Here is a 55,339-nt window from a genome sequence, read left to right as displayed (position 1 = left end):
CGCCTTGAGCCCCCGCTCGGCACCGGGAGGGCGGTCTGAACCGGGGCGAAAACGCCCCACCACGTCCGCCACGGAGGTCTGGTACTGCGCCACTGTCAGGCGAGTCAGGTCCTTGCGCGCGGGATTGTTCTTCGCCTGAGCTTCTGACGAATAGAACGCGTCATAGATGTAGGCCGCCACTTGGGCTGAGCCAGCCGCATCCAGCAGCTCCGGCTCATCCTCCGGCATGGTGCGGTCGATCCGCTTGGCCAGCGCTTCGAGAGTGCGATCGCCGTGCAGAGGCTCATCGTACTTGCCCGCCACGCCTTCACCCTTCGCGCCATGGCAATCCAGGCACATCTTCTTATAGATGACCGCGCCGGGATGCTCAGGCAGAGGGAGTTCCGCACCCACCCCGGAAATCGACCCCAGCGCCACCAAGAGCATTGGTAAGACCTGCGGGAGAAAACGGCGACGGGAAGAGCTGAAGTGATCCATTCGTAAACAATTCATTATCAGCGGGTTTAGGGAAACCAGTTCCGTCCCGCGTGCGATGAGGGTACGGATGGAAATTACGCGTCCCAGCGCACTTTTCTATCATCTTGAGGGACATTTAGCGGAGGACGTCACCACTTAAGTACGCTTGAGCGTCTGGTTGAGGGACGGAGGGGGCGAGATGCCTCTTTGAGTTCCACCAGGTCCAGTCAGCCAAGGAACCACGATGGCGAAACGCAGTCTGGGATTTCTCAAAACGACCTGTGCCGGAGAAGCCAGGGAGCGCACGCATCTTGCGTGCTGTTCGCGGCATCTTGCCGGGAACTTCAGTCAGCGAGTGCCCTCGCGAGGTGCAGCCAAACATACGTGCCACATCGCATCGGTCGACATGGAGGCGTTGAAGGTGTTGGGAGGAAAAGCGGATGTTGTCGGCCTTCCCACCTGAGTCTCATCATTAGACGGCACCCAACGTAGACTCGCTGGAAGCTCGCCAACGTTGGGCTCGTAGCCCCATCCTCTTCGAGGAAGAACTTCGACTGAGCCGGTGGAAGGCGCCGGTTCTTTGAGAAGGCCCGCCTCAGACTAAGTTGATCCCAGTATGGGATCTGTAGCACAGCCCAAGGTTGGACGAGCCCTAAGCGAGTCAACCTTGGGTAACGTCGCAGGAGATGATCAGGTGGGAAGGCCAACTGCATCTGCTTCGCCCCCATCACCATCAACACCTCCATGTCAGCCCCCTAGGTTCCTTGGCAGGCGCTAATTTCCCCGTATGCGATGTCGGTCCCATGAAGAACGATCGCAAACCCAAGGGGTGCTCCACGTTCGCGAGGGGTGCCAGTATCGACACCCAAACGTGCCCATCTAACCGCCTTTAGTTCCCAATGCAGTGGGAGGCATTGACAGCAATACCGACGACCCCTCTCAAACTCGAGCCCCCTGCAACGCCTCTTCAAAGCGAATCCCATCGTCCTCAGACAGAGAACCATAAGTCTCCTTGAGAACCCTTTCGCGCTCCTCCCGGTTGGTTGCGCTCATACGATGGACGTACCTTGCCACTTCGACGAGCTTGCGGAGCGGCATGCCCTGCAAGTCTCTCACGATGGTTTCCATCACGGTCATGACACACGTTACTCCCCCCAGCCGCCAAAATCAATCCCTCCTCTTGTTGCGTCCCGCCCATTGACTCCCTCCTCATCGTCGCCACCCTTCGGCGATGCCCAGTTTCGCCTTCTTTGACCTCGATCACACGCTGCTGCCTTTTGACACGCAGGCGCTGTTTGCGAATCACATGCTGCAACAGGATCGCGGGCGCACGGCTTATCTGATCCGCTTTGCGCCCATCGCGCTCCTCCGGGCGGCCAAGGTGCTGCCCACAGTGACGGCCAAGCGGGCCTTCATGGGCTACATGAAAGGGCTGTCCAGCGCGGTGCTCACGGAGCAGGCACGTGCCTTCGCCCAGCAAGTGGTGCGCCCTTGGGCCTATCCTGAACTGATGGCCGAGGTAGCGCGGCACCGGGCAGCGGGGCGTACCCTCATCCTGAACACCGCCAGCCCGGACGTGTATGCTCATGAGATCGCCAAAGCCCTCGGGTTCGACCACTGCATTGCCACCCAGGTCCAGCCCTCCGAGCGCATGCCAGCCCTCCCAGTCGTACTGGGCAGCAACAACAAGCGGGAGGCCAAGATCGTGGCCATGAAGAAGGCGGTGCCTGCCGTGGCGGCAGCAACACCCGAAGAGCTCCAGGACTCCTGGGCCTACTCCGACAGTGCGGCCGACCTCCCCCTGCTGGAACTGGCCGGACACGGGGTGCTCGTTCACCCCAATGAAGCACTGGAAGCCATCGGCAAAAGCCGTGGCTGGCAGGTGCTACACCCCAAGCGCCCCTATCAAAACAAGGCAGGCGATGTCCTGTGTTCCGCGCTCCAGGCCTTCGGGCTCTACAACACGCCCCCGCCGCGGGTTCAAGCGTAGAACACCTTCATCAGGCACAAACCGTCCGCCGGCGCGCACTGGTTGCTCTTGGTCCCCGTCGGGTCTTCCACCAGGGACTGCAACCAGCTCAGCGACTCCCTGCCCCGCGCCACATGCACCAGGCTGCCGACCATGAGGCGGACCATTTTGTAGAGGAAACCATCCCCCTCGAACTCGATCCGGAGCACCTCCCCCTCCGGGATCACTTCAATGCGGCGCACCGTGCGTGTGAGCCCATCTTCATCCTCGCGACGTTCGTCTTCGCTGATGTCCCCGCGGTTCGCGGAAAGCCGGGCAAAGTTGTGCGTGCCGGTGAGCAATGCCGCACCGGCCCTCAGGACCTCCAGGTCCACCACGCCGTAGATGTGCCAGGCCCGTCCCGCTTCAAAGGGTGACATCACCCCGCCCCTCCAGAGGCGGTAGGAATAAACCTTTCCCACAGCATCGAACCGGGCGTGAAAGTCTCCGTGGACTTCATCGCACTCCATCACGCGGATGGAGTGCGGCAGCCGGACATTGATGGCGCGAACCCAAGACTCCCGGCCCATCTTCAGCGCATCCGGCACATCGGCATGTGCCACCTGGGCCAGAGCATGCACACCGGCATCAGTGCGGCCGGAGCCCTGCACATTCACCTGGGTGCCGGTAAGGTCACGCAACGCGGCTTCCAGCCGGTCTTGAATCGTGTCGCCGCCCACTTGGGACTGCCACCCCTTCCACGGACGGCCGTCATAAGCGACGGTGAGTTTGAGCCTGCGAAATGACATGAATCGCGGAACGATTTAGGAAACAATCATCTCTTCTCAACGATAGTCCGGCTCATCAGGCAGGAGCCACGCTTCGCCACCAGCCTGCGTGTTCAGGTAGTCCTGCAGAATGGCCACGGCCGCCACCTGATCCACCAGCTTCTTCTGCTCCTTGGTCTTCTGCTTCCCTTCCAGACCCAGGCTGCGCTCTGCTGCCACGCTGCTGAGGCGCTCATCGACGAACTTCACCGGCACCTCGTGACGCAGAGCCTTGTTCAAACGATCGGCAAAAGCCTCCACCCGGGTGGCAGCTTCTCCACGATGCCCGTCCATTCGCAGCGGCAGTCCCAGGACAATGGTTGTCACCCGCTTCTGCCTCACGATCTCCGCGATCTCCTGCTCGACGGTGGGGCTGGTGTCGAGCGTCTTCAATGGGTGGGCGGCCAGGCCCAGTTCATCACTGAGAGCCAGACCGATCCTGACCGTGCCGTGATCAATGCCGAGAATGCGCATGACTTGAAAAGATGCCCTCAATCGCTGCGTGACGCAACCGCCTGCCCCTAGCGAAGTTCCGTGGGCAGACCGTCCACCAGCTTCTTGATGCGCTCCGCCTGGCTGCGATGCGCCACCAGCAGGGCGTCTGGAGTGGAGATCACCATCAGATCATGAACCCCGAGCAACGCGATGTGCTGGGGCGTCTGGGAGAAGACAAGATTGTTGGTGGATTCGATCTGGTTGAGCAGGCAGTTGTGCTGATTGCCCTCGTGATCCTTGGCCAGGTAAACACCCACTGAGGTCCAGTTGCCCACATCGTCCCAGTCGAAGGTGGCCTCCACATTCAGCACGCAGGGTGCTTTCTCCATCAGCGCGTAGTCGATGGAAAGCTTGGTCAGCTTGGGAAACCGTTCCTTCATCGTCGCATCAAAGTCCTCCGCAGTGGACAGCGCATGAATGAAGTCCGCCAACTCCGGGCAGTGTTGGGTCAGATTCTCCCGCACCGTCGGTACGGTCCAGAAGAACATGCCCGCATTCCAGGTGAAGTGCCCCTGCTCAAGAAACTGCTCTGCCAGGCTGGCGCTCGGTTTTTCACGGAAACGCACCACCTCATACACCGGCACGCCCCCGGCAGCGGGGTCGTCGAGGCGGGCTCCGCGCTCCACATAGCCATAGCTGGGGCAGGGCCAGGTGGGCTTGATGCCGATAGTCACCAGGTTGCCCCCTCTCTGCGCGGCCTCGCAAGCCGTCCGCAGCGCCCGCTGGAACTCGTCCGTGGCCTGAATGAGGTGGTCGGAGGGCAGCACCATCATGGTGGCCTGCGGGTCCCGGGCGGCGACCCAGGCGATCGCCAAAGCGATGGCCGGGGCGGTGTCCCGCTTCTCAGGCTCAGCGATGATGTTCTCCGCCGGGAAATCGGGCAAGGCCTCCCGCACGCCCTCCACCTGCTGGCAATTGGTCAGGATGAGGATGTTCTCCCGGGGCACCACCCCGGCGAGACGGTTGATGGTGTGCTCCAGCAGCGTCTTCTCATCAAACAAACGCAGAAGCTGCTTGGGCAGGCGATCCCGGCTCACCGGCCAGAAACGTTGGCCACTGCCTCCGGCGAGAACAAGGGCGTAAGTTTTCGAAGGGCTGGAAGCAGTGCTCATGGCAGGTGGGACGGGATGACATCGGGCCAGGCCCGAAAATAGGGAGGGAGGGCACCCTAGGACCATCGCCCTCAACCTCAAACGTGAATTTCTGTTTTCGTTTTGGCAGTTGCCAGCGTATAGTTTTCGAAATGACCCCTGCACCTCCGCGCTGGAACGACTCCGAACTGAACACCTATGCTGTTGCCACCGCATCCGCTGCGGCCGGATGTGCTCTGGGTATGCTTTTTGGTCGTGGGATGTCGCGCAAATCGTCGAACATCGCCTCGGTGGCCCTCCTGGCTGCTGGTGCTCTGATCGTGGCCCCTACGGTGACGGAAATTGTCTCCCGTCTGGCCAACCGCCCGTCCTCGGCCCGGGGCAGCCGCAAGCGTCTGGAAAGCATCCGCAACGGTGCCGTGCCTGAAGGTGCTGACATCTACCCCCTGGGCGACGAAAACTGATCGCTGAGCGAAGTACTGCTCTCCTTTTTCAAGCGGCTGCATCTTCTCCAAGGTGCGCCGCTTTTTTCATGGATCCAGAGTGCGCCTCATCAGGCATCAGGCATCGCCCGGCTCCTTGCGCTGCACCAGGACAAACTGGAAGCGCAGGTCAAACGCGCCCCGGTTGTGCTTGCGACAGCAGGCGAGACACGCCGTGTGACGGCGAAAGCGCTTCACCCGTTCCACCTTCATCTGACAGACGGGACAGGCGTAAACGAACTTCCGCTGCTGCTTCGTCCGCGGCAGAGGCAGCGTATGACGGGCGCTTTCATCGGGGATGCCGAGGTCCGCGCAGGCCTGGCGCCACTCCAGCCCGTGGGGCTCGATCCGCCGCCGGCCCGCCCGGGCGTAGGCGATGAGGTGAGCCAGTTCATGTTTCAAGGTCCGGTCCACCTGCCCTTCGAAATCCACGAGCCGGGGATTCAGTTCCACCAGCCACTGGGGCCAGCGGGCATAGCCAGCCGTGCTGCGCAGCTTGGCGTTCCACACCACCTGCACTTTCCCAGCACCTTCGGCCATTCCCAGCCCCAGCAACCACTGCCGGGACTCGGCCTCCAGCTTGGCATCCCGTCCCCGCAGGGAGCGGGCGGCCGACGATGAGGCCGTCGCCGGCTCCATGTCATCGGGCCCAAGTTCGCCCTCACCTTGGCTTTCATGATCGTGGGCGTGGGCGTGGCCGTGATCGCAGCACTGTTCCAGCGCCTCCTCAGCCCGTCCGGCTGCCGTCGAGGCCGGTGTGACCAGCTTCTCCAAAAACTCAAACCACATCTGACGCTGGGCCGTCTTGGGAATCATCTGAAGCAGAGGGTAGCATAATCTGGCCCATTGCAAGCGACGGCGGCGTGACAAGATACACCCTTGTTACAAGCCAATGTCGGGTCGGTCGTCTGGCGAGAGGGGCTTCTGGCGGGCCGTCTTGTCATAGGTACGCTGCACCTGATCTGCCATCACCAGCAAAGTGTCTGGAGGGATGCTTTTCATCAGGAAGACGTTGGCTCCGACGGTGCTGCGCGCGCCCAAGGTGGTATCGCCACCGAGGATGATGGCATTCGGGTACACCGTGACGTGATCCTCGACGTTGGGGTGCCGCTTGGTGCCCTTCACAATGTGCCCTTCCTCATCTTTCTGGAAGCTGCGCGCCCCCAGGGTGACGCCGTGGTAGAGCTTCACGTGGGAGCCGATCACGCAGGTCTCGCCGATGACGACGCCTGTGCCGTGGTCGATGAAGAAATGGGAGCCGATCTGCGCACCCGGATGGATGTCGATGCCGGTGCGGCTGTGCACCCACTCCGTCATCATGCGAGGAATCAAAGGCACCCCCGCCCGGTAGAGGATATGGGAAAGCCGCTGGATGGCGATCGCCTCCAGACCAGGGTAAGCGAGGATGATCTCATCGTAGCTCTTCGCCGCGGGATCGCCGTCATAGGCCGCCTCCACATCCGTCTGCAGGAGCCGACGGACGACGGGAAATCTCTTGAAGAACTGGCAGGCCAACTCATGAGCCCGCGTGCGGTTGTCCGTACGGGCAGGGTCGGCGAGCCGGAAGCTGTGCTCCATCTCTTCCGCCAGCCGGTCGCGAATGCCCTGCACCAGCTCATTGGTGATGAGCGGCAGTTCAGCCGTAGACACCGCCTCCGCTGCGAAGAAGCCAGGAAAGAGCAGTTGCAGGAGATCTTCACACAGAGACGCAATCACCCGTTTGGAGGGGAGATTGGCACAATCGAGGTGATTGATGCCGCCGACTTCCTGGTAGGACTTGAGCAGTCCACTAACGAGATCTTCCTGTGGGCAATCCATTTGGCAATAGCGAGGGACGATGAAAGCAGAGGGGAATGGGACAGGCGACTAAAGTCACACGCCCCGTTCCTCCCCATCATGGAACGAACTTGCCGGGATTCAAGATGCCAAGCGGATCAAGTGCAGCCTTGAGGCGACGATGCACCTCCATTGCCCCGGCTCCGATGGCCTCGGGGAACCAGCGCTTCTTTGCGATCCCAATGCCGTGTTCTCCGGTAATGGCCCCACCCAATGCCAGCACGTGATGGAAGAGGCGGTCCAGGGCGACCTCCGCTTTCTCCCGCTGCACCGGGTCTTCCATGTCCGCCACCATCACATTGACGTGGATGTTGCCGTCCCCAGCATGGCCAAAGCAGGCGACGGGGAAGCCGCTCTCCTCCTGCAGCTTGGAGGCAAAACTCACCAACTCCACCAGGCGACCACGCGGCACCACGATGTCTTCATTGAGCTTGATCAGCCCCGTGGCCCGCAGGCTGTAGGAGAACTCGCGGCGCAGGGTCCAGAATTTCTCGCATTCCGCGTCGCCTACCGCGGCACTGATGGAGACCGCGCCCAAGCCTCGCAGCAGACTCTCGATGGCCTTGAGTTCCAGCGGCACCGTGTTCTCCTGGCCATCCACTTCCACCAGCAGGTGGGCCTCACCCTCTGGCACAGAATCGCCCACATAGTCACGAGCCGCCCGAAGCGTGAAGCTATCAGTAATCTCCAGGGCGGACGGCAGATGCCCGCTGCCCAGGATCCGCTGCACGGCGGCGGCGGCTTCGGCAAAGGTGGCAAATCCCACGGAAAGCATCGCACGCAGCGGCGGATGCGGGATGAGACGCAGGGTAGCCTCCGTCACCACGCCGAGGAGGCCCTCGCTGCCAGTGAAGAGACCCACGAGATCGAAGCCGGTCTTGTTCTTGTGGCAACGACCGCCCGCTCGCAGGATCGTGCCATCAGGGATCACCGCTTCGAGGCCCAGCACGTAGGGCCGCGTCACCCCGTACTTCAGGCAGCGCGGTCCACCGGCATTGGTGGAGATGTTGCCTCCCAGAGAGCACTCCTTGAGGCTCGCCGGGTCGGGTGGGTAGAACCAACCGCGCTCTTTCACCGCCTTCTGCAGATCACCGGTGATCACCCCTGGCTGCACCACCGCCACGCCATCCGCTTCATTGATTTCCAAGATGCGGTTCATCTTTGCCAGCGAGAGGGCGATGCCGGCCTGGAGCGGCACGCAGCCCCCCACATACCCCACCCCTGCGCCGCGCGGCGTCACCGGGATGCGCCTTTCCGAGGCGAACTTGAAAAGCGCGCTCACCTGCTCTGTGCGCTCGGCAAACACCACCACGTCTGGGCGGGCCGAGGCAAACCACTTGTCCGTGCTGTGCACCGCCAGCACCGGCTCTTCGACCGAGACACAGGAGGGTCCGAGGAGGGAGGTAAGTTCAGAAATGTAGGAGCCAGGGGAGGACATGGGACGGGAATATTCTCACACGAAGGCACAAAGGCACGCAGGTTTTGAGGTTTCATCCCTCCAGACCTGGGCACGATTGGGACTTGCTCCCCGGATGGGAAGTGGCGACATTGACACATCCCAATGCGCTTCTTCACCCCGAGTTGGCAAAAATTTGATCGGCTACCAGAAGGTCTCCCCCAACTGAGCTATATCTTCGCCAAGGACGTTGAGCCTGAATGGCGGAAAGCAACCTATCCGAACTTGAACGAAGGCCGCAGGATGGCGGTGCGATTTTACTGGTTCACCTCCGAGCTCAACAACGACGGACTGCAGCATTACTTCTGGAATCCCAGCGGAAAATTCGCGGCGGATCAAATCCAGGATTTCTTCGAGATTGGCTGCCCAAACGCAGGCAACATCCTGACCAGCGCCACCCGCAAGCTCTTTGGCACCGCCATGCCAGCCGTGGACATCACCGAGCGCCGCCGCCAGATTGACGCCTCATATATACCTCATTCCGACGACGATGATGATCACCATCACGATGATGGCGACCACGACCATGATCATGATCAGTTCTCTCTATTGAGGGACAAGGACGATCTCAAGGAAGAAACAGAAGAGCTTCGGCAGCTGGAAAAAACTTTGGCGATGGGGCTATGCTCGTGGTTCCGCGCCAACCCTCAGTACTTCACAAGGCTGCGGTAAGGCAGGGCACATCTCGCTGACGGGAGATGAAAATTCTCACACGAAGGCACAAAGGCACGAAGGTTCTGATGACTGGAAGTCCAGAATAGTTTGTGCGAAGAGTGATGAAATGACTGAAGAGCTTGAGAGAATCGCCAAGGATGTAGTAGATTCAGCAATCAAGATCCATATGGCGATCGGACCAGGACTCTTGGAGAGCGTTTACCTGGTAATTCTTGAGAAGAAGCTCAAGGATTTGGGCTATCAAGTGGAGCGCGAAAAAGCGATTCCTGTTGTGTTTGAGGGGATCAAGTTCGAGATGGGTTTCCGGGCTGATCTGATCGTCAACAGTTGCTTCATTGTGGAGCTGAAGTCGCTGGAGAAAATGAGTCCAGTGCATGCCAAACAACTCCTCACCTATCTCAAGCTCGCAAACTGTCGCCTCGGCCTTCTCATCAATTTTGGGGAGGAAGTGCTCAAGAACGGGATTCGACGCATCGCAAACTGAAGATTGGCTCTGCAAAAACCTTCGTGCCTTTGTGCCTTCGTGTGAGAATAAATCACTCACACCCAAGGCCCCACATCTCCCACAACCTCGGCACGAACACCACTGCGCCCACTGCGGCAGCGGTGAATGCGGCCACCAGTACGGCTCCGGCAGCGACATCTTTGGCCAGGCCGATCAATGGGTGCGGATCCTTTGAAATCACATCACAGGCGATCTCCAGCGCAGTATTGAAGATCTCTGCCACCCAGACCAATCCGATGGCCAGCATCAAGGCCAGCCACTCGATGCGGGACACCTGCAACCCGATGCCGAGGCCAACGACAGCCAGAGAGGCGAGCGCATGCCAGCGGGCGTGCCGCTGGGTCTTCACCACGTGAACCAGACCTTGCCAGGCGTGACGGAGAACCGGGAACTCCAGCTTCATGGCTCTGAAACCGTCTCTGATCGGCGACCCGCCCTATCGAGGAAATAAATCACCACGCCCACCACCAGGGTGGCCGCACCCCAGGCGGTCTCCACCGGGCGACGGATGACCAGGGAAAACAGCATCCAGCCCACCACGGCAGCGAAGATGAGCGGGGGCAGCGGATAGAGCGGCACGCGGAAGGGACGCTCCAGTCCGGGCTGACGCCAGCGCATCCACGGCACGGCCAGCACACACAGGAGGGAGCAGCCGAGCAGGAGGGTTTCAATGTACAACAGGAGCTGGTCGAATGTGCCCGTCAGCATGAGAGTGAGCACCACCACGGTGATCACCAGCACCGCCAGCCAGGGAGCGCCCACCGCATTGGTGTAGGTCATGGAGCGCAGGATGCGCCGGTCCTGCCCCATCACCCGAAGCACACGGGTGCCGGAGAAGAGCATGGCACTGACGTGCGCCACCAGGCCGAAGGCGATGAGCGTCCCCATGGCATCTCCGCCGCGCTGGCCAAAGATGGCGCGCCCGGCGATGAGCGCGCTCTGCATGTTGCCAGTCATCTCCTGCCAGGGTGCGCCCACCAGGAAGACCGCATTGAGAGCCACATAGAGGAGGGTCACCGCCGATGTCCCAATGATAAGCGCACGCGGCAGGTTCCTAGCCGGGTTCTCGATTTCGCCAGCGATGTAGGAGGCGGCATTCCAGCCAGCATAGGCGTACATGACGAACACCAGCGCCACGGCGTAAGGCTTGCTGAGGAAATAAGCCCCGTCACCCGGGCGGGGCTGCAACAGCTCCCAACGCCCTTGCCCCAGCCAGCAGGCACCGACGATAAACGAGAACACCAACGTGACCTTCAGGATGGTGAAGCCCAGCTGAAAACGCTCGATAAACTTCAAGTGGCAGAGCTGCACCCCCATGATGACAAGCACCAGCCCCACGGACAGCGCGGTCTCGTTCAAGCCTGGCACAATGCCATGCGTGTAGCTGCCGAAGAGCTTGGCGGCGGCGGCGATAGGAGCGGCAAACCCTGCCGTGAGGGAGATCCAGCCCGCCAGAAATCCCACGAGCGGGTGGTACGCGCGGGAGAGCAGGTGGTACTCCCCGCCAGACCGCGGCATCATGGCCCCCAGCTCCGCATAACAAAACGCCCCGCACAAGGAAACCACGCCCCCGATCAACCACAGGATGAGGATGGGAAAACCGGAGGGGATGTCCGCCAGCTGAAATCCCACGCTGGTGAACACGCCGGTGCCGACCATGCTGGCAACCACGATGGCCGTTGCGGCGGTGAAGGAGAGACGGGCGGGCGGCATCGGGGGCTCTGTAGCATGCCCGGGCCGGGCTGGCCAGCAGAAGCACGGTTTTGCGCTTCCTCTTGTCATGTTCTCTGCTAGTCTCGCGCCCGATGCGTCCCTGCGTACTCCCCCTTCTCCGGACCCTGCTGGTCTCCCTCCCCCTCCTGACCCTCACCCACTGCGGCAGCAGCTCCAAGCCCGCGCAACCAACCGGAACGGGCACCCAGGTGCTCCGTGCAGAACCGGCAGGGGATGGGGAATTATTTCCCGCAGCCACGGGAGTCGCCGTACCGGTGGCGTCCGCAGCGCTCAATGACACCGCCCGGTTCCTGGCTGGCATGCCGCCGGTGAACGGGCAGGACGCCTTTGGCCACCTCCGCAGTTCCGCTGCCTGGAAAAACCATTCCCTGCGCATGAACTCCCTCTGGCGCGACTTCGAGTGGCGTCACGGCCGCCCCGTCAATCAGTGGGCGCAGTCGGAAATCAGTGACCTCCGTGGCAGTCCCGCCGTTTTCTATCCCTTCAGCGGCCCTGACTTTCTCTTTGCCAGCGTGTTCTTCCCGTACTCAGAAACCTACCTGATGTGCGGTCTGGAGGCCTGCGATCCCCTCCCTGCCTGGGAGACGGTGACCGAGTCGGACATTGATGTGGGTCTGGACAGCCTCTGGAACTCGCTCGATACCGTCCTGCAATTCTCGTACTTCATCACCAAGGAGATGCGCCAGGACCTGCAGGCTTCCCGTTTCCGAGGAGTGCTGCCGGTATTCCTGGTCTTCATTGCTCGCACCGGCCACGTCGTGGAGTCCATCGAAGCGGCCCGACTGGATGACAACGGCACCCCTGTTGTCTCTGCGGCCACCCAGAGCACGTCACCAGGCCTGCTCATTCGCATCAGTGGTCCGCACGGACCCAAGCGGATCTACTATTTCACGCAGAACCTGTCGAACGACGCCTTGAAGCCCAACGGCCCCTTCCTGCGCTACGCCACCAGCCTGGGCCGCCCGGCGACGCTGGCGAAGAGCGCCTCCTACCTCATGCACGAGTCCTACTTCTCCAACGTGCGGAACTTCATCCTGGTGCAGAGTCGGGGCGTCGTGCAGGACCCCAGCGGTGTGCCCTATCGCAACTTCATCGACCAGAACTGGAAGGTGAACCTCTATGGCAACTACCAGGGCGTGCAGGATATCTTCAAGGAGTACGAGCAGCCAGACCTCCTCAACGCCCAGCAACAACAGGGCCCGCGTCCGCTGAGCTTCGGCATCGGCTACCTGAACATGCCGGCCAATACGAGCCTCATGGTGGCGCGCCCCCAGTAGCTCATTCCCGACGGAAAGTTCACTTCAAGGTCAGGAGCACCGGCCCGCGCTCATGCCGGTGCTCTATGACGAGCTTGCCGCCCTGCGGCCCGACCACAAGCATCTGCTCCGTGTGTTTGGAGGTCTGATCAAAGAGGAGCTGGCTCTTGACCCCTCCGTCCTTCGCAGCTGTCGCCAAAGGAGTGCCTGAGTGGAAGTAGATGCTCAGGGGACGGGCCGCCCCGGGATCCAGCTCTAGATCCAGGAGCCTCACCGCCACCTTGGGACTTTCTTTGATCTGAATGGTGGACACCATGCCGCCAGGAATGCGCACGGTGTTGACGGAGCCTTCGGAAAAATCGCAATTGAAGAGTTTGACCTCTGCCATGGTCACCCGGGGTCGAGGTTCCGCCCGGCACCCTTTCAGGATCGCTCCCGCCGTCCCGATCACCAGCAACAATCCCAAGGCTGTGATTACAAGCCGCACTCGACTCATGGCTGCCAATTCAAATTCACCCCATGTTAACACAGCATGGCGGTCATACCGCCACGCTTTTTTTGGCAGCGCACGAAGCTTTCACCCTCCCGGCGCTGCGAAGAGCGCCAGGGTCTGTCCTGATTGGCTGGCGTCTCAATGATGGTCGTGATGGTCGTGGTCATGGTGATGCTTCTTCCAATTCCGCTCCCGCTGGAAGCCGCCATGGCCGTGCCCGTGGTGGGGGTAGTGGTGGTAACAACTGCTGAACAACAGGGTGGCCGCAAGGGCCATGCCTAACGTGAGGAGAGATTTCATAGGGATGGGTCTGAAACAGGGGATGCTGGACCGCCGCCCTGAGTAGGGACGGAAACTTGCTCAACATCCGCTGCGGTTGGCTGGGATGGACGCTTGCTAACGTCTTTCTATTCAATCGGGCGCCGGCCTCTCCGCGGCGGTCTTCCAGGGGAACAAATCCGTTTCCTCGAACGGTGGCCGGGTGATTCAGGAGGGCCGCCTGCCCACCAGTTCCCGCTGAATTTCCTCCAGAGAACGGTTCTTCGTCTCTGGCACCATCAGCTTCACCCAGATCAGCTGAAGGACCATCATGAAGCAGAAGAAAAGGAACACCGCACCCGGATGGAACGCCGTGACCGCCAGGGGAAAGACCGTGGTGAGGAGCGCTGCGAAGATCCAGTGGGTGAAGCTCCCCAGCGACTGCCCCATCGCCCGAAAGCGGTCTGGAAAGATCTCTGAGATGAGCACCCAGATCACTGTCCCCTGCCCCACGGCATGGGCGGCAATGAAGGCAAAGATGCATGCTGGCACAATCGAATAGTGGCCGGAGTAGAAGGCCCACGCCGTCAGCCCCAGAGAGAGGATGTATCCAAACGAGCCTACGTAGAGCAGCGTGCGCCGCCCCACGCGGTCAATGAGCCAAAGACCGACAAAGGTGAAGATGAGATTGGTCACGCCGATCCCAGCCGACTGCAGCAGGGCCGCCTGCTGACCAAGCCCCGTGAGTTCAAAGATGCGAGGCGCAAAATACAGAATGGCGTTGATGCCCGAGAGCTGGTTGAAGAAGGCGACCAGAAAAGCAATGAGGATGGGAGTGCGCATCTCCCGGCACCAGAATCCCCGGCTGGAATCGGCGGTCAGGCCCGCAGGAGCGGTCATGCCGTCCGCCATGGCGTTCAGCTCTTCCTTCCCCGCCCGCGGGTGGATCTTGCGTAGCACCGCCAGGCCGCCGGGGCGGTTTGCGCCACGGGTCAGGAGCCAACGCGGGCTCTCAGGGATGAGGAAACACGCTGCCGTGTAGATCACAGATGGCACCGCCATGATCCCCAGCATCCAGCGCCAGGCGTGATCACCCAACCCTGAGAACAGGTAGTTCGAGCAGAAGGCGACCAAGATGCCAAACACGATGTTGAACTGGAACATGCCCGCCAGACGTCCCCGGCTCTCCGGCGGTGAGATCTCTGCGATGTAGAGCGGAGCCGCCACGGTGGAGACCCCGATGGCGATTCCGCCAAGAAACCTTGCCGCCATGAAGGAATACACCTCGTTTGCGAAAGCGGACCACAGGGACCCAATGAGAAAAAGCACCCCGATGGACAGGAGCGTATGCTTCCGCCCGAAGCGGTCGGTGGGCCAGCTTCCCGCCAGGGAGCCCACCACCGTGCCCCAGAGTGCTGCCCCCATCGCCAGCCCGTGCATCTCCGCACTCAGTCCCCAGAGCTGCTGGATGGTCTTCTCCGCCCCGGAGATCACCACCGTGTCGAACCCGAAAAGAAAACCCGCCAGTGCGGAGACAAGGGACCAGAGGAACAAGCGGGAGTGCATGGAAAAATCGGGTCAAGTTGACGTCCCTGCCGTGAGCGGAAATCCACACGGCCCCTGGATGAATCGAATCTCAAACCCTGCGTCATCCTACAGAATGCACGCCCCATCTGTCTGGGCTTGATCGGACAAAAATTGGCACCCGCCTGACAGCCGCCTCTCCACCCGGGCGGGCGGCTACGCCAGAGAACCAGCGACTTCAAAGTAGTCGTCCTCGGCAATGTCCGGGATGCCCACCACCAGCACCCGCATCTTGCCGCGGGCCCCGTGCACCACCCCTGGCGGAATGTGCACGAGGGAACCTTTGCTCACCGCTTCCTCCACGCCATCCAGCACGACATGCCCGCTGCCTTCCAGCACATAGTAGAGCTCCGTGGACCGCTTGTGATAATGAAGCCGTGCCCCGTCGATATCCACCGCGTGCGCCCAGGCGGCCGGTGAAAGCGGGATGTCCTCATGACTGATGAGCCGGTCCCGCCAACCACAAGTGCTGCGCTCACGCGCGGTATGCCCTTCATGTCGGATCAGCAAGGGGCCGGTGGGGGTGGACGATTCAGCGTTCATCAAGTAGGGAAGACGCTCGTGTGGAAGCGGTTCTTGCCCCGCGAAGGCGACGGCCGTCACTCCGTTGACATCCCCTCAGGCAGGGTCATACCCGCAGCCCAAACAGCCCCTTCACCTCTGGCTTCAACCAATAGATCATCAGGGGGATGCAGATCGGCCAGAAGCACGGACTCAGCATCCCAATACAGATCAGCGCCATGGCATAGCCCCAGGCCCAAGGGCGGAAGGGTGCAAAGAAAGGCACCAGGAACATCGCAAACAAGGGCACCCCCATCCCGAGAAATACCCCTCCGATGATCCACGCCTCCGTTTGCCCCATCTCCAGTTTCTCAGCGGGAAATAGAAAAAAGAACAACGACCCGAGAGCCACCGCCAGATAGATGAAGCACATCAATACGCAGTAGGCCTTGAACCAGAAAAGAACGCCAGGAACAGGGCCTAGATGGGGCGTGCCGGGAAAGGGATGCTGCGGATTCATAAAAGTGTTCTTTGAAAGGACGAACTACGCTGCCATGGCCAGAGTCGCGAAGGCGAGTGCATACCCAGCACACAGCGGCGTGTACACCTTGGCATCCATCGCGGCAAAGTCCGTGGTTCTCACTTTGCGAAACAATCCCACATACTGAAAGTCCCCCAAGACCCGCAAGGCAAACACCGCCGTCATCACCCAGAATGTCCAGGTGGCGACTGAGAGGCCCACGGGCGGAAGGCGCAGGGTGAACCTGACCGCACAAACACCCGCGGTCGCAGCGAGGCCCAGAGCGACGACGAAGCAACCTGCAACGCCCGGCTTGAAGAGCAAAGTCCCATCCGCCTTCCTGGGCAACGCAGCCTCTCCTCCCCACCTGCCGCCCAATGCCCAGTAGACATGCAACCCGGTAATGACCAACAATGACCCTGCCACGATGAACGCCAGTACCGTCATCACATGGGTGTGGTGATCGGTGCCTGGCGCTGGCTCTGACGACGGCGCTCAAAGACCACAACGCTGTCGTAGCATGCGATGCAATCCGTGGAGCGTGTGAACTCCGACACAGGCAATGCCCCTTTGCTATGCACGGCGTTGATTTCATCCAGCTTGTGTTTCACGAACTCCATGAAACTGCCCTCACGCCCCAGTCCGCCCTCATATTCTTTCCAGTAACAGGTGTGCGTGTCCTCCACCATGTACACCCCGTTGGGGTTGACCCGGTCATACATCAGCTCAAAGGAACGGATCATGTGCTGCATCATATGGCTGCCATCATCCAGCACGATGTCCACGTGAGGATACTTGGCGAAGATGGATTCGATGACTGCGGGATCATCCTGGCTGCCGATGAACACTTCGATCCCCTCGCCTTCATGCTCTTTGCATTCTGGATTGATGTCGATCCCGACAATCTTGCACCCAGGACCAAAGTACTCCTTCCACATGGCCAGTGACCCGCCGCCAAAGACGCCGATCTCGATGATCACCGGCGACTTGCCGCGAAAACGGGCAAAGTGCCGCTCATAGATGTCAAAGTAGTGCACCCACTTGTGCAACCGCTTGGTGGCATTGTTGAGAAAGTACTTGTGGAGAAATCCGTCACTCATAGGCAGATAATCCTGTTCAATCGTTCTCGTTCAAGAAACAGGATAATGACAGGGACAGCATCCCGGTCAATCGACGTATCACCATCGTCGAAAGAAGATCGCAGACCAGCCCCTGCCTACGCCGAGGATTCCAAAATCGCATCCACATCGGGTCCAGGCTTCAACACGGCGGTGCGGCGGAACTTTTTCCCATCGATCAGGAACTCGACGCGCAGCTTGAGGGAGTCGCCTTGCTTGTGGAAGGTGAGTCGAGTGATCTGTTTGAAGAATCCCTCCCAGGCTTCCTTCTCTTCAGGAGCGAGGTCGGTGTTGTTTTCCTCTTCCTTCAGCAGCCTGGCACTTTGCGCCTCAAGTTGGGCCTGCGACTGAGGCCACTCTTTGTGCGCAACGTAGTGCTCTGCCGCGAGCAGACACACCCCTGCGGGCACCGTGGTTTCAGCGTCTGAGAAGGCACATCTGGGTCCATGCTGTGGCAGCTTGCAGGCTGTCAGAAAACAAACCGCCACCAAAGCAACGGCCTGCCATAACCATCTCAGGCGACGCATAAGCATACCCATTCTCCAGGCAGATCTTGTATTCATGCAACGGCAGAAACGTCACGCCCCTTGTTCGGGCAACGGCGGAGGGAGGACCTCCGGCTTGCGGGAAATGAACGAGGTGATCAAAAACAGCAAGCCCGTCGCCAGCACGGCTCCTCCGAATGCCCACAAGTACGCCTCAAAAGTGCCAGTCGGCTCTTCCGCGCCCAAGGAGAGCCGGATGACCTCGCGGACGATGGCGCTGAAAAAGGCTCCTCCGAGCCAGCTGGCCGGCACCAGCACCTGGAACCAAATCGGCTTGGCAAATCCCCTCGCCTTCATCCTTTCTCCCATTTTTCCCCACAGCACGAGGATGACGAGAAGCTCTATCATGGTGACGATTCCGTTGGAGTTTTGACCTGACGCCCCCGGCGATGACGGGGAGCAATCCAGAGCATGCTTTGCCAACTCATGGAAAAATGTCAACCTTCAGCACCATTGTTTAAAGCTTATTCCGGGGGAGGCCGTTTCTCTGTTCCATTCGTTCAACGATCCTGACCCACTCACGGAGATCATCCCATGGAGGCTTCGAAACAGGCTCACCTTTCATCCGGACAACGCCCGTTTTGGCATGCACCGTGATTTCTGCCTGCGGATGCCCCGCTGGACCCGCGAGAGTTCCGGCATGCCATCGATTTCCCTTTTTGATGGCGGGGAAGTTCGCCCCGCAGGACCCGACGTGTCTTTGAAAATAGAGGCTTGCCAACAGATCAGCTTCACTGGCATCAATTCCGTCGGCTAAATCGATACGCTCAAACTGAGGACCAATGGGCACCTCCATATCGTAGGCAAATTGATCTGGTGGCTGGCCAACGGTCCCGGCACATCCAACGCTGAGTGCGACGCACATCAGCACAAAAATCCCGGTCAAATGTTCTGAAGACAAAGCAATAGCAACTGGATGATTTTCCTGACGTGACTGCGCATTGCGCATCGTTCAATGCAGGAACGATGCGCAGTAGAAGATTCCTCACGCCACGCCATCCTTGATGTGCGCCCAGCAATGCACATGGGGATCGCCACGGAAGTACCAGATCATGGACGGTCCTTCGAGCTGCCACACATCCCAGACGCCGTCGTTGCCCACATCTTGATTCTTGTAGAAGGCCATGTGCAGGTGGTCAAAACCCGCCTTCTCGATGTAGCCGAGTGCCTCAGTGGCATCCTCCTTGCGGAAGGGCAGGAGCAGATCCGCCAGAACCTTGCGCACTAGGTCCTTCTGATCAGAGCTGAGCTCCGTCATGGGAATGCCTTCGATGCCGGTCTTGCGCCCGGTCAGTTTCACGGTGGCGTTGCCCGCCTCCCCGCGACCTTCCGGACGCAGCGCCATTTCCCGCTGCTTGCCATCCAAGGCGGCGAACACCTCATTGGCCCGCTTGGCCTGGTACCAGTACACGTTGCCGGGATGGTCCGGCTTTTCATTGAAGCCCTTGGCAGCATGACCGTAGAAGATGGGCCCGCCGAAGGCCGTGCCCGCCAGGCTGTTACCATCGCAACGGCGCGTGCAGTGACGCCCCGTCAGCACGAACTCGAACTTGCCTTTCCCCGGCTCGCCGAAGAGGGCGATGCTGGCACTGCCAAAGCCACCGTCCCCCTTGTTGTCCTGGTCAAACTGCTCCCAGACCTTGGCCTTGTATTCGTCGCTGTGCAGCTTGTCGAAGATCTCCCGCACCATCGCCTGCTGGTCCTTGTTGAGCACGTCCCGGATCGGCTTGGGAGTGATGTGCCAGTTGTTGTCCACCTTGGACCGCAGCGCGTGGTCAAAATCAAAACACAACGCCTTCCGTTGTGCCTCATCGAGCGTGCCGTAAAGCGTGGTCACCAGCGACTCCGAAACGGGTTGCGAAGCCGTAGCCGAAGGCGCAGCCACCGCCGGACCTCCCACCAAAGCCGCCCCAGTAGCCGCCAGGCCCTGGAGGATGAACTGACGACGGGAAGGATGCTCCAACAAGGAAGAAGGCGTGTTCATGGCAGGCAGCGGGCAAAGACTTTCACCGGGAGATACGGTGACAGGAGAACCAGCCTCTCAAAAACGTGAGATTGCGGCAAGGCAGAAGTAAGATTCAACAAACCACAGAGGCACAGAGAACACAGAGGAATGATTTTTTAGACAGAATTAACGGGATTAACAGAATGAGGTTCAAGCCGACGACTAAACCCTAATTCCGTAAATTTTGTTAATTCTGTCTAAACCTCAGTTTCATTCCTCTGTGTTCTCTGTGCCTCTGTGGTTAAACCAGAACTGCCCCCCACCCCTTACCCCCTACCGAAATTGCCCTGCCAGATCTCCCGTGTAACCCGCCAACTCCAAAAACGCGGCCCCCAGTTCCTCGCCTGACGCCGCATCGACTACGCGGCAGGCGCCTTCCCAGTAGGCGGTGCCGCCCATAGCTCCGGTCTGTTCCTGGGCCTCCGCCAGGGGTTCTAGTTTCAGGTGCAGGGGCTTGCCGGTGGAGGGATCCACAGTCTGGATCTCGGCCCGAATGGGATAGTTGGCCTTCGTCACCGGACTGCGCCAGTGGCTGAGCTCCTTCCAGACAAACTGGTCCACGCCGTGATGTTGCACCTTCCCGGCCGCATCGATCCACGCCAGGGTGGAGTGTCGGTCCAGTGCCCCATCCTTGCGGCGCATGCGATACACCATGATCTCCCGGCCGTCCTTGAGCTGGATGGCGGCCCAGTCCCAGCCGGATTGTTCGGGATCCAGCTGACTGCTGCTGATCTCGTGATCCATCCACGCCTCGCCCGTGACTTCCAGCTTCTCATCCCCCCACTGGAGCTGACCGCGGGTCTTTAAGCGCGTGAAGGTCAGGTAGTGGCTCGCGGCCGTGGGTCCGTCTGCCTTGCGGGAGACGCCATCTTTGCCAAAAAACACCAGCGGCTTGGCGGGAATGAGTTCGAGGTCAAACTTCGCCTCGCCCGCCACCGTGCCCCGCAGTTGCATGGCTTGCTCCGCCGGGCGGATCATCTTCAATGACCAGTTGCCATTGCGCACCGCCAGCGTGGTCTCATCTGCCTCCGCATCCCATCCGGCGCGATTGAGACGCTCCTGATGCAGAAACATCCCGCTGCCAGCATCCAGCAGCGCCATGTGCGCCAGATGCATCTGCCCGTGTTGATACAGCGTGGATTCCTCTCCTGCCTTGGACTGAGCCTGAGCCTGCCGGAAGAACGTGGCCTGGAAACCAAATCGCCGACCACCCGCAGCATACAGATGCCCGGTGACATACCACCACTCGATCTTGAACTCCGGATGGCTGCCATGATCCCGCGGAAACTCAAACTTCCTCCCCGGCTGGGGCAGAGCGAAGCCCTCCGCTGTTTTCAACAGCGGCTCCTGAGCTCCTAGCGCACCCGCCAGAAGCCAGACTGCCCCAAACACCAGCATCGTTCTCATCCCCATTTGAAGTTTGAATTTTGGTTTTTAGAACTCACTCCTCCCTGTCCGCCGGCAAGTCCGCCCCCCACCTGCCCGTCGCCCAGGATACCAGTGCCGCACTGCCCACCACCAGCAGCAACAGCACCGTCATCGCCATCCACGGCAGGGTGAACTGCAGGGTCCAGCCAAAGGTTTGCTTGTTGATGACAAACACCAGCACCCAACCCAGGGCCACACTCACCACCAGGCCGCACACGGTGCCTGCCAGGGCAAGGAAGACACCCTCCAGCATGGTGGCGCGCGCCATGGCCTCCCGTGACATGCCCAGAGCACGCAGCGTGGTCAGCTCCGCCCGACGCTCCAGCAGCACGCTAGCCAGGGACATGCCCAACCCCACCACGGCTACGACCACGCCAATGAGTTCGAGGGCATAAGTGATGGCAAAGGTCTGCTTGAAGATGCGCATCACTTCATTGCGCAGGTGGCCGTTCGTAAAAATGGAAAGGCCGGGATGACGCTGCAACCAAGCCGCCCGGACACTCTCCGGCGCCGCCCCCTGCTTCAGCTGCACCGCAAGCCGGGAGGCGGATTCATCGCTGAACCAGACCGCATAGTGCACCCGGTCCACGATCACCGTGCCGCGCTCGTTGCCATAGTCCGAGTACACGCCCGCGATGCGCAGTTTCCTCACCCCATCTGGAACGGGCAGCAGCACCTCGTCCCCTCGCCGTTTGCGGAAGCGTTCGCTGAAGGCCTCACTCACCAGACACAGGCCCGCATTGCGATCCTTGTCGTAGATCTCCTCTGATTCCGGCTTCTGCATCCAGGCCATGTCCGAGTGACGACGCATGAACCCCAGGTCACCCGCCGCCAGCAGGGTCTCCCCCTCGGGCAGTTGCAAGGGCTGGAAGCAGATGACGTTGAGATCCTCGACCTCCGGCTGATCGCGCAGAGATCGCCACGTGGCCGGCAGAATGCGGTTCTGAGAAGAGGCACTCTGCGCCCCGTCACTGGCGACATAGAGGTCCGCCTGGAACGTGCGATTGATCCAGCCCCGCATGGTGCGGTCGAAGCTGCCCACCAGGATCGCCATGCCAGAAGTCATGGCCACGGCACAGAGCAACGCCGCCACGGCGAGACGGTGCCGGGAGGATGCCCGGCGCAAATGACTGGCCGCCAGGCGCACCGCGGCCGACCACCGGGCCAGCGGTTGCAGGAAACGACCCATGAGCTGCAACACGCCGCCTGCCAGCAAGCCGCCCCCCACCACCAGGCAGATCGCCGCACCGTACCCCGCCAGGGCAAACCGTCCCCCACCCTCCAGCCGCAGTGGCGGCAGTGTCGCCAGGACGGCTGCCAGCGCCACCCAGATGAGCCCGGGCCAGATCTTGCGCCAGCGCCCTCCACCCACCGGCTGCGGCAGATGGCGGGTCAGCAACTGCGCAGGCGGCGTCCGGGCGGCCTGCCGGGCCGGCCACCAGCCGGCGACGAGACTGGCCCCCATGCCCAGCGTGAGCGCCATCCACAGGTCCTCCAGCGTGAAAGACACCCCCTGCGTGTGAGTGGTGTGGTACAGCACATTCACCGTCTGCCCCACCAGCTTCACCGCCGCGAGCGCCCCCACCCAACCCATCAAGCCACCCAGGATCCCGCCAGCCACTCCGAGAAGGAGCGACTCCAGCAGCCAGGCGTGTTGCAGGGTTCGAGGTTCTACACCCAGAGACCGCAACACCCCGATCTCCTCCCTGCGGCGCACCACCGCCCCATCCAGCGCCTGAAACACGAGGTACAGCCCCACCACCAGCGCCAGCATGGAGAGGATGCCCAGATTCCACCGGAAGGCCTGAGTCATCACCGAGGCCGATTCCCGCCGTTGCGCCGGGGTGGACACCCGCCACCTCGCCTCGCCCTGAGTTTCCAAAACCCGCTGCACCTCCGCCCGTGCCTGCTGCCCCAGCTTCCCCTTCTCCAGAATCACCTCCACCCGGTCCAGTTGACCACTTCTACCCAGGAGCCGCTGCAACGCCGGCAGATCCATGAGGAGGAACGTCTCCGGCACTCGCACGGACTTGTCCCGGTCCGGCATGATCCCGCCTACCTCCAGCACCACCCGCTGGTCCTGCATCACCAGTTCCAGCGAGGCCCCGACCTTCAATCCCCGATGCTCCGCGAGCCGGGAGCTGATGAAGACAGCATGGCTCTTGCCCAAGACCGACAAGTTCCCCAGCCCACCTTCTGCCACGGTCTCCGACTGCCCCTTGGCCGTGCTCACATTTTGCAGGGACACCAGGTCCAGCCCGTAGAGCGTGAAGGTTTCCCTCTGACTCAGGCCACTAGGCTCCCCTTCTTTGCGAGGAGGTGAGGCCGTCGTCTCGATGATCGGCACGCAGACCGCCGCATAGGGCTCGATCGCCTCGCGGATGTCCAGCAGCGCTTTCTCCGGCAGCGACCCGGCCGTGGCCTGGACGATGAAATCACTCTCTGCCGTGATCAGTTCGGTGAAGTTGGAGAAGCCAGACAGCGCCGCCCGGTTGGCCATGCGGATGCTGAGAAACACCGCCACCCCCAGCGCCAGCGTCAGCCCCAGCAGCAGGGTGGTGCGCGGTGCCTGCCGCCAGTGACGGAAGGTGAAGCGCTGGAGAAGAAGGATCAGGCCATCCATGCGAGCGTCAGCGCGGCGGAGCGGCCGGTTCAGGTGATGTCGTACCCGGTGTGACAGCGGGCGTGTCCTGCGTCCCCACGATCCGCCCATCCTTCAAATGAATGCGTCGTGTGCAGATGGCGGCGGCTTCTTCACTGTGCGTCACCAGCACCAAGGCCACGCCCTGCTCGGCTGAGACCTCCTGGAGGAGTTCGAGGATATTGCCCCCGCTGCGGGAGTCCAGATTTCCCGTGGGCTCATCTGCCAGCAGCAGCCGGGGCTGGTGGGCCACTGCCCGGGCGATGGCCACGCGCTGCATCTCGCCGCCCGAAAGCTGGGAGGGCAGCGCCTGTGCCCGGTGGGTGATGCCCACGCGCTCCAGCAACTCGCGCACCCGCTGCTGCCTCGCCTCATGCTTCACTCCCAGCAGTTGCAGGGGAAACTCCACATTCTCCGCCGCCGTCAGCGTGGGCAGCAGGTGGAAGAACTGAAAGATCGTCCCGATCGACCTCCGGCGCAGCTCGGCCAGCGCCTTGCCGTTGAGGTCCGTCACCATCTGCCCGTCAAAGAGCAGCGTGCCGGAGTCGGGCCGGTCCACTCCGCCCAGACAGTTCAGCAGCGTGGTCTTGCCGCTGCCTGAGGGGCCGGTCAGCGCCACCCGTTCCCCAGCCCGGACCGTCAGTGAGACCTCCCGCAGCACCTGCCGGGCCTCGTAGTTCTTGGAGAGTGAGCGGGCTTCAAGCAGCGGGGGCGAAGGCATGGTGGAGAAGGTGCCGGGGCGGATGTAATCCCTCAGTCCGATACGGCTCCCACCCCTCCGCCAAATGCACAAATCCTCAAGCCACAGTTGCGTCCCCCGGTGGCCCCGCGACAGATTGCCGCCTCTCTCGAAAAACCATGCCCACCCCCGCTGACCGCTACCGTGAGTTTTTTCATACCGTCCTCGGTGATTCCGTGGCGGAACGCCCTGCGCTGAAGCACTGGAGCCAGGCCATGCCGGAGCTGGACCTCCAGAGCCTCTGGTATGCCGGGGAGTTTGGCACCGAGTTCACCACCGTGGACGGCCAGAGGCTGGTGATCCGCGACTTCGGCGTCTGGAACCATGCCGCGGGTCCGGACTTCACCGGGTGTGCCCTCCAACTGGACGGCAAGACGCTGAAAGGCGAGATCGAACTGGACCCGGACGCCCGCGACTGGGAGCGCCATGGCCACGGGGCCAACCCGAACTACGAGCAGGTGGTGCTGCACCTCTTCCTCCACCAACCGGAGGCACGCGTCTTCACCCGCACCGCCGGTCACCGCGAGGTGCTCCAGGTGTGTTTGACACCCGATATGTTGAAGAGCAGCGCCCGGCCCCAGCTCCTGGCCGAGGCCCGCCTGGGGCGCTGCTCCACTCCGCTGCGACACATGCCGGAGGCAGCGGTGGGCAGCCTGCTGGAAGCCGCCGCCCAGTACCGGCTGCAGCGGAAGTCGGAACGACTGCATGCCCTGGTCCGGCTGCATGGTCGGGAGCAGGCCGTGTACCAGAGCCTGGCCGCCGCGCTGGGCTACCGAAACAACCAGCGCCCCTTCACCATCCTGGCGCAAAGACTGCCCCTGCGCACCCTGCTCAAGCGGGATGCGACCGAGCGCGAGTCCCTGCTTTTCGGCGTCTCGAGTTTCCTCGAATCCGTCCGCTATGAGGACACAGAGCCGGAGACCCGCACCTATCTGCGCCAGCTCTGGTCCACCTGGTGGAAACAACGCGAGGCGTATGCAGAATGGCTGCTCCCGCCCAACCAGCCCGTCTGGCAGATCGCGGGCGCCCGCCCGGGCAACCATCCCCAGCGTCGTCTCGGCGCGCTCAGTGCCGTGCTGGAAAACTGGAAGCAAGTCTTTGCCCCGCTGCGGGAGGTGTCAGCTTGGGACCGCAAGCGCTTCGTGAAGATCCTGCTGGATCTCAAGCACGACTACTGGAGCCAGCACTACACCCTGCTCGCTGCCCCGGCAGCCAAGGCCCTCGCCCTCATCGGTGCCTCCCGGGCCCAGGAAATCCTCGCCAATATCGCCTACCCCCTGCTGGTACCGGAGGATGAACGACTCTGGACGGACTACAAGGAACTGCCCGCCGTGCTGGACAACCAGAAGGTCCGTCGCGCGGCCCTGCGCCTCTTCGGTTCAGAGACCACGGCCGACCTCTTCCAAAAGCGCCTCTTCCAGCAGCAGGGCCTGTTGCAGATCTATGAGGACTACTGCCTGGAGGACGACTCCAGCTGTGAAGACTGCCCGTTCCCCGAGCGGCTCAAGCAGTGGCAGTAGTTTCCATAGTCCCACTCCTCCTTTCCTCGAACGCGATGTCGAGCCCTGCCCTTCTGCCCCGACTGTGGACGGCCTTTCTGGACCTGCTCTACACCCGTCGTTGCGAGGTGTGCGAGGTCCAGATCGATGCCGGACGCACCGAGGCCGCCCGCTGGCTCTGCGACGGCTGTTTGAAGAACCTGCCCGAACTGAACGCCCCCTTCTGCTCCAAATGCGGCGAGTCGTATGCAGGTGCCATTCAGGACGCGTTCCAGTGCGGCAACTGCCGGGATCTCAATCTGCATTTTGAGTTCGCCATCGCAGGCTATCGTGCGGATGAGGCCGTGCGGGAGCTGATCCACCGGTTCAAGTATCAACGCCAACTGCACCTCCGCGGACTCCTGACCTGTCTGCTGTCACGGGTGTTACAGGATGCCCGGCTGGCCACCACTGACCGGGAGTCCTGGCTGCTTGTGCCCATTCCCCTGCATCATGCGCGACGCCGTGAGCGCGAGTACAACCAGTCCTGGGAGCTCTGCACCCGGCTGACTCAACTGCACGCCATCCCGTCCCTGGACGCCATGCAGCGCGTGCGGGCCACCACGGCCCAAGCCTCCCTCTCCCGGAGGGAGCGTCTGGCCAACTTGAAACGCGCCTTCCGGGTGAAGCCCTCCCTGGTGAGACGGGACCGCCTCAAGGGCAAGACCATCCTGCTGATCGATGACGTACTGACCACCGGCTCCACCGCCAGCGAGTGCGCCAAGGTGCTCCTGCAAGAAGCGGGCGCGGCCCGGGTCTGGGTGCTGACGGTGGCTCGCGGTTGAGCAACGGGCGGCAAGAGTTCACGGCAAGTTTGCGGAAGAAGCGGCGAGTCACGTCGTTCCCAAGGGCTCACGCGCCCTTCCCTCCTGACCATGCGCCCGCATCGTTTGCTCGCCCTTCTCATCGCCACCCTTCAGGTGGTCACCTTCGCCATCCAGGCCCCGGCAGCCCCGCGGCCGAACGTCGTGGTCATCCTCACCGATGACCAGGGCTGGGGCGATCTCAGCTCCAGTGGCAACACCAACCTCCAGACGCCCCATCTCGACTCGCTGGCCCGCGAAGGCGTGAGTCTGGACCGCTTCTACGTCTGCGCCGTCTGCGCCCCCACCCGGGCGGAGTTCCTCACGGGGCGCTATCACCCCCGCACCGGCGTACGCGGAGTCTCCACGGGGCAGGAGCGCATGGACCTGGGCGAGAAGACACTGGCAGACACACTGAAGGCTGCTGGCTATGCCACAGGGGCCTTTGGCAAGTGGCACAATGGCAGTCAATGGCCCTATCACCCCAATGCCCGCGGGTTCGATGAATACTACGGCTTCACCTCCGGTCACTGGGGAGAGTACTTCAACCCGCCCCTGGACCACAACGGCCAGCCCGTGCGCGGCAAGGGGTTCATCGCTGACGATCTCACCGACCACGCCCTCCAGTTCATTGAGCAGCACAAGGACGCCCCCTTCTTCTGCTACATCCCCTACAACACGCCCCACTCCCCCTGGGCGGTCCCACAGGAGTACTGGCAGCGGTTCAAGGACAAGCCGCTGGCCCTCACGGCCACCAACACCGCGAAGGAGGATCTGGATGAAACCCGCTGTGTCCTGGCCATGATGGAGAACCTGGACTGGAACGTGGGCCGCGTGCTGGCCCAGATCAAGAAACTGGGGATCGAGGAAAACACCCTGGTGGTCTATTTCAGTGACAACGGGCCCAACACCGTCCGCTGGAATGGCGGCATGAAGGGCAAAAAGGGCGGCACGGATGAAGGTGGCGTGCGCAGCGCCTGCTACCTGCGCTGGCCGGGCACGCTGCCCAAGGGGCGCGTGGTGAAGGAGATCGCCGGCGCCATCGACCTGCTGCCCACTCTTTCTGCTCTGACGAATTCACCACGCCAGGGCGATCGCGCTCTGGATGGCCAGGACCTGAGCCCGCTGCTCAAAGGCGAATCCCCCAAATGGTCACCCCGCCTGATCTTCAACCACCAGAACGGCAATGTAAGCGTGCGCAGCCAGCAGTACCGGCTGGATGCGCAGGGAGGCCTGTACGACATGCTGGCCGACCCTGGACAGCAGACCGACGTGGCCACCACCCAGCCCACCGTGGCGGAGGAACTGCGCCAGGCCGTGCAACAATGGCGCTCCGACGTGCTGGGCTCTGCCGCTGCACCAGCGGTTGGCGGCCCCAAGAAAAAGGGCCAGGCCAAGGGAGCCGTCATGGACCCGCGTCCCTACCCGGTGGGTTATGCAGAGTTTCCACGAACTCCCCTCCCTGCCCGTGACGGCACGCCCCTCGGCGGGGTCAAACGCAGCGCCAATGCGCCCAACTGCTCCTACTTCGTCAACTGGACCACGCTGGAAGACAAGATGACCTGGGACGTGGAGGTGCACACCACCGGCGAGTATGAGGTGGAGATCCTCTACACCTGCCCTGAAGGAGATACCGGGGCCACCGTCGAGCTCACGCACCAGCAGAGCCGGCTGACTGGCAAGATCGCCACTGCCTGGGATCCGCCGCTCTACACGAACCAGGATACCATTCCCCGCCCTGCTGCCGAGTCCCGCATGAAGGAATTCCGCCCGCTGGCCCTGGGCACGCTGCATCTGGAGAAAGGGCGCGCCCCGCTCACCCTCCGTGCCCTGGAGATCCCGGGCAAGTCCGTCATGGACGTGCGGCAGATCAATCTGACTCTCAAAAAGAACCCCTGAATCAAGCTTCCTGATCATGAAAGTCCTCGCGCCCTTTGTGGCCCTGTTTGTCTTTATTTCCTCCACCCACGCCGCCGACAAGGCACGGCCCAACGTTCTGTTCATTGCGGTGGATGACCTGCGGCCCGAGTTCGGGGCGTACGGGAGCAAGATCGTGAAGTCGCCCAACCTCGACCGCCTGGCGGCCAGTGGGGTGACCTTCCAGCACGCCTATTGCCAACAGGCCGTCTGCTCCCCCTCGCGATCCAGCCTCCTCACCGGAGCCCGGCCGGACACGACACAAGTCTACGACCTGCAGCGCCACTTCCGCAAATCGCTGCCCGATGTGGTGACTCTGCCCCAGCACTTCAAAAATGAAGGCTACTTCGTCCAAGGCATGGGTAAGCTCTACCATGGAGAGCTGGACGATCCAGGCTCATGGAGCGTGCCGTGGACCAAGCCCAAACTGCCGCATGGCGTGTACGGACTGCCGGAAAACCAGGAACTGGGCAAGAAGCTGACCGCCCAAGCCAAAGCCGCGGGCAAAAAGCCCAATGCCGCCCGACGCGGCCCCGCCTTTGAAAGCTCCGATAGCCCGGACAATGCCTTCCACGATGGGGCCCTGGCCGACATGGCCGTGACCGCTCTGCGCGAAGCCTCGGCCAAGAATCAGCCCTTCTGGCTGGGCGTGGGTTTCATCCGTCCGCACCTTCCCTTTGTCGCGCCCAAGAAGTACTGGGATCTCTATGATCCGGCCCAGATCGAGCTGGCGCCCAATCCCCAACCCGCCAAGGATGCCCCGCCCTTTGCCGTGACCAACTTTGGCGAACTGCGCAACTACGCCGGGATCCCGCAGCAGGGCCCCATCCCTGACGCCCTGGCCCGCCAGCTCAAGCACGGCTACTATGCCGCCATCAGCTACATGGATGCCCAGGTCGGCAGGCTGCTGGACGAGCTAGACCGCCTGGGATTGAGAAACAACACCATCATTGTCCTCTGGGGTGACCACGGCTGGAAGCTGGGCGAGCACGGTTCCTGGTGCAAACACAGCACGGTGGAGAACGACACCAATGCGCCGCTGCTCGTCTCCGTCCCCGGCCTGAAGTCCGCAGGCCAGAAGAGCGCCGCCCTGGTGGAGTTCGTGGACATCTACCCCAGCCTGGCTGAACTCTGCGGCCTGCCGCTGCCCGCCCACCTGGAAGGCACCAGCTTCGTGCCAGTGCTCAATGAGCCCACCCGCGCCGGGAAGTCCGCCGCCTTCAGCCAGTATCCCCGTGGTGCCAAAGAAGCAGGCGTGGCCGTCATGGGCTACAGCATGCGCACCGAGAAGTATCGCCTCACCCGCTGGGTGGACCGCGCCGACGCCGCCAAGGTCGTGGCCGTGGAACTGTACGACCACCAGAACGATCCCCAGGAAAACCTCAACCTCGCCACCGACCCGTCCAAAGCGGAGCTGGTGAAACAACTCTCCGCCCAGGCAGAACAAGGCTGGCTGGCTGCAAAGCCGAAGAGATAGCGAATAAATTCATCTAACCACAGAGACACAGAGCTAAAACTTCAAACTTCAACGATCAAAATTCAAGCCTTGATCCCTCATAACTCTGTGAAACTCCGTGCCCTCTGTGGTTAATCTTCAACGCCACTCCCTCATTCCTCATTCCTCATTCATAATTCATAATTCATAATTTTTAACTAGAACTTCCCCGCCAGCATCTGACGCTTCTCCGCCGGCGTCATGCTGCTACGGAACTCCGTAGGAGACTGGTCCATCACCCGGCGGAAGCTGCGGTTGAATTGTGACAGAGACTGGAAGCCCACGTCATAGGCCACCTCGGTCACGCGGGACTGGGGCTTGATCAGCAGTTGCTTGGCCTTCTCCACGCGGGCGCGGTTTACATACTCCGTAAAGGTGAGTCCGGTGAAGCGCTTGAAGATCTTGCAGAAGTGGAACGGGCTCACCCCGGAATGGCGGGCCACTTCTTCCAGGCACAGCGGCTGCGCCAGGTGCTGGGTGATGTGCTGCCGCGCGCGACGAACGGCCGGGGGCTCATTGTCCGCGCACTGAAGAAAAAGGCGGTAGGCCAGGTCACCCAGTTGCGTGCTGAAGCACTGCACCATCGTCCGCAGTGCCTCCAGCCGGTTGGTGGGCAGAGCGGGCATGTCCTGAAACACCGCCTGGGCGCGGCGCACCGTCGCGGCATCGCAGCCATCGTCCAGCAGGGTGACGGCCACCTTGTCAAAGCTCGCGAACTCGCCGTCAGAAAGGCGCACGGGATCGAGCACGAGCTCGGCGAAGGACTGACCATTCACCTGCACTGGCACCTTCAGCACCACGGGGAAGGGCAGCTCATCAGGGGTCGCTTTCTGGTCCTGCTGCACAAGCTGCAGATCGAGATGACGTCCGGTGGCCACTGCAAAGGCCTCGCGGAATTTCAGGAACAGATCACTTTGGGCAAGTTGGGGAAGCAGGCTGGGGTGATTCAGAGGATGGTTCATGGTACGTCGGGCTGTTTGACGCTCCACGATCACCCATCCTGGGCCGGGGTAAATTCGTAGCCCCTACGGCTGGATGGGGCATGAAAATGGCAATCCGGGCGTAGAGGAATCCTCTATGCCTTGGCCTGCGTGTCCATCCAGCGCACCGCATAGCGCACCAGGGTGGCCCCGTCTGCCAGTTGCAGCTTCTCTTTGATGTTGGCCCGGTGGGCATCCACCGTGCGCACACTCACGTGCAACTGCTCGGCGATGTGCCGGGTGGCCCGCCCCTGGCCGATGAGTTGCAGCACCTCCAGCTCCCGATCCGTGAGACGATCCAGCGCAGAACTGGACACAGGCTTCCGGTGGCCCGCCATCATCTCCAGCATGAGGCTGGACATCTTCTCACTGAGATAAATGCCGCCTTCCAGCACCCGGCGTGCGGCCAGCACGAGCATGTCGGCCGCCGTTTCCTTCATCACATAACCCCGCGCCCCGGCACGCAGCACCCGCTCGGCATAGAGGGACTCATCATGCATGGAGAGCACCAGCATGAGCGTGCCCGGGTACATGGACTGCACGTCCTTGATGAACTCCAGGCCATGCTTGTCCGGCAGGGTCAGATCCGCCACCACGAGGTCGGGCTTCAAGGAGCCAACCAGGGCCAGACCTTCCGACGCGCTGCCGCCTTCACCACACACCTCCAGATCCGTCTCTGCGCGGATGAGCTGGGCCAGCCCATGGCGCATGATCGGATGGTCATCCACCAGCAGGACGCGTTTTTTGTTTTTCTTCATGACTGAGAATGAGACTCCGGCATGGGCACCTCGCACTGCACGACCGTGCCGCCATAGACATCCGGGCCGACGTGGAGCTGACCTCCCAGCATCTTCGCCCGATGCCCCATGGTGTACAGCCCCATGCCTGTGCCCTTGCGCGGGGAGTGATCCGGGATGCCGATGCCGTTGTCCCGGATGGTGAGTTGCAGCATGCCGTGATGCAGGGCCAGGCCGATCTCCACCCGGGTGGCGTGACTGTGCTTGATGGCATTGCCCACCGCCTCCTGAGCAATGCGGTAGAGCTGCGTGGCGGTCTTGTTTTCGTAAAGGTGCACGGGCGGATCACAGCGGAAGCGGCAGGACACGCGGAAGATCCGCTCCGTGCCGGCCACGAGCTCATTAAGCGCGGCCATGAGCCCTTCCGAATCCAATACCACAGGCACCAGCCCGCGGGACATCTCCCGCGCCCGCGTGTTGGCGTTGGTGATGAGTTTCACGATCTCCGCCACATTGGCAGACTCCCCATTTCGAGTCGATTCCAGGCGCTGCAGCACCACCTTGGCCAGGCAACCGATGGCGGCTAGCTGCTGGCACAGGTCATCATGCAGATCCTGCCCGATGCGGTGCTGCGCCTCCTCGCTGATGCCCAGGATCTGCTGCTCCAGCTCCTTGCGGTCGGTGATGTCGCGGATGATTCCGGCGAAGATCCGCCCTCGCGGCAGCTTCACCTCCCCCACGGAGAGGTCCATGGGGAAGACGGTGCCGTCTTTGCGCTGGGCCAGCGTCTCGCGGCCAATGCCGATGATCTTGCGCTCACCTGTGCGAAGGTAGTTTCCCAAATACCCGTCATGCTGCTCGCGATACGGGCTGGGCATGAGCATGCTCACGTTCTGCCCGATCATCTCCTCTTTCGCATAACCAAACATCCGCACAGTGGCGGAGTTCACGGACTCGATGATGCCGCGCTCGTTGATGGTGATGATGGCATTGACCGCCGTCTCCACGATGGCGCGGTTGCGCTCCTCACTGAGGTGGAGCGCCTCGCGCACCTCCTCCAGTTCACGCAGATGCTGCTCATCGTTCTGAGGCGGGTGACCGTTCATGTTTTCTCCGGCCACCACCCTCGCCGAGGATCGGATGCCCTTCAAGTGTTGCGAAGCGCGGGCCGGGGACTTCATGCCATGGGGACCGTGGCCGGCGGGAGCACTGTCGTCGCGGCGATCGGGGAAACAAAGCCGTCGGGTTTCACCGCCAGAATGGAGCACGGGGCATGCGTCACCACCTTCACAGCGGTGGTACCCATGAAGAAGGTGCGCAGGTCCGTCTTGCCCCGTGTACCCACCACCACGAGATCCGTGTGCGTTTCCTTGATATGCTCCACAATGGCCTCGCGGATGTTCACCCGCTCCAGCACGATGTTGCGAGCCGTGAGGTTTTCACTGGTGCGCAGCAGGGGCTGCACGAAGTCATCCAGATCCTTCTTCCAGGTATCCCCCACCGCAGTGTCCGCCACCGGCAGCGGCGGCACGAAGCCACCGTAGTCCAGCGAGAGGGCCAGCGCGCTCTGATAGACGAAGAGGCAGTCCAGCTTGCTGTGATCCCGCTCCGCGATCCAGCGGGCGCTGCGCACTGCTTTGGCGGAAGTTTCAGAAAGGTCCACACAGGCCAGCACTTGTTTGAAGGGTCCGTCCAGATGGGTGCGCACGAGCAGCACATCTGCCGGGGCCTTCCGCAGGCACTTGGATGCCACCGTGCCTACTTGGTTGGGGCCATGCTCCGTGCCTCGCGAGCCGAGTATGAGCAGATCAGCGCCCAGCTCCAGGCACGCTGCCCCGAGCACCGCAATGGGTTGCCCCACTTCCAGACGGGTCTGCACCATCTCGGTGCCGATCTCTGCATGCGTCATGAAGGCCTGCACCCGCTCGTTCATGTCGGCGAAGAGCTGCTCATCGTTGAAGTTATGGGCCTCCTTGATGGCTCCCGCCAGGGTGGGATCCATCACATGCACCGCCGTCAGCGGCGTGTCATGAGAGGAGGCAATGCGAACTGCCGTCCTCAGCGCTGCCCGACAGGCGGGCGAAAAATCGATGCCGACGAGGATGTGACGATACGTTTTCATGGCCGTGGTGGGGTACTTTCCCCCTATTATCATATCGGAAGTGGACCCACCCCGCGACGCATCGTTTGCTCCATTTCCCTCCGTTCTTGCGTCCGATTTCTCACAAATACCCCGGAACGCCCTCGGAACGTGGCCCCAACCACCCCCAGCGTGACCAGGGAGCTCAGCGGCATGAGCACCGCCGCCAGCAGCGGACTCATCCATCCTGCCAGCGAAAGGGCGACCGCCACGGCGTTGTAAGCCAGGGCAAAGGCCAGCACCCTCCGCACGGCCCGGGAACGCACCCCCGCCATCTGAAGGAGTTCCGGCATGAACCGGAGGCAGTTCCCCAAGAAGTAGAAGTCCGCGCGATGCTCCAGGAAATTCCGTCCCGTCACCGGGCTGCCCGCACACAGCGCCGCCTCCAGAGCCAGCACGTCGTTGGCACCATCTCCCAGATACAGCGTGTCCTCCTGGTTCATCTGCTCCACGCGCGCCGCCTTGCCCTCCGGCGTCATCTCCGCCTGCCAGTGCGTCACCGGGATGTGCAACTGCCCGGCCACTGCCGCGACCTTGGCCTCCCGATCCCCGCTCAGCAGGTACAGCTTGCAACCGCGATCTCGCAACGCCTCACATGCCTCCACGGATTCAGGCCGCAGGGAGTCCGTGAAACGGAAACCTGCCAGCAGGACGCCATCGCAAGTGAACCACGCATCCGCAGGCTGCGTCGCCACCTCCACCTCCACTTCCACCCACCCTGGACGCCCCAGCGCCCACACCCGCCCGTCCAGGCCGGTCCAGCGCAGCCCCTGGCCCGCTATTTCCTCGATGCCCGTGGCATCGGCCGTCTCACCGGGGGCGGCATCCGGCCCCAGCGCATCAAAGAGACTGCGGCTCACCGGGTGCAGGTTGCTGGAAACAATCTTCCGCAGGGCCTTCCGGGCCTCGGGCGTCATCCCCGTCACCTCCGCGGGATTGGCCAGCACGGGGTTCTCCATGGTGAGGGTGCCCGTCTTGTCGAAGACCACCTTGTGCACCTTCAACAGCCGGGCCCACAGGCTGCCTGCCCGCACAAAGACGCCCAGTCGCGCCATGCGTGACGCCGCCAGGTCATCAGCAAACGGCACCGCCACCCCCAGCGCACAAGGGCAGGAAACGACGAAGACAGAGATCATAACCTGCAGGGCCGTCACCACCCCGTGCCCGGAGAGCCACCACGCCCCAGCCCCGATCACTCCCAGCGCCAGCACCACGGTAAGGTACCCGGCCAGGAACCGGCTGGAAACGGCGCGAGATCCCTCCTGCCCCGTGGCTGCGTTCAACCGGCAGAGCAGAGATTCCTTCCAAGTCTCGGTGGCCCGCATTTCCACCGACCCCAGTCCGATATTGACCGCCCCGGACGGCACTGCCTGCCCGGCGCAGCGATCCACGGCGGCGCTTTCCCCATTGATCCACTCCAGGCTCAGAGAACCCTTCGTCGAGGTCAAGACACCGCCCACCGGGCAGATGCTGCCGGAAGGGATGAGCAGGGTGTCCCCCACCGCCAGATCTTGCAGTGCCGTGCGTCTCTCCAGCCCCTCCGGCCCCACCACCCGCACCCAGCCGGGCACGGCGCTCGCCGCCAGGAGGCGACGGCGGTTGCGCTCCACCATGCCCTGCTGGAGCCAGCGCCCTGACAGCATGAGGAAGACAAACACGCCCACGAAGTCGAAGTACTTGAGCCCGGCCTCTCCCGCGAGCCAGCCCGCCATGGAGCCCAGCCAGGCCAGCGCGATGCCGAGGGCAATGGGGGTGTCCATGTGCAGGATGCCCTGCCGCAGGGAGTTCACACTGCGCTCCATGAAATAACTTCCGCCCACCAGGACGGAGAGCGTGGCGGAGCAGGCGGCAATGATGTCAAACCAGGAGGCAAAGAGGAAGTCCTGTCGCATGCCCAGGTAGCCCGGGAGGGAGAAGGCCATCGCGTTCATGGCAAAGGCACCGCACAGCCCCACCCGGCGGCCAAATCCAGCCGACTGCACTGAGCTGTTTCCTTGATCCCCGGCCGGGCCCACCAGATACCCAAACTGCTGGAGCCGCCTCGCGTAGGCGGGCAGATCCCACTCCCCGGCCTGCCACTCCACATGCGCTTCACCCCGGGCCACGTGCACATCCAGATGCATCGCCCCCGGCTCGCTGTGAAAGACCTTTTCCATGAGCCAAACACAGCCCACGCACGTGAGTCCCTGCACAGCCAGATCCAGGCGCGCCGTGCCACCGGGTCCAGCGGCGGCCTCAGCTGCTGCCACCTGCTCCTGCAGCCATTCGTCATCGCGGGCCCGCAGTGCCTCCGGCGCGACCGGTGACAACGCGGTGCTGCCGCGCAATTCATAGAACTTGCCCAGCCCCTCCGTCACCAGCAGCTCATGCACATAAGCACACCCAGCGCAGCAGAAGCGGGCATCCAGCGCCTGGGGTGGCACGGGTGTACCACAGTGCTGGCAGGTGGGGGCAGTGTCATGTTTCATGGTCACAGGGGGAGGACGAGGATGGAGATTCCATTCAATGACAGCAGCTCACCTCCGCCGCCCCGGTGAGCGTGTCGCGGAGCCGCCACACCATCACCAGCGTGGCACACAGGGCCAGACCGCGCTGGAGGCGGTGCATCTGCACCGGGGTGAGCCGGAGGTTCAACAACCGCAACTGTGACTGCGCCAGCAAAAGGAGCGGCAGAGTGCCCAGGCCAAAGGCAGCGGCAAACTCCGCCCCGCGCAGGGCGGAACCATTCGCCAGTGCCAGGCCAAACATGAGATACAGCGGCCCGCACGGCAGCAGTGGGGTGGCCATGCCCAGCAGGGATGCGCGGGCCAATCCGCCCCGGTTGGCGGCCCAGGCGCGCACACGGGCCATGGGACGCGTCAGGAACAGAGGCTTGGGCAGCCAGCGCTCCAGCCCCAGGGCCACGAAGGCAAACATGGCCACCATGAGCCACGGCACCAGCAGCCCCGGTCCATGCTGGAACAAGCGCACCGGCAGTGTGCCCACCGCTCCGGCGATCGCTCCCACCAGGGCATAGGAAACAAGCTTGCAGGCGTGATACGCCGCTGTGTTGCGCAGGAAACTCGACGACGCTCCGCCCCGCCCGGTGGCCCAGGCACAGGCAAGCGGACCGCACATGCCCACACAGTGCAGACTGGTCACCAGACCTGCCACGAAGGCACCTGCCGTGGTGTCAATGCTGGTCATGGACGACGGGGGACAACGGCACACTCTGCGGCGCGTGGCGCACCGCCACAACGATCAGGCCCGTCCACATGGTCACCAGCAGCACAAAGGCCGCCACCACCAGCAGCCAGGGCCTAGCGGAGATAGTTTTGCGGATTGAGATATTCATCGTTTTGCAGTCGGGGATCTGGCCCGAGAAATTCCAACTCCCGCGCCACCTGCGTCCGGCCGTCTGGCTCGGTAGAGACGGAGAGCTGCGTCTTGATGGGCCCGTGGAACTGGTCCTTCGGCAGGGTCAGCACCACGGTCTTCACCACCTCGCCGAGTGCGGGCACCTGCACCGCGTCAGCGGCATCGGTCAGACGCAGTCCCTCCGGCGCATCTGGTGCCAGGGCCACCCGGTAAACCGCGGGCTGGGGCCGCTTGTTCACGAGCCGCAGTTGAAACTGGTTCCGGATCTCCCCGTTGTTCACGAAGTATGGGGCTCCAGTCAGCCGGTTCAATGAAACACCCACCGGCTTCACCGCCAGCAGGGAGAGGCTGCACACGACCATCCCACAGGCCAGGAGCAGCCCGTAGAGCACGGTGCGCGGCCGCACCCACTTCGTGCGGTCGCCTTTGAAGGCCGCCAGAGAGTCGTGCCGGATGAGGCCAGGCTTGCGCCCCACCTTGCTCATGATGTCATCACACGCGTCCACACAGGCGGCGCAGCCAATGCACTCCAGCTGCAGGCCGTTGCGAATGTCGATGCCCGTGGGGCACACCTGCACACAGCGGCGGCAGTTGATGCAATCGCCCGCGCCTGGCGTGTTCACCTTGCCCCGCGGCTCACCCCTCGTCTTGTCATAACCCACGTTGACCGTGTGGTCATCGGTGAGGGCCGACTGGAGACGCCCATAGGGACAGAGGATGATGCAGAACTGTTCCCGGAACCAGCTGAAGGCGAAGTACAACGAGGCCGTGAGAAACGCCACCACGCCAAAGGCCAGCCAGTGCTGCGAAGGCGGCCCCTGCATCATGGCATAGAGCTGGCGCAGCGAGACGAAGTAGGACAGGAACACATGGGCGATGAAGGCGGAGAGCAACAGGTAGATGCCGTGCTTGAACACCCGGCGCAGCGCCTTGCCCACGGTCAGGGGGGCCGCTTCCAGCCTCCTCCGGGCCGGGCCGTCCCCATCGATCCAGCGCTCCACGCGACGATAAACGTGCTCCAGAAACACGGTGTAGGGGCAGGTCCATCCGCACCAGACCCGGCCCATGACCGCCGAGACATAAAAGAGGGAGAAAGCCACTCCGGTGACGAGGAAAAACCCCAGCCACAGATCCTCCGCCGCCAGCACAAAACCCAGGATGTGAAAGCGCCGGTGGGCCACATCCAGGAACACCGCCGGGCTGCCATTGATGGGGATCCAGGGCAGCAGAACGTACACCGCCAGCAGCACCACCGCCGTGACCCGACGCCAGAAGGTGTACCGCCCCCGCACATCCGCCGGCTGCACCGTGCGCCGGGATCCATCCGGGGCAATGGTGGTGACGCTGATGAGGTTGGGCAGGGATCGGCTCATGTTGTTTCAGTTATCCCCACCAATCATTGGGCACCTGTGGCCGGTGCTGGAGTTGCGGTCATCCAGGAAGGCTTGTCATTGGGGTCCACCTTGAAGGTTTCGCCCTCTTGGTGATGGCTCAGCACATAGGCCAACACCTCCAGCACCCGGGGCAGGCCCAGTTGCGGCTCCCAGGCGGGCATGCCCTTGGACACGTCGGGCGATCCCTTGCGGATGACCTTCAGAATCTCCGTGGGCTGGCCGCCGTGTTTCCACACCTTGTCCGCCAGCGAGAGCCCCGGCAGCCCGGGACCACCTGCCAGAGTGGGGCCATGGCAGGCCATGCAACTGGCAGTGTAGGTGGCCTTGCCCGACTCAATCGCCTTGGTATCCTTCGCCATCGCCCAGAGCTTGGCGTCATCCAGGGACTCCAGTTGTTTCAACCGGGCCGCATCGATCTGCGCCATGGCGGCGTGCATGCGCTCCTCATCCGTGGGGATGAGCTGGAACTGGTAGTAGGCCAGCCAGTAGATGACGAAGAACGCAATCGCGATGTAGAAGGTGAAGAGCCACCAGTTTGGCAGCTTCTGGTCGTACTCCTGAATCCCGTCGTAAACGTGCGGCCGGAGTTCAGGCGTGTTTTCCTCAGTGGGCTTGGACATGGGCTTCAGTGCGGGTGCTGATGAGTGTGGGGATGGGCAGGAGAGGCCTCATGCGAGTGACCGCCCTCTTTGCGACGACACCCCGGGCAGCGGCGGCAGGTATCGGAACAACCCGCCCCGTTCTCCTCCTGCCTTGCCAGTGGCAGCTCGACTGCCAACGCCGTGGATGGCGTGAGCAGGGGCTCATCCAGCGGCAGCGCCGCCATGTGGGCCACCACCTCCTTCCGCGCCAGCAGGGCCCGGATGAAGGCGACGATGAAAACGGCGAACGTCAGGATAAAGGCAATAACCGGAACGAGGTCATGCCAGTGCTCATGAATGATGCGGCGGAACATGGGAGGAGGCGGTGGTTAGTTGGGCTGGCTGTTCTGCGGCGCGGTCTGGGCCGTGCGATGCTTGTCCGGCAGGGCCGGCACCACGGGGAAGGGCTTCTCATTCCACGGAGTCTCGGCAGGGCGCTCCTCTGGAGCCTCGAACTGGCCCACCTTCTGTAGGTAGGCAATGAGCGCCACCATCTGGGAATCCGGCAGGGCAAAGGCGCCCGCCTTCTTGAGGTCTGCCGATATGGCGATGCCCTGCTCAATGGCCTGCTGCTGGATCTCATCCCGGCTCATCGCAGGATAGGGCACCCCCAGGCGCTGCTGCACGGCGATCTTGGCCGGCAGGCCCTTGATGTCGGTCTTCTTGTCCAGCATCCAGGCGTAGTTGGGCATGTTGGAGCCAGGGCTCACGGCACGCGGATCCTTCATGTGGTTGTAGTGCCACACATTGGGGTACTTGCCGCCGATGCGGGCCAGATCCGGGCCGGTGCGCTTGCTGCCCCACTGGAAGGGGTAGTCATAGATGCTCTCGCCCAGGCGGGAGTAGTCGCCGTAGCGCAGCACGTCCGGCACCATGGTGCGGATCATCTGCGAGTGGCAGTTGTAGCAGCCCTCGCTCACATAGAGGTCACGGCCCGCCAGCTCCAGCGGCGTGTAGGGCTTCTGAATGCGGTCCTCCACATTCTTCGCCCGGTTCACCGTCACGGTGGGCAGGATCTGGATGACCCCGCCGATGGCGACGGCCACCAGGGTGAGCACGCTGAAGGGCAGGTAATTTTCCAGCAGGCGGTCATACCAGTACCCCCAGGACTTGCCCGCCGCCTGGAAGCGCTGCACGCCCAGCCAGCAGAGGATGACGCCGCTGATCAGCGCCGCCAGGTTGGCATAGCTGGGGAGGAAGAACCACGCACACATGAAGGCCAGGCCCACCACGGTGAAGATGACCGGGTCGTTGTTCACCACCTCCTTCCAGCTCATGCGATCCTGGTTGGAGGAAACTTCCACATGCACCTCGCGGGTCTCCACCACGGGACGGCCGCTCCTGATGGTGCGCCACAGGTTATATACCATGATGAGGAATCCGGTGAGGTAGAACACCCCGCCCAGCACGCGCAGCAACATGAGGGGGCGGATGGCGTTGAGCGTCTCCACAAAGTTCGGATAGGCCAGCACCGTGCCGCCATCCGTGGTGGCGTTCAGCATGAGCCCCTGCATCACGCCTGAGACCCACATGGAAGCCACGTAGAAGAGGATGCCCACGAGCCCGATCCAGAAGTGGAAGTTGGCCAGGGCCACGGAGTGCAGTTTGGTGCCCCAGAGACGCGGTGCCATCCAGTAGAAGAGACCTGCCGCCATGAAGCCGTTCCAGCCCAAAGTACCGCTGTGCACGTGCCCGATGGTCCAGTCTGAGTAGTGGGACAGGGAGTTGACCACGCGGATGGAAAGCAGCGGCCCCTCAAAGGTGGCCATGCCGTAGAAGGTGATGGCGGCCACGAAGAACTTGATCACTGGATCGGTGCGCAGCTTGTCCCACGCTCCGCGGAGCGTGAGCAGGCCGTTGAGCATCCCGCCCCACGACGGTGCCCACAGCATGAGGCTGAAAAGCATGCCCAGCATCTGCAGCCAGTGCGGCAGGGAGGTATTGAGCAAATGGTGCGGCCCCGCCCAGATGTAAATGAAGACCAGCGACCAGAAGTGGATGATGCTCAGCCGGTACGAGTACACCGGCCGCTCTGCCGCCTTCGGCAGGAAATAATACATGATGCCCAGAATGGGTGTGGTGAGGAAGAAGGCGACCGCATTGTGCCCATACCACCACTGCACCAGACCATCCTGCACCCCGGCAAACACGGGATAGGCATGCGTCCATGACGTTGGGATCTGCAGGTGGTTGACGACATACAGCATCGTCACCGTGATGATGGTGGCGATGTAAAACCACAGCGCCACATAGAGAGACGGCTCATTGCGCCGCTTCAGCGTCCAAAAGAAGTTGATGGCAAACACCACCCAGATGAGCGCCACGGCGATGTTGATGGGCCAGATGAGCTCCGCGTACTCCTTGCTGCGCGAGTAGCCCAGCGGCAGCGTGATCGCCGCTGCCAGGATGATGAGCTGCCAGCCCCAGAAGTGAATGCGCGAGAGCAGATCAGATGCCGTGCGCGTCTTGCACAAGCGCTGCGTGGAGTAGTAGATGCCAGCGAACATCATGTTCCCCACAAAGGCAAAGATCGCGGCATTCGTATGCAGCGGGCGCAACCGGCCAAAGGTGAGCCACGGCACATCGAAGTTCATCTGCCAGTAGTTGAGCTGCGAGGCCACCACCACCCCCACGAGGAGGGCCACCGCCCCCCAGATGACGGAGGCCAGCATGAAATGGCGCACGGTGCGGTCTTCGTACTCGATAACGACGGTCTTGGTGGGGGCGTTCATGATGAAGGGAAAGAGGCAGAGTTAGGCCGGGTCAGATCATTCAACTGCGGGCCGGAGGACGGGTTCGAGATGCGGGCGCACGGCGCGCAGCGCCGGAATCATCGAGTGGCATCAGCGCATCCTGCTCCACACTGCGGCGGGAGGACCGGTGGCTGCCGAGGAAGAGCACCACAAAGAACACCGCCAGCAGCAGACTGAGAAAGAGGGTGACGGCGAGCACTTCCATGTGCCCCATGATCCGCCAGCGACCAGTCAGTCGCTCCGCGCATCTTGGCCAAGCCCTCCCGCATCTTGCTTCCCGTGGGTTTCCCACTGGTAATATCCCCGATGTACAGTAAGGGTTCCCCATGAGAACAGCCGTCTTCAGCAGCAAGAGCTACGACGAGGAATTTTTCACCCTGGCCAATGTGGACCAGGCCCACGAGTTCACCTTTCTGGCCGCCCGGCTCGATGAGACCACCGTGGATCTCGCCCGGGATCACCAGGCGGTGTGTGTCTTCGTGAATGACGTGGTGAACCGCGCCGTGCTAGACCGCCTGGCAGCCCACGGGGTGAAGCACATCGCCCTGCGCTGTGCGGGCTACAACAACGTGGACCTGAAACACGCCAAGTCCCTGGGCTTCTCCATCGTGCGGGTGCCCGCCTACTCGCCCCACGCCGTGGCCGAACATGCCGTGGCCATGCTGCTCGCGCTCAACCGGCATCTGCACAAGGCCTATAACCGCGTGCGCGAAGGCAACTTTGAGCTGCGCGGCCTCCTGGGATTCGACCTCCATGGCAAAACCGTCACCGTGGTCGGCACCGGCAAGATCGGAGCCATCTTCGCCACCATCATGCGCGGCTTTGGCTGCCGCATCCTGGCCGTGGACATGTACCGCAACCCGGATGTGGAGAAGCTGGGGGCCACCTACCTCTCCCTGGAGGAAGCCCTGCCCCAGAGCGAGGTCGTGAGCCTGCACTGCCCTTTGACTCCTGAAACCCGCCATCTCATCGACGAGGACAAGCTCCCCCTCCTCAAGCCGGGCATGCTCCTCGTCAACACCGGTCGCGGTGCCCTCGTGGACACCCCCGCCCTCATCGAGGGCCTCAAGCGCGGCATCATCGGCGGCCTCGCCCTCGATGTGTACGAGGAAGAGGAAAAACTCTTCTTCACCGACCACTCCGGCGAAGTCATCACCGACGACGTCTTCATGCGCCTCACCACCTTCCCCAACGTCCTCATCACCGGCCACCAAGCCTTCTTCACCCACGAAGCCCTCATGGGCATCGCCACCACCACCCTCGGCAACCTCACCGCCCTGGAGCGCGACGGCGTGTGCGCGAATGCAGTTTAAAAGTTCTCAGTTCGTAGTTCTTGGTGCTTGGTTGGAGGGGACGCGGCTCCTCCAAGGAGCGGCGGTTTGTGCTTCAAGCACAACCGCCGGGCGCAAACCGATGGCGAGAGCAAAGTCTCAGAAAGTAGTGGTGGGCTTCAGCCTGCCTCAGAAGGACCAAAGGTCCGGCCTCATGCCAGCCTTGGGCAACGCCCAAGGTTTGACCACCCCAATACGATTGAGGGCTGAAAGCCCGGCCTCATCAAGCCCTCACGGCGGTGGCATCCGACACTGTCCCTTGATCAAACTACGGGGCACCCAACTCACGCTCGATATTCTCAAGCGCCGACCGTTGTTCATCAGTGATGGGCCTGCCCAAAAAGGAACTCAACAGCTCTACCATCTGTTCCAGCCTTGATGTCTTTGCCTCGACGCCAATCCTCGATTCCGTCGCCGCCACTTTAGAGCCATCGGTAATCACGAAAATCGGCCTGACGGCAGGATCTTCACCATCCCAGCTCGAAAAGAGCACGACCAACAGCAATTGCCTGTCTGAAGATCCAGCCAGGGAATAAAGACCGTTCGGACGCAGATAAATATCCTGGGTCGGACGAACATCCAACGCCCAAAGTTTCTGCTTTCCTTTTACAAGGCTAACTCCGTTTTTTTCCCTGATCCAGGAACGCCCTCTCGAACATAGACCAATTCCAGCCTATCTTTGTTAACCTCAATCGTAAACTGAGCCCGCGAGATGTCAGGCTGCGACAACTGTGCGCCCGCCACGCCGACCAGAGCCAACCACACCAGAACAATGATTCTGTAGTTCATGGGCGCCATCGTCCAACCTTTGTTGGCATCTTGCAAGGACCTGTCCCAACATCACATACCCCTGAAAACGGCTCCCCATTCAAACAAGACATCGCTCTCCGGAACCCGGAGGGTTCACCATGCATAGCCATGGGTCGGCCGAGCGAAGCGAGGACTACCCATGGTCGCAACCAGCCCACCGACTACCACGGAGTGGTAGGCCCATCGCGACCGCCAAACCCACAACGTTCGCTATCCCCCGACCTCCTCAAGCGTCTCCCCCATTGCCTGTCTGGCGGGCCTTCAACGCCATACCGAAGGCACCCGAGAGGGCAATACGGCAGGACAGGCTATCAAAAAGCTGCCTGCGATGTCGAACTCAGTCCGAAGCTGATCCCTGCAGGAGATCTGTAGCACAGCCCAACGTTAGACGAGCCCTAAGCGAGTCAACGTTGGGTGCCTCCGCAGAGGATGATCAGGCGGGAAGGCCGGCAGCATCCGCTTTCTCCCCACCGCCATCAACACCTCCAAGTCAGCCTCCCCTTATTCCTTGGCCAGAATACGACAAGACAGTCTCTTGCGAAAGAACCTGCATCCCCCGCCCCACGTTGAAACTCAGGTCTTACGTCTTGTGTCTTGCAGTCTTGTGTCTCCCGCGCAGCGGGCCATGCCGAAGGCATCCCAGAAGGTAGCCGGAGGTTGCGGGAGCTTGGCGACCGCCACCTCTGGACGCATCTATAAAAAACACCGACCCCGAAGGGGTCGTAGCCGCACCTTCACCTCGCCCGTACCCATTCCCAACCCACCCCAAACCCGCGTCGCTCAACTTTCCCCGTAACCCCCTCCGCCAGACGGCGAGAGTCTAGGTGCGAGCCCTTCACCCTGCCCTGCCCTCCGCCATGTTCACCCCCTCCGCAACCTCCAACCGCGTCCCAAGTCAGGGGGCCACCCCAATCGCCCCTCATGACAAAAACATGCAGGAGCTCAGGGATCACATCGGAAAACGCAGCGTCGGAGGAAGGTTCGTTGCCTGGGTGAAAAACAAGGACGGCCTCTCGCAGAAAGAACAGCACTACCACAACCTTTTTCAAAAGGACCTCAAAGCCAAGCTGGGCAGCGACGAGGCGGTGAAGGTGCTCTTCCAGGAATTGAACTTCTCCACCACCAAACCGCTCAGCGCGCGGGAGATGGACGTGGTCATGTCCAGGGCCGATGAGTATGTCACTGCCCAGCAGGACTACCTCAGCAAGTTCAAACCCTCGGCAGACAACGTCAAGCTGAGCCCGTCGGCCCTCGCGCTTCGCACCAGCCTGCAGGACAAGTTTCAGGGCAGCGCTTTCGAGAACCGCATGGCGGCTGGCTACATCGTCAAGGCTCTCAATTTGAAGCCCGACCAAGAGGTGACCCAGGCCCATATCGACCTGGCCCACAAGCTGGTTCAAAAATACGAAGCTTGCCGAGGCACTCCGCTTCACAAAGAACTCACCAGTCCAGACTGCAAGTTCCCCGAATACTTTGGGACCACGTTCAAGCGCGTCATCGCCAATGGCTGGGATCCCCGCGCCGACCTCATGTCCACGGAAGAACTCATCGCGCTGCACGCCTACACCCAGAGCGACTACGTGCAGATCAACGAGGAGCTCCGCGGTAAGCGCACCCCTTTGACCTCCTTCACCCGGACCATCACCGACCTCGCGGTTCAGGGCATGAACAAGCTGCCGGTGTACGAAGGTTGGACGATCCGCGGGACCAACCTGCCCCTGCTCAAAGATCTGGCCTGCGTGCCGGGGGCCACGGTTTCGGACGAGGGCTTCACCAGCACCTCCGCCGGCAAGCGGTTCCCTGGAACCCACCAGTTCATGATCAAAAGCCCTGGTGGTCGGGACGTCAGCTTTCTCTCCAATCAACCTGATGAACTGGAGATCCTCTACCCGCCAAACCACACCTTCAAGGTGGTCGGGCGGATCGGAGAGATCGATCACTCCATGTCGATCGACACGGGCAATGACGCCCAGAAAGCCAGCGTAGGATCGGCTTGGATCACGCTGGAATAGAAAATTTGCCTGGCGCTTTTCAACCGTCCATCTTTCCACCACCCGCCATGAACATCACCGCCCCCAGCACCCCTCCCCCTCCCCTCACGCCCGAGGAGGAAGCTCTGGTCGAAGAATCAAAGAAATTCTGGGAGTCCATGAAGGATCGCCCCCTCGTCTCCAAGGAGCTCCAACAAAGGGCCGCTGACGAGCCCACCGACTTGACTCCCCATGACCATGACGATCAGGGCCGCGCTGACGATGCCGATGACGCCCCGCTCCTCTAGAGCCTCGACTCCGCTCGCGCTTTCGTCTCCATGAACAACGCCACCGCCGTCACCACCCGTGCCACTGACTTTGGCACGACGACCGGTGCCCCACCCGATGATCGCATCCAGGGCCTGCGCGATCATCTGGGGAAGCGCAGCATCGGAGGGCGTTTCGTCGCCTGGGTGAAGAACAAGGGTGGCATCTCCCCCAAGGAGGCACACTACCAGAAAGTCCTGGCCCAGGCGCTCAAAGACAAGCTGGGCAGTGCTGAAGCCGTGCAAAAGGTCTTCGACGAACTGGACATCTCAACAAGCAAACCACTGAGCGCCCGCAAGCTTGACCGCATCATCAACAAAGCGGACCGGATGCTTCAGAAGTTGGAAACAGATTACCAGCAGCAAGTCGATCCCGGCGTGACGTTCAGTGATTCTGCCCTGGCCCTTCGGACCAGCATTAGGAATCAACTCAAGGGAGGCGCTGAGGAAAACGCCATCGCCGCCCACGAGATCCTCCGAGCGCTCAATCTGAAAGAGAACGAAGAGGTGTCGCCAGAGCACATGGCCCTGGCGCAGAAGCTGGTCCAGAAATACGAGGATTGCCGCAATACCGCCCTCTACAAGGAACTCATGAGTCCGGAGACCAAGTTCCCGGAATACTTCGGCTCCACGTTCAAACGCATCATCGCCAACGGCTGGGATCCCCGTGCGGACCGCCTTTCCACGGAGGAACTCATCGCCCTGCACACCTACACGCAGAGCGACTACGTGAAGATCAACGATGAGCTTCGCGGCAAGCGCCCGATGACCACCTTCACCCGGACCATCACTGATCTGGCCGTTCAAGGAATGAACAAACTGCCTGAGTACGACGGGCGAGTGCTACGCGGCACCAATCTCCCCCTCGGCAAAGACAAAGCCTGCGTGCGCGGAGCTACCATTGTAGACGCCGGCTTCACCAGCACCTCCGCCGGCGGCCCCTTCCCTGGAACCCACCAGTTCGTCATCAAAAGCAAGGGCGGACGCGACATCAGCTTCCTCTCCAAACACCCGCAGGAAAAAGAGATCCTGTTCCCGCCCAACCACCAATTCAAGGTGATCGATCGCAGTGGCGTAGTGGACTACAATTTCCAGGTCAACGACGACAGCCCACCCGCGACCCCAGATGTGAGTTCCGCGCTGATCATGCTGGAATAGCGGCACTGTAGTTTCCTTCACCTCGCGGCACCTCAGCCTCGCATACCTGGCACGACACTGCCATTCCAGCCTGTATATGCGCATACCGGGATGCGCCTACTCCCCAGCCCGCGCAGCGGGCCATGCCGAAGGCATCCCAGAAGGTAGCCGGAGGTCGCGGGAGCGTAGCGACCGCCACCTCCGGTTGACTCAAAAAGACCCATCGACCCCGAAGGGGTCGCAGCATTTGCCTGCTTCACTATGTCTCCAAACAGGACGAAGCTTCATCCTTCGCAGCGACTGAAGCGCTTCAAGCAAATCCTCACGCGGACTTGCCGACTCCTCAAAGATCCACAGCTGCACTCCCTTCACGGGGTGATTCAAATAAGACACCAATGCAAACTTTGCCCCCGATTGCAGCTCTACAATTGCCACATCACATTCGTCAAGCTGGTCCTCGGTTCGCTCAAACTGGATTCCATAGGCCATCTCAAATTCCGAGGCTGCATTTTCAAAAGCCACCACGGCTTTTGCCAACCCCCGCGGCCACTTGAAGATCGGTATTTGCTTGAAATCGCTCATTTGATTCTTGCCTCACTATTGTTGGTTCGGTTGGAACGTAAGCAAGCTCACCATCAACGCTAACCGCAAGGACGAAATACGACAGGACAGGCTATCTAGATTGCTCCCCCTCCCCTCTCATTGAGACTCAGGTCTTATGTCTTGTGTCTTGCAGTCTTGTATATCCCGCGTAGCGGGCCATGCCGAAGGCATCCCAGAAGGTAGCCGGAGGTCGCGGGAGCTTGGCGACCGCCACCTCCGGTCGGCCCCAAAATGCCCACCGACCCCGAAGCGGGTCGCAGAAATCGGCAACTGATGACACGCAGCCCAAACTCGCCTTCGCATCCTGAAGCGCTCATCAAGGTTTGTCGCCCGACCCTATTTTCCCGCTGTACGAACAAACAAGAAGCAGAAGCCCCAAAGAAGCCCCAGGAATGAGCAACTCCCATGTGACATCAACCCAATGTCCAAACAGGTAGATCGCGTCTTTTTCACTGGGGAAGAGATAAAGATACAAGGCGACGATGCATCCTGCTGCCAGCATTGAACCGCCCACAAATCGAAGGCATCTTCGGATATTCATGTCAGGCAACAGTTGGATTCCTCTGACGATCTGCCCATCATCGTGGCACTCCAATCATAGCCCGTCTTCCAGCGCTGCGCTACGCCGAAGGCATCCCAGAAGGTCGCGGAGGTCGCGGGAGCTTGGGGACCGCCACTCTTTGGCATACCCAGTCTCCTCGCGATTCCCTACTGCGGAGCAAATCGAATGGACACCGTCCTGAATCCCAAGTCCACCACCATATTGGATCGGCTCTCGTAAAGAAAAGGCACCTGGACGTGCTGCTTGCAAACAAGCCTCAACTGGCCATGCACGATGATCTCATCCTTGGTGCGCTTCTTGATAACCCAGCCGCCTCCAACCACACTTGTCACTTTGGGGCCATCAGAGCTTTCTGCAAAATGGCGAATGATGGCAGCCTCGACGGCAGCCTGCAGATCGGCATCAAACAACGGACGCCATCCAGAACGCACGGTGATGTCACTGACCGCAAGACTCTGCGTGGAACTCACTGCGCAATCTGACAGGACCAGGCAAACGAAAATGGCCAGCGCCTGTAGTAGGACTGATTTGAACTTCATAGGCTTGTCCTTGATTCCGCTCTTACAAACGCAGCCTCTCCCTTCTTTTTCTCGAAGCTGCCTGGAAATTTAGCGGCTCCTTGTGAACCTGTCACCAAAAACTCGGACGCAGGTTGTCACCGATGGTCTCAAGCCGTGGTCTCCAATAGGATCTTACATGCATCCGATCATCCACCCATCGCCATCACGTCTCACATCCCCCCCACCCGTAGCGCCCTAAACGTGAACATCCTGCAAAACTCCCGCCTCTCATCGGCCGCGCGCCTGACACGGGCTGCTGTGGGTGGTCACGCTTTTGAGCTTGGTACAGGGCTCAAGCTTGTCATGAGCTGCCGAAATGAATCGGCGATTTTGACGGGTCCCTCGGGGGCGCGAACTGCTTCTTCGCGGTCAAAGTAGAAGATGCAGCCCCGATCATCGCCTCGTGTCGAGAGAAATATTCCTGACCCTCCCGCATCACGACCGATTCTCAGATAGCCCCGGCTAAATGCATCTTCCCAATCGGTTGACTTACACTTGCGATCAAGGTCATAGGGCTGATCGTCGTGCAGGGAATAGAGCTGCTGTAGTCCGACGCCAAGCTGCGACACCGTTTCGTAGACTTGGGGCACAGAGGTCCCGCCATTGCAGGCCAGCATGAATCGACGATAGTCATCTGGCAAAGATACCCCATGTCTTGTTTCGAACTCATTCAAGTCCTGCTCCGTAATGCATTTGCCCACGAATTGAAAATCAATGCTCATGCTTTTCCACTCAACACTGTAGGTGAACTATAGCTGTGATCAATTCCTTCACTGCTGCCCGAAAGTAGCGAAATACTGCAGGACAGGCTCTCTAAATTGCCCCCCTGCCGCTCATCGAGACTCAGGTCTTAGGTCTTGAGTCTCCCGCGAGCGGGCCATGCCGAAGGCATCCCAGAATGTAGCCGGAGGTCGCGGGAGCTTGGCGACCGCCACCTCCGGTCACCCCCAAAACACCCACCGACCCCGAAGGGGTCGCAGCAATCGTCGACTTCACGACGCGCCCAATGGTGACACTCCCCAATACCCGATTATCTTCTAGAACCTTCCTCTCCACCGCAATCACGTCTCACACCACCCCCACCCGTGGCGCACGAAACGTGAACAACCCGGCAAAACTCCCGCCCTTCATGGCCCTCGCCCCTTGCTTCCGACGTGGATCAATTTGCCGACGATTCACCTCAAAGAACGAATCCACAAACGACCTCCTCCCCAAGGCCACCCCAGCAGAGAAATAGGTCACCCGATGACGCAACGTCTCGGCCAAGGTGAGCTTGCCACCTTGGCTTCGCACCTGCTCCACCGACTCGCGCTTCACCCCTCTGCGCAACACCTTGCTATCCACACCCTCTCCACTGCGAACCTCCTCCCCTTGGCCGAAAAGCCAGACGCGATAGTCCGCCAACACCTTCGCCTGCGAAGGCGTCCGCCGAACGGCTTGGTGTTTCCCATGTTGCCGATGATCCCGTGTGACCGTGTACAAAGCAGACAACGCTTTGCGCCCGCCCGCCACCGCCTCGGCATAGCTGCACCAACGGTAATCTTTGGGATCATTCACCATCCCTGCACGAACGGGATTAAGATCAATGTAGGCACTCATCACTGACAGCGCGGCTTGCTCCCCTTCCAGCAGAACACTGGTAAAGCGCTGCTCCCACAAAGTGCCCTTGCGGTTCTCCCGCTTGTTGAACCAGAGGCTGAAGCGCTGCTTCAGCTCTTTCATAAACTGGCTCACATCCCACATGCGCACCAAGTACTTCTCCTTGAGCTCATCCGCCGCCTGAACATGCCCCTGCGAGCGGAACGTCTCCAGCGCCTCCTTGATTGCCCTCACCGCTGGCTTGGAGTAGATCAACGCCACCTGCTTCAACAGCCAAGCATCCGAATACACCTGCCCTTCAGGCCGTTTCTGCACCTCCACCATGATATGGAAGTGGTTGGACATCACACAGTACGAAAGAACTCGAACCTGGCAAAAGGACTCGTAAGCCCGCATGAGTCGCACAAACTGCTCCCGCTCCTCGTCCAGAAACGCAAAGCGTCGGTCCACCACCCTGGAAATGCAGTGGTAATAGGCAACCGGTGCCAGATCATTTGCAAAAAATCGAGGGGACGCCATCCCACCCTATCGATCCGGCATGACAAAACGTCAACGGCTTTCTTGCAAATAGCCTGTCTATTTGTTTCCATCTGCGCAATACCTTGCTATCCACACTCTCTCCACTACGAACCTCCTCCCCTTGGCCGAAAAGCCAGACTCGATAGTCCGCCAACACCTTCGCCTGCGAAGGTGTCCGCCGAACGGCTTGGTGTTTCTCATGTTGCCGATGATCCCCTGTGACAGTGTGCAGCGCAGACAACGCTTTGCGCCCGCCCGCCACTGCCTCGGCATAGCTGCACCAACGGTAATCTTTGGGGTCACTCACCATTCCCGCCCGCACGGGATTAAGATCAATGTAGGCACTCATCACTGACAGCGCGGCTTGCTCCCCTTCCAGCAGGACACTGGTAAAGCGCTGCTCCCACAAAGTGCCCTTGCGGTTCTCCCGCTTGTTGAACCAGAGGCTGAAGCGCTGCTTCAGCTCCTTCATAAACTGGCTCACATCCCACATGCGCGCCAAGTACTTCTCCTTGAACTCCTCAGCGGCCTGATCGTGCCCCTGCTTGCGGAACATCTCCAATGCTTCTTTGATCATCCTCACCGCTGGCTTGGAATAGATGAACGCCACTTGCTTCAACACCCACTCATCCGAATAAGCCCCGTCTTCCGGCCGCTTCTGAACCTCCACCATGATATGGAAGTGGTTGGACATGACACAGTACGAAAGAACTCTAGCCTGGCAAAAGGACTCGTAAGCCCGCATGAGTCGCACAAACTGCTCCCTTTCCTCGTCCAGAAACGCAAAGCGTCGATCCACCACCCTGGAAATGCAGTGGTAATAGGCAACTGGCGCCAGATCATTGGCAAAAAAGCGAGGGGACGCCATCCCACCCTATCAAGCCAGCATGACAAAACGTCAACGGCTTTCTTCACAAATAGCCTGTCTATTTGTACTGCTTGTTCTCTTCGCGCAGAGCCTTCACTTCTTCGGTGAGCTGGACTTCCAAAGGCGTCATGGATCAATGACGCGATGTTAGCACCCAGAACCGCAAAAGGCCACCTTAAAGATGACCTGTTGATGGTAAAATTTCAGTCCCGCTGATACCATGGGCGCATCCTGGCACCCTTCAAATCGATCCCGTCTGTCAGCAGGGCCAGAGCCTCCGGAGTCAGTTGCATTTTCGCACTCTGGATCTCGCTGCTCCTGGGCCAGGAGAAGGTGCCCTGCTCCAGCCGCTTGGTCATCAGCCAAAGTCCGGTGGTGTCAAAGTAGAGCACTTTGAGCCGGGTATGCCGCTTGTTGCTAAAGACAAAGAGCGCCCCGCTGCGCAGATCCTCCTTGAGCTTCTCCGCCACCAAGCCCGTGAGACCTTCAAAACCCTTGCGCATATCACAAGGTTCCAGGGCCACGAAGACCTTCAAACTGCCGGTAAAGCTAAGCATGGGCGGGCGAGGGCTTTGAGCAGTTCACACGCCAGAGGCACCTGCCCGGCGTGATGGAGTTCCAGCTTGACACCTGCGGCCAACTCTATGATCACGGGGTGCCGGGGCGAAGGCGCAGCCACGACGGCCTCGGCAAAGCGGGGGCGATCCGCTGCTGGCGAGAGTCGAGGCTCGGTACCCTGGCGTTGCTGGTGCACCCACCCCATGAATGTTTGGTAGTGCACGCCGACCATGGCCGCAAATCGAGCCCCGCTCAGACCGCTGCGCGCAAACTCGGCCAGAAGTTCCTCTCGTCGTGCCGCCGGGGTACGCACGCGCCCCCGCCTGTCTTGTTTCAATACCAATGACGTCGTATTCATAGACGTCATACTTTTACAGACCTCGACGTCTCTGACGCCACTACGATCCGATGGCGCTATCGGTGACGCTTACGACGCACTCCGCCATCCCCCACCCAAACGGTGGCATCGCAGGCTACCTTTACGCGGACTTCACCAGCCGCCACGTCCATGGCGACATCCGTCACCTTCCAAGGCTGGCTCAAGCCCAGCAGCCGCTCATAAAACTCTGTGTCCTGCATGAGGTGCAATCTACTCACCCAAACAAAAAATCCCACACTCTCTCACGAAGAACCCAACAAAGAATGCGACTTAACTCAGTGCCATTCTAGCCCATCTATTTGCACTTCCGATTCCCGTGAGGCACCCAGAATCGCGCTTACCCCTCGGAACCACCCCTCAAATGCTCTAAAAGCTTCATATAATCAGCATCATCTCCCGCAGGGTCAAATCCCAATATTTGTGTAGCTGTCACGAAGAGATAGCAAGCTTCATTCATGCAAACCATCCATCTAAACGGATGCTCTCGAATCAACTCTTGTACTCCAAGAACTATCCCCGGTTCCATATAGCGCTCGCAGGTAAACGACACTTCAGCAAACCGAGAGCAATTGAGACCTTCATATATTTGAAATTCGTCACGAGAGAAATGTTGAACGAAAAATTGCTCCAGGTTTTCCACCAGAAGCCAAAACTCATCAGAAATTTCCTCCACCCTCAGAGGGCGGTTGAAACTGCGTTCGGAATACAAGGCATCAAATTGATCCAAAGACAAGTCTGTCATACTCAATATATTGGATAGTTACTCTAATCGATTCGCCATATCCCTCCATCAGCCCAGTATGAGCCTTTCCCATACCGTTGCGCAACCATTTCTTGCCTCAGTTCAGAGTGCAAGTCCCTTAAGGCCTCCTCTCGTTCGGAGGTATAGTATGGGCTAAAGGTACCAAACAAGTTATGTGCAACCCTCCCAAAATATCCCGGATTCTTATCCGGTGGAAGTAAATCGCCCGCCAATTGAGCAGCCACAAGATCAATCTGTCCCGCAGGCGACTCGAAGTAGACTTGTTTGGCCATTGCATTCACGTCCAGTATAGGAGCTAACACAGCAATACATGCTGTTGCACCTCTCATTCCTACACGAGTCGATGCGCGGATGCGCTTGGTCAAACTTTTTGAGAATGGTTGCCCTTTCGAGATGCGGTTGCTGGCTTCAGCAAATGGCGACGCCTTTGCAATCGTCGCTTGCGACTCAGTCCGACTGACCGAATCAAACCACTTGATGTACGCATCGTTCGAATTGGTGACTGTACGCTTTATCAGCTCCGAGGCTCGCAATTCTGCCTCTGCAGCAGTTAGGCTTTGGCCTCGCGTGGGATCTAGCCCATCCTTTTTCATGCTAGCGATGACACCAGGCAGAGCTTCGTCCACGAGCTCGGTGTAGTATGGATGACCTGCATTACCATGAGGATGAGCGCTCTTCAACCTCATCAAGTCAACTTGCTTTGCAACAGCACCGTTAATTCCCGCTTTCTCCATCGAACTTACCGGGATTTGATGAAGTTTGTCATCGCTCATTGGCACTCCGTCTACATATCGCCCCGCCAACCCCTCCGGATCAAAACTCGTCCAAGGATTCTGCCGCACGTACGCATACACATTGGGGCCATCCACGAACCCCGCCGGGTCGCGGCTCAGCCACACGCCGGTCTCGATATCCCGGTAGCGGAACCCTTCGTTGAGCAACCCGGTCGGATCTTCCTCCTTGGTGTTGGCCCGCTGCCGGTCCAGGTTGGTCCCCGTTTCCACCG

General features: G+C 61.1%; 59 protein-coding genes and 2 pseudogenes (1 of these 61 cut by a window edge). 13 read left to right on the top strand and 48 right to left on the bottom strand.

Annotated features, from left to right (window positions below):
- Both BV106_RS09540 and BV106_RS09535 read right to left on the bottom strand, forming a co-directional pair.
- Nucleotides 1–492: the beginning of a DUF1592 domain-containing protein gene (locus tag BV106_RS09540; protein ID WP_265595491.1), read on the bottom strand. Its footprint begins 2,067 nt before the window's first position; only the first 492 of its 2,559 coding nucleotides appear in the window; its start codon is at nt 490–492; its stop codon lies off the left edge, out of view.
- 903 nt (nt 493–1,395) lie between these two features.
- On the bottom strand, nt 1,396–1,593 hold the full coding sequence (locus BV106_RS09535; protein WP_038163837.1) for a hypothetical protein: 198 nt from the start codon (nt 1,591–1,593) through the stop codon (nt 1,396–1,398).
- Nucleotides 1,594–1,687: 94 nt separating this feature from the next.
- Here BV106_RS09535 and BV106_RS09530 point away from each other — a divergent pair, with 94 nt between their 5' ends.
- Nucleotides 1,688–2,446 (top strand): HAD-IB family hydrolase, encoded by a 759-nt coding sequence (locus BV106_RS09530; protein WP_038163834.1) that lies wholly within the window; start codon nt 1,688–1,690, stop codon nt 2,444–2,446.
- Here the strand turns inward: BV106_RS09530 and truA are convergent.
- From truA to BV106_RS09515, 3 genes are read right to left on the bottom strand one after another with little or no spacing between them, the layout of a single operon-like run.
- On the bottom strand, nt 2,437–3,213 hold the full coding sequence (gene truA, locus BV106_RS09525) for a tRNA pseudouridine(38-40) synthase TruA (RefSeq protein WP_038163831.1): 777 nt from the start codon (nt 3,211–3,213) through the stop codon (nt 2,437–2,439). The two genes, BV106_RS09530 and truA, sit on opposite strands and share 10 nt — an antisense overlap.
- Nucleotides 3,214–3,249: 36 nt before the next feature.
- Entirely contained in the window at nt 3,250–3,705 is a 456-nt protein-coding gene (gene ruvX, locus BV106_RS09520; protein ID WP_051945519.1) for a Holliday junction resolvase RuvX, read from the bottom strand.
- A gap of 47 nt (nt 3,706–3,752) precedes the next feature.
- Nucleotides 3,753–4,838 carry a sugar phosphate nucleotidyltransferase gene (locus BV106_RS09515; protein ID WP_038163829.1) on the bottom strand — a complete coding sequence of 362 codons (1,086 nt, stop codon included), beginning with the start codon at nt 4,836–4,838 and terminating at the stop codon, nt 3,753–3,755.
- 131 nt (nt 4,839–4,969) lie between these two features.
- Between BV106_RS09515 and BV106_RS09510 the strand changes: the two genes are divergently transcribed.
- Nucleotides 4,970–5,281, top strand: a complete 312-nt coding sequence (locus tag BV106_RS09510) for a hypothetical protein (protein WP_038163827.1) — start codon at nt 4,970–4,972, stop codon at nt 5,279–5,281.
- A gap of 96 nt (nt 5,282–5,377) precedes the next feature.
- On the opposite strand, the gene BV106_RS09505 is transcribed toward BV106_RS09510, so the two are convergent.
- The 3 genes from BV106_RS09505 to BV106_RS09495 form a co-directional block, all read right to left on the bottom strand.
- Nucleotides 5,378–6,115 carry a SprT-like domain-containing protein gene (locus BV106_RS09505; protein ID WP_038163824.1) on the bottom strand — a complete coding sequence of 246 codons (738 nt, stop codon included), beginning with the start codon at nt 6,113–6,115 and terminating at the stop codon, nt 5,378–5,380.
- Nucleotides 6,116–6,181: 66 nt separating this feature from the next.
- Nucleotides 6,182–7,117: a serine O-acetyltransferase EpsC gene (gene epsC, locus BV106_RS09500; RefSeq protein WP_038163822.1), complete on the bottom strand. Its 936-nt coding sequence runs from the start codon at nt 7,115–7,117 to the stop codon at nt 6,182–6,184.
- A gap of 76 nt (nt 7,118–7,193) precedes the next feature.
- Nucleotides 7,194–8,573 carry an FAD-linked oxidase C-terminal domain-containing protein gene (locus tag BV106_RS09495; protein ID WP_038163819.1) on the bottom strand — a complete coding sequence of 460 codons (1,380 nt, stop codon included), beginning with the start codon at nt 8,571–8,573 and terminating at the stop codon, nt 7,194–7,196.
- Nucleotides 8,574–8,696: 123 nt separating this feature from the next.
- Between BV106_RS09495 and BV106_RS09490 the strand changes: the two genes are divergently transcribed.
- Nucleotides 8,697–9,263, top strand: coding sequence for a DUF4375 domain-containing protein (locus BV106_RS09490; RefSeq protein WP_038163817.1), 567 nt, complete (start codon nt 8,697–8,699; stop codon nt 9,261–9,263).
- Nucleotides 9,264–9,372: 109 nt separating this feature from the next.
- Nucleotides 9,373–9,750 (top strand): GxxExxY protein, encoded by a 378-nt coding sequence (locus BV106_RS09485; RefSeq protein ID WP_029190163.1) that lies wholly within the window; start codon nt 9,373–9,375, stop codon nt 9,748–9,750.
- Between the two features lie 52 nt (nt 9,751–9,802).
- On the opposite strand, the gene BV106_RS09480 is transcribed toward BV106_RS09485, so the two are convergent.
- Both BV106_RS09480 and BV106_RS09475 read right to left on the bottom strand, forming a co-directional pair.
- A complete protein-coding gene (locus tag BV106_RS09480; protein ID WP_038163814.1) occupies nt 9,803–10,174 on the bottom strand; it encodes a diacylglycerol kinase family protein in 372 nt (123 codons plus the stop codon).
- Nucleotides 10,171–11,484, bottom strand: coding sequence for an amino acid permease (locus BV106_RS09475; RefSeq protein ID WP_051945518.1), 1,314 nt, complete (start codon nt 11,482–11,484; stop codon nt 10,171–10,173). The genes BV106_RS09480 and BV106_RS09475 overlap by 4 nt, the downstream gene beginning before the upstream one ends.
- 92 nt (nt 11,485–11,576) lie before the next feature.
- On the opposite strand from BV106_RS09475, the gene BV106_RS09470 reads away from it, so the two are divergent.
- A complete protein-coding gene (locus BV106_RS09470) occupies nt 11,577–12,782 on the top strand; it encodes a hypothetical protein (protein ID WP_051945516.1) in 1,206 nt (401 codons plus the stop codon).
- Nucleotides 12,783–12,801: 19 nt separating this feature from the next.
- On the opposite strand, the gene BV106_RS09465 is transcribed toward BV106_RS09470, so the two are convergent.
- The 14 genes from BV106_RS09465 to BV106_RS09405 all read right to left on the bottom strand — a co-directional run bounded on the left by BV106_RS09465 (nt 12,802) and on the right by BV106_RS09405 (nt 24,575).
- Entirely contained in the window at nt 12,802–13,149 is a 348-nt protein-coding gene (locus BV106_RS09465; RefSeq protein ID WP_265595490.1) for a hypothetical protein, read from the bottom strand.
- 243 nt (nt 13,150–13,392) lie between these two features.
- The gene (locus BV106_RS38240) at nt 13,393–13,554 is read right to left on the bottom strand and encodes a hypothetical protein (RefSeq protein WP_265595489.1); all 162 of its coding nucleotides are present in this window, start codon (nt 13,552–13,554) and stop codon (nt 13,393–13,395) included.
- A gap of 186 nt (nt 13,555–13,740) precedes the next feature.
- Nucleotides 13,741–15,078 carry a sugar porter family MFS transporter gene (locus BV106_RS09460; protein WP_038163809.1) on the bottom strand — a complete coding sequence of 446 codons (1,338 nt, stop codon included), beginning with the start codon at nt 15,076–15,078 and terminating at the stop codon, nt 13,741–13,743.
- Between the two features lie 174 nt (nt 15,079–15,252).
- Nucleotides 15,253–15,639, bottom strand: coding sequence for a cupin domain-containing protein (locus BV106_RS35330; RefSeq protein ID WP_051945514.1), 387 nt, complete (start codon nt 15,637–15,639; stop codon nt 15,253–15,255).
- A gap of 85 nt (nt 15,640–15,724) precedes the next feature.
- The gene (locus BV106_RS09450) at nt 15,725–16,117 is read right to left on the bottom strand and encodes a hypothetical protein (protein WP_038163807.1); all 393 of its coding nucleotides are present in this window, start codon (nt 16,115–16,117) and stop codon (nt 15,725–15,727) included.
- A 24-nt stretch (nt 16,118–16,141) separates the two neighbouring features.
- Complete coding sequence (locus tag BV106_RS09445) at nt 16,142–16,564, bottom strand: DUF3995 domain-containing protein (RefSeq protein ID WP_038163804.1); 423 nt, start codon at nt 16,562–16,564, stop codon at nt 16,142–16,144.
- Entirely contained in the window at nt 16,564–17,217 is a 654-nt protein-coding gene (locus BV106_RS09440; protein WP_038163803.1) for a CmcI family methyltransferase, read from the bottom strand. The genes BV106_RS09445 and BV106_RS09440 overlap by 1 nt, the downstream gene beginning before the upstream one ends.
- Nucleotides 17,218–17,333: 116 nt before the next feature.
- Nucleotides 17,334–17,762, bottom strand: a complete 429-nt coding sequence (locus tag BV106_RS09435) for a hypothetical protein (protein WP_265595488.1) — start codon at nt 17,760–17,762, stop codon at nt 17,334–17,336.
- A gap of 51 nt (nt 17,763–17,813) precedes the next feature.
- Nucleotides 17,814–18,128, bottom strand: coding sequence for a hypothetical protein (locus BV106_RS09430; RefSeq protein ID WP_038163800.1), 315 nt, complete (start codon nt 18,126–18,128; stop codon nt 17,814–17,816).
- Nucleotides 18,129–18,237: 109 nt separating this feature from the next.
- A complete protein-coding gene (locus tag BV106_RS09425; protein WP_265595487.1) occupies nt 18,238–18,729 on the bottom strand; it encodes a hypothetical protein in 492 nt (163 codons plus the stop codon).
- Nucleotides 18,730–18,765: 36 nt separating this feature from the next.
- A complete protein-coding gene (locus BV106_RS09420; protein WP_038163795.1) occupies nt 18,766–19,764 on the bottom strand; it encodes a DUF3500 domain-containing protein in 999 nt (332 codons plus the stop codon).
- A 294-nt stretch (nt 19,765–20,058) separates the two neighbouring features.
- Nucleotides 20,059–21,192, bottom strand: coding sequence for a lipocalin-like domain-containing protein (locus tag BV106_RS09415; protein WP_038163793.1), 1,134 nt, complete (start codon nt 21,190–21,192; stop codon nt 20,059–20,061).
- Between the two features lie 34 nt (nt 21,193–21,226).
- Complete coding sequence (locus BV106_RS09410; RefSeq protein WP_038163791.1) at nt 21,227–23,836, bottom strand: ABC transporter permease; 2,610 nt, start codon at nt 23,834–23,836, stop codon at nt 21,227–21,229.
- Between the two features lie 7 nt (nt 23,837–23,843).
- Entirely contained in the window at nt 23,844–24,575 is a 732-nt protein-coding gene (locus BV106_RS09405; RefSeq protein WP_038163789.1) for an ABC transporter ATP-binding protein, read from the bottom strand.
- Between the two features lie 137 nt (nt 24,576–24,712).
- Between BV106_RS09405 and BV106_RS09400 the strand changes: the two genes are divergently transcribed.
- The 4 genes from BV106_RS09400 to BV106_RS09385 all read left to right on the top strand — a co-directional run bounded on the left by BV106_RS09400 (nt 24,713) and on the right by BV106_RS09385 (nt 30,328).
- Nucleotides 24,713–26,113: a DUF2851 family protein gene (locus BV106_RS09400; RefSeq protein WP_038163787.1), complete on the top strand. Its 1,401-nt coding sequence runs from the start codon at nt 24,713–24,715 to the stop codon at nt 26,111–26,113.
- A gap of 35 nt (nt 26,114–26,148) precedes the next feature.
- Nucleotides 26,149–26,916, top strand: coding sequence for a ComF family protein (locus tag BV106_RS35325; protein ID WP_051945510.1), 768 nt, complete (start codon nt 26,149–26,151; stop codon nt 26,914–26,916).
- Between the two features lie 90 nt (nt 26,917–27,006).
- On the top strand, nt 27,007–28,833 hold the full coding sequence (locus BV106_RS09390) for an arylsulfatase (protein ID WP_038163785.1): 1,827 nt from the start codon (nt 27,007–27,009) through the stop codon (nt 28,831–28,833).
- A gap of 16 nt (nt 28,834–28,849) precedes the next feature.
- Nucleotides 28,850–30,328: a sulfatase gene (locus tag BV106_RS09385; protein WP_038163782.1), complete on the top strand. Its 1,479-nt coding sequence runs from the start codon at nt 28,850–28,852 to the stop codon at nt 30,326–30,328.
- A 176-nt stretch (nt 30,329–30,504) separates the two neighbouring features.
- Here the strand turns inward: BV106_RS09385 and BV106_RS35320 are convergent, their stop codons facing one another.
- From BV106_RS35320 to BV106_RS09330, 12 genes are all read right to left on the bottom strand, one after another.
- Nucleotides 30,505–31,308 carry an AraC family transcriptional regulator gene (locus BV106_RS35320; protein WP_265595486.1) on the bottom strand — a complete coding sequence of 268 codons (804 nt, stop codon included), beginning with the start codon at nt 31,306–31,308 and terminating at the stop codon, nt 30,505–30,507.
- 113 nt (nt 31,309–31,421) lie between these two features.
- Nucleotides 31,422–32,084 (bottom strand): response regulator transcription factor, encoded by a 663-nt coding sequence (locus BV106_RS09375; RefSeq protein ID WP_038163780.1) that lies wholly within the window; start codon nt 32,082–32,084, stop codon nt 31,422–31,424.
- Complete coding sequence (locus BV106_RS09370) at nt 32,081–33,244, bottom strand: PAS domain S-box protein (protein WP_051945505.1); 1,164 nt, start codon at nt 33,242–33,244, stop codon at nt 32,081–32,083. The genes BV106_RS09375 and BV106_RS09370 overlap by 4 nt, the downstream gene beginning before the upstream one ends.
- A complete protein-coding gene (locus tag BV106_RS09365; RefSeq protein ID WP_265595485.1) occupies nt 33,241–34,185 on the bottom strand; it encodes a universal stress protein in 945 nt (314 codons plus the stop codon). The genes BV106_RS09370 and BV106_RS09365 overlap by 4 nt, the downstream gene beginning before the upstream one ends.
- A 29-nt stretch (nt 34,186–34,214) precedes the next feature.
- The gene (locus tag BV106_RS09360; RefSeq protein ID WP_051945504.1) at nt 34,215–36,671 is read right to left on the bottom strand and encodes a heavy metal translocating P-type ATPase metal-binding domain-containing protein; all 2,457 of its coding nucleotides are present in this window, start codon (nt 36,669–36,671) and stop codon (nt 34,215–34,217) included.
- Between the two features lie 34 nt (nt 36,672–36,705).
- A complete protein-coding gene (locus BV106_RS09355; RefSeq protein WP_038163777.1) occupies nt 36,706–37,389 on the bottom strand; it encodes a sulfite exporter TauE/SafE family protein in 684 nt (227 codons plus the stop codon).
- Nucleotides 37,376–37,537, bottom strand: coding sequence for a hypothetical protein (locus BV106_RS38235; protein ID WP_157210724.1), 162 nt, complete (start codon nt 37,535–37,537; stop codon nt 37,376–37,378). The genes BV106_RS09355 and BV106_RS38235 overlap by 14 nt, the downstream gene beginning before the upstream one ends.
- Nucleotides 37,503–38,933 (bottom strand): cytochrome c oxidase accessory protein CcoG, encoded by a 1,431-nt coding sequence (ccoG, locus tag BV106_RS09350; protein ID WP_038163775.1) that lies wholly within the window; start codon nt 38,931–38,933, stop codon nt 37,503–37,505. The genes BV106_RS38235 and ccoG overlap by 35 nt, the downstream gene beginning before the upstream one ends.
- A 23-nt stretch (nt 38,934–38,956) precedes the next feature.
- A complete protein-coding gene (locus BV106_RS09345; RefSeq protein WP_051945502.1) occupies nt 38,957–39,574 on the bottom strand; it encodes a cbb3-type cytochrome c oxidase N-terminal domain-containing protein in 618 nt (205 codons plus the stop codon).
- A 5-nt stretch (nt 39,575–39,579) separates the two neighbouring features.
- Nucleotides 39,580–39,909: a hypothetical protein gene (locus BV106_RS09340; protein WP_038163773.1), complete on the bottom strand. Its 330-nt coding sequence runs from the start codon at nt 39,907–39,909 to the stop codon at nt 39,580–39,582.
- A gap of 15 nt (nt 39,910–39,924) precedes the next feature.
- Nucleotides 39,925–42,327, bottom strand: a complete 2,403-nt coding sequence (ccoN, locus tag BV106_RS09335; protein WP_038163771.1) for a cytochrome-c oxidase, cbb3-type subunit I — start codon at nt 42,325–42,327, stop codon at nt 39,925–39,927.
- Between the two features lie 40 nt (nt 42,328–42,367).
- Entirely contained in the window at nt 42,368–42,553 is a 186-nt protein-coding gene (locus BV106_RS09330) for a hypothetical protein (RefSeq protein WP_265595484.1), read from the bottom strand.
- 121 nt (nt 42,554–42,674) lie between these two features.
- Between BV106_RS09330 and BV106_RS09325 the strand changes: the two genes are divergently transcribed.
- Entirely contained in the window at nt 42,675–43,661 is a 987-nt protein-coding gene (locus BV106_RS09325) for a 2-hydroxyacid dehydrogenase (protein ID WP_038163767.1), read from the top strand.
- A 286-nt stretch (nt 43,662–43,947) separates the two neighbouring features.
- Here BV106_RS09325 and BV106_RS09320 read toward each other — a convergent pair whose 3' ends face one another.
- Both BV106_RS09320 and BV106_RS09315 read right to left on the bottom strand, forming a co-directional pair.
- Nucleotides 43,948–44,262, bottom strand: a complete 315-nt coding sequence (locus BV106_RS09320; protein WP_265595483.1) for a hypothetical protein — start codon at nt 44,260–44,262, stop codon at nt 43,948–43,950.
- Between the two features lie 23 nt (nt 44,263–44,285).
- Nucleotides 44,286–44,468 (bottom strand): hypothetical protein, encoded by a 183-nt coding sequence (locus tag BV106_RS09315; protein ID WP_265595482.1) that lies wholly within the window; start codon nt 44,466–44,468, stop codon nt 44,286–44,288.
- An 878-nt stretch (nt 44,469–45,346) separates the two neighbouring features.
- Between BV106_RS09315 and BV106_RS09310 the strand changes: the two genes are divergently transcribed.
- From BV106_RS09310 to BV106_RS09300, 3 genes are read left to right on the top strand one after another with little or no spacing between them, the layout of a single operon-like run.
- Nucleotides 45,347–46,501: an ADP-ribosyltransferase domain-containing protein gene (locus BV106_RS09310; protein WP_038163761.1), complete on the top strand. Its 1,155-nt coding sequence runs from the start codon at nt 45,347–45,349 to the stop codon at nt 46,499–46,501.
- A gap of 47 nt (nt 46,502–46,548) precedes the next feature.
- A complete protein-coding gene (locus BV106_RS09305) occupies nt 46,549–46,767 on the top strand; it encodes a hypothetical protein (RefSeq protein WP_038163759.1) in 219 nt (72 codons plus the stop codon).
- A 30-nt stretch (nt 46,768–46,797) separates the two neighbouring features.
- A complete protein-coding gene (locus tag BV106_RS09300) occupies nt 46,798–47,943 on the top strand; it encodes an ADP-ribosyltransferase domain-containing protein (protein ID WP_038163757.1) in 1,146 nt (381 codons plus the stop codon).
- 189 nt (nt 47,944–48,132) lie between these two features.
- Here BV106_RS09300 and BV106_RS09295 read toward each other — a convergent pair whose 3' ends face one another.
- The 10 genes and pseudogenes from BV106_RS09295 to BV106_RS09255 all read right to left on the bottom strand — a co-directional run.
- A complete protein-coding gene (locus tag BV106_RS09295; protein ID WP_038163754.1) occupies nt 48,133–48,504 on the bottom strand; it encodes a hypothetical protein in 372 nt (123 codons plus the stop codon).
- 729 nt (nt 48,505–49,233) lie between these two features.
- Entirely contained in the window at nt 49,234–49,626 is a 393-nt protein-coding gene (locus tag BV106_RS09290; RefSeq protein ID WP_038163751.1) for a hypothetical protein, read from the bottom strand.
- Nucleotides 49,627–49,913: 287 nt separating this feature from the next.
- Nucleotides 49,914–50,369 (bottom strand): SMI1/KNR4 family protein, encoded by a 456-nt coding sequence (locus BV106_RS09285; protein WP_038163749.1) that lies wholly within the window; start codon nt 50,367–50,369, stop codon nt 49,914–49,916.
- Nucleotides 50,370–50,715: 346 nt separating this feature from the next.
- Nucleotides 50,716–51,765 carry a transposase gene (locus BV106_RS09280; protein WP_081891625.1) on the bottom strand — a complete coding sequence of 350 codons (1,050 nt, stop codon included), beginning with the start codon at nt 51,763–51,765 and terminating at the stop codon, nt 50,716–50,718.
- Nucleotides 51,766–51,838: 73 nt separating this feature from the next.
- A pseudogene (locus tag BV106_RS09275) lies at nt 51,839–52,633 on the bottom strand (transposase); the annotation flags it as partial.
- Nucleotides 52,634–52,836: 203 nt separating this feature from the next.
- Nucleotides 52,837–53,190 carry an IS66 family insertion sequence element accessory protein TnpB gene (gene tnpB / locus BV106_RS09270; RefSeq protein ID WP_038163747.1) on the bottom strand — a complete coding sequence of 118 codons (354 nt, stop codon included), beginning with the start codon at nt 53,188–53,190 and terminating at the stop codon, nt 52,837–52,839.
- The gene (locus BV106_RS38230) at nt 53,166–53,549 is read right to left on the bottom strand and encodes a hypothetical protein (protein WP_265595481.1); all 384 of its coding nucleotides are present in this window, start codon (nt 53,547–53,549) and stop codon (nt 53,166–53,168) included. Before BV106_RS38230 ends, tnpB begins: the two co-directional genes overlap by 25 nt.
- 74 nt (nt 53,550–53,623) lie before the next feature.
- Nucleotides 53,624–53,770 (bottom strand): annotated as a pseudogene (locus BV106_RS38225) (ISL3 family transposase); the annotation flags it as partial.
- Between the two features lie 137 nt (nt 53,771–53,907).
- On the bottom strand, nt 53,908–54,312 hold the full coding sequence (locus BV106_RS09260; protein WP_038163742.1) for a hypothetical protein: 405 nt from the start codon (nt 54,310–54,312) through the stop codon (nt 53,908–53,910).
- 23 nt (nt 54,313–54,335) lie between these two features.
- Nucleotides 54,336–55,339: RHS repeat-associated core domain-containing protein (locus BV106_RS09255; RefSeq protein ID WP_038163739.1), on the bottom strand; the 1,004-nt coding region annotated here is incomplete at its 5' end.

Origin of the sequence: Verrucomicrobium sp. BvORR106 (genome assembly GCF_000739655.1) — a bacterium.
Classification (GTDB): domain Bacteria; phylum Verrucomicrobiota; class Verrucomicrobiia; order Verrucomicrobiales; family Verrucomicrobiaceae; genus Verrucomicrobium.
The sequence above is the reverse complement of the archived record's forward strand: the minus strand, read 5'-3'. Positions and strand labels throughout refer to the sequence as shown.

Excerpts from the sequence above, each read along its gene's own strand:
- BV106_RS09285 (WP_038163749.1), bottom strand. The coding sequence starts at position 50,369 with ATGAGCATTGATTTTCAATTCGTGGGCAAATGCATTACGGAGCAGGAC.
- BV106_RS09535 (WP_038163837.1), bottom strand. The coding sequence starts at position 1,593 with ATGACCGTGATGGAAACCATCGTGAGAGACTTGCAGGGCATGCCGCTC.
- tnpB (WP_038163747.1), bottom strand. The coding sequence starts at position 53,190 with ATGCTTAGCTTTACCGGCAGTTTGAAGGTCTTCGTGGCCCTGGAACCT.
- BV106_RS09495 (WP_038163819.1), bottom strand. The coding sequence starts at position 8,573 with ATGTCCTCCCCTGGCTCCTACATTTCTGAACTTACCTCCCTCCTCGGA.
- BV106_RS09465 (WP_265595490.1), bottom strand. The coding sequence starts at position 13,149 with ATGGCAGAGGTCAAACTCTTCAATTGCGATTTTTCCGAAGGCTCCGTC.
- BV106_RS09340 (WP_038163773.1), bottom strand. The coding sequence starts at position 39,909 with ATGTTCCGCCGCATCATTCATGAGCACTGGCATGACCTCGTTCCGGTT.
- BV106_RS09325 (WP_038163767.1), top strand. The coding sequence starts at position 42,675 with ATGAGAACAGCCGTCTTCAGCAGCAAGAGCTACGACGAGGAATTTTTC.
- BV106_RS09515 (WP_038163829.1), bottom strand. The coding sequence starts at position 4,838 with ATGAGCACTGCTTCCAGCCCTTCGAAAACTTACGCCCTTGTTCTCGCC.
- BV106_RS09330 (WP_265595484.1), bottom strand. The coding sequence starts at position 42,553 with ATGGAAGTGCTCGCCGTCACCCTCTTTCTCAGTCTGCTGCTGGCGGTG.
- BV106_RS09445 (WP_038163804.1), bottom strand. The coding sequence starts at position 16,564 with ATGACGGTACTGGCGTTCATCGTGGCAGGGTCATTGTTGGTCATTACC.
- BV106_RS09530 (WP_038163834.1), top strand. The coding sequence starts at position 1,688 with ATGCCCAGTTTCGCCTTCTTTGACCTCGATCACACGCTGCTGCCTTTT.
- BV106_RS09290 (WP_038163751.1), bottom strand. The coding sequence starts at position 49,626 with ATGAAGTTCAAATCAGTCCTACTACAGGCGCTGGCCATTTTCGTTTGC.
- BV106_RS35320 (WP_265595486.1), bottom strand. The coding sequence starts at position 31,308 with ATGAACCATCCTCTGAATCACCCCAGCCTGCTTCCCCAACTTGCCCAA.
- BV106_RS09470 (WP_051945516.1), top strand. The coding sequence starts at position 11,577 with ATGCGTCCCTGCGTACTCCCCCTTCTCCGGACCCTGCTGGTCTCCCTC.
- BV106_RS09425 (WP_265595487.1), bottom strand. The coding sequence starts at position 18,729 with ATGCGCAATGCGCAGTCACGTCAGGAAAATCATCCAGTTGCTATTGCT.
- BV106_RS35330 (WP_051945514.1), bottom strand. The coding sequence starts at position 15,639 with ATGAACGCTGAATCGTCCACCCCCACCGGCCCCTTGCTGATCCGACAT.
- BV106_RS09475 (WP_051945518.1), bottom strand. The coding sequence starts at position 11,484 with ATGCCGCCCGCCCGTCTCTCCTTCACCGCCGCAACGGCCATCGTGGTT.
- BV106_RS38235 (WP_157210724.1), bottom strand. The coding sequence starts at position 37,537 with ATGAATATCTCAATCCGCAAAACTATCTCCGCTAGGCCCTGGCTGCTG.
- BV106_RS09450 (WP_038163807.1), bottom strand. The coding sequence starts at position 16,117 with ATGAATCCGCAGCATCCCTTTCCCGGCACGCCCCATCTAGGCCCTGTT.
- BV106_RS09345 (WP_051945502.1), bottom strand. The coding sequence starts at position 39,574 with ATGTCCAAGCCCACTGAGGAAAACACGCCTGAACTCCGGCCGCACGTT.
- BV106_RS09440 (WP_038163803.1), bottom strand. The coding sequence starts at position 17,217 with ATGAGTGACGGATTTCTCCACAAGTACTTTCTCAACAATGCCACCAAG.
- BV106_RS09430 (WP_038163800.1), bottom strand. The coding sequence starts at position 18,128 with ATGATAGAGCTTCTCGTCATCCTCGTGCTGTGGGGAAAAATGGGAGAA.
- BV106_RS38240 (WP_265595489.1), bottom strand. The coding sequence starts at position 13,554 with ATGAAATCTCTCCTCACGTTAGGCATGGCCCTTGCGGCCACCCTGTTG.
- BV106_RS09490 (WP_038163817.1), top strand. The coding sequence starts at position 8,697 with ATGCGCTTCTTCACCCCGAGTTGGCAAAAATTTGATCGGCTACCAGAA.
- BV106_RS09385 (WP_038163782.1), top strand. The coding sequence starts at position 28,850 with ATGAAAGTCCTCGCGCCCTTTGTGGCCCTGTTTGTCTTTATTTCCTCC.
- BV106_RS09260 (WP_038163742.1), bottom strand. The coding sequence starts at position 54,312 with ATGACAGACTTGTCTTTGGATCAATTTGATGCCTTGTATTCCGAACGC.
- BV106_RS09315 (WP_265595482.1), bottom strand. The coding sequence starts at position 44,468 with ATGAACTACAGAATCATTGTTCTGGTGTGGTTGGCTCTGGTCGGCGTG.
- BV106_RS09485 (WP_029190163.1), top strand. The coding sequence starts at position 9,373 with ATGACTGAAGAGCTTGAGAGAATCGCCAAGGATGTAGTAGATTCAGCA.
- BV106_RS09505 (WP_038163824.1), bottom strand. The coding sequence starts at position 6,115 with ATGATTCCCAAGACGGCCCAGCGTCAGATGTGGTTTGAGTTTTTGGAG.
- BV106_RS09365 (WP_265595485.1), bottom strand. The coding sequence starts at position 34,185 with ATGAAAACGTATCGTCACATCCTCGTCGGCATCGATTTTTCGCCCGCC.
- ccoG (WP_038163775.1), bottom strand. The coding sequence starts at position 38,933 with ATGAGCCGATCCCTGCCCAACCTCATCAGCGTCACCACCATTGCCCCG.
- BV106_RS35325 (WP_051945510.1), top strand. The coding sequence starts at position 26,149 with ATGTCGAGCCCTGCCCTTCTGCCCCGACTGTGGACGGCCTTTCTGGAC.
- BV106_RS09460 (WP_038163809.1), bottom strand. The coding sequence starts at position 15,078 with ATGCACTCCCGCTTGTTCCTCTGGTCCCTTGTCTCCGCACTGGCGGGT.
- ccoN (WP_038163771.1), bottom strand. The coding sequence starts at position 42,327 with ATGAACGCCCCCACCAAGACCGTCGTTATCGAGTACGAAGACCGCACC.
- BV106_RS09400 (WP_038163787.1), top strand. The coding sequence starts at position 24,713 with ATGCCCACCCCCGCTGACCGCTACCGTGAGTTTTTTCATACCGTCCTC.
- BV106_RS38230 (WP_265595481.1), bottom strand. The coding sequence starts at position 53,549 with ATGAATACGACGTCATTGGTATTGAAACAAGACAGGCGGGGGCGCGTG.
- BV106_RS09310 (WP_038163761.1), top strand. The coding sequence starts at position 45,347 with ATGTTCACCCCCTCCGCAACCTCCAACCGCGTCCCAAGTCAGGGGGCC.
- BV106_RS09415 (WP_038163793.1), bottom strand. The coding sequence starts at position 21,192 with ATGAGAACGATGCTGGTGTTTGGGGCAGTCTGGCTTCTGGCGGGTGCG.
- BV106_RS09355 (WP_038163777.1), bottom strand. The coding sequence starts at position 37,389 with ATGACCAGCATTGACACCACGGCAGGTGCCTTCGTGGCAGGTCTGGTG.
- BV106_RS09480 (WP_038163814.1), bottom strand. The coding sequence starts at position 10,174 with ATGAAGCTGGAGTTCCCGGTTCTCCGTCACGCCTGGCAAGGTCTGGTT.
- BV106_RS09305 (WP_038163759.1), top strand. The coding sequence starts at position 46,549 with ATGAACATCACCGCCCCCAGCACCCCTCCCCCTCCCCTCACGCCCGAG.
- BV106_RS09360 (WP_051945504.1), bottom strand. The coding sequence starts at position 36,671 with ATGAAACATGACACTGCCCCCACCTGCCAGCACTGTGGTACACCCGTG.
- BV106_RS09295 (WP_038163754.1), bottom strand. The coding sequence starts at position 48,504 with ATGAGCGATTTCAAGCAAATACCGATCTTCAAGTGGCCGCGGGGGTTG.
- BV106_RS09405 (WP_038163789.1), bottom strand. The coding sequence starts at position 24,575 with ATGCCTTCGCCCCCGCTGCTTGAAGCCCGCTCACTCTCCAAGAACTAC.
- BV106_RS09435 (WP_265595488.1), bottom strand. The coding sequence starts at position 17,762 with ATGCGTCGCCTGAGATGGTTATGGCAGGCCGTTGCTTTGGTGGCGGTT.
- ruvX (WP_051945519.1), bottom strand. The coding sequence starts at position 3,705 with ATGCGCATTCTCGGCATTGATCACGGCACGGTCAGGATCGGTCTGGCT.
- BV106_RS09370 (WP_051945505.1), bottom strand. The coding sequence starts at position 33,244 with ATGAAGTCCCCGGCCCGCGCTTCGCAACACTTGAAGGGCATCCGATCC.
- BV106_RS09510 (WP_038163827.1), top strand. The coding sequence starts at position 4,970 with ATGACCCCTGCACCTCCGCGCTGGAACGACTCCGAACTGAACACCTAT.
- BV106_RS09420 (WP_038163795.1), bottom strand. The coding sequence starts at position 19,764 with ATGAACACGCCTTCTTCCTTGTTGGAGCATCCTTCCCGTCGTCAGTTC.
- BV106_RS09280 (WP_081891625.1), bottom strand. The coding sequence starts at position 51,765 with ATGGCGTCCCCTCGATTTTTTGCAAATGATCTGGCACCGGTTGCCTAT.
- epsC (WP_038163822.1), bottom strand. The coding sequence starts at position 7,117 with ATGGATTGCCCACAGGAAGATCTCGTTAGTGGACTGCTCAAGTCCTAC.
- BV106_RS09390 (WP_038163785.1), top strand. The coding sequence starts at position 27,007 with ATGCGCCCGCATCGTTTGCTCGCCCTTCTCATCGCCACCCTTCAGGTG.
- BV106_RS09300 (WP_038163757.1), top strand. The coding sequence starts at position 46,798 with ATGAACAACGCCACCGCCGTCACCACCCGTGCCACTGACTTTGGCACG.
- BV106_RS09410 (WP_038163791.1), bottom strand. The coding sequence starts at position 23,836 with ATGGATGGCCTGATCCTTCTTCTCCAGCGCTTCACCTTCCGTCACTGG.
- truA (WP_038163831.1), bottom strand. The coding sequence starts at position 3,213 with ATGTCATTTCGCAGGCTCAAACTCACCGTCGCTTATGACGGCCGTCCG.
- BV106_RS09375 (WP_038163780.1), bottom strand. The coding sequence starts at position 32,084 with ATGAAGAAAAACAAAAAACGCGTCCTGCTGGTGGATGACCATCCGATC.